At 34.4% G+C, this 57,671-nt stretch carries 47 protein-coding genes and 1 riboswitch (2 of these 48 only partly in view); of the genes, 18 read left to right on the top strand and 29 right to left on the bottom strand.

The genetic code is table 11. From position 1 onward, the window contains the following. From DNU06_RS01670 to DNU06_RS01620, 11 genes are all read left to right on the top strand, one after another. Window positions 1-1,039: the 3' portion of an FtsW/RodA/SpoVE family cell cycle protein gene (locus DNU06_RS01670; RefSeq protein WP_111061468.1), read on the top strand. It extends 146 nt beyond the left edge of the window; the window shows 1,039 of its 1,185 coding nt (coding positions 147-1,185); its start codon lies off the left edge, out of view; it ends in the stop codon at window positions 1,037-1,039. After that, window positions 1,039-2,142, top strand: a complete 1,104-nt coding sequence (gene murG, locus DNU06_RS01665; RefSeq protein WP_111061467.1) for an undecaprenyldiphospho-muramoylpentapeptide beta-N-acetylglucosaminyltransferase — start codon at window positions 1,039-1,041, stop codon at window positions 2,140-2,142. Before DNU06_RS01670 ends, murG begins: the two co-directional genes overlap by 1 nt. Further along, on the top strand, window positions 2,139-3,521 hold the full coding sequence (murC, locus tag DNU06_RS01660) for a UDP-N-acetylmuramate--L-alanine ligase (RefSeq protein WP_111061466.1): 1,383 nt from the start codon (window positions 2,139-2,141) through the stop codon (window positions 3,519-3,521). The genes murG and murC overlap by 4 nt, the downstream gene beginning before the upstream one ends. Beyond that, window positions 3,514-4,299, top strand: a complete 786-nt coding sequence (locus DNU06_RS01655; RefSeq protein ID WP_146239105.1) for a cell division protein FtsQ/DivIB — start codon at window positions 3,514-3,516, stop codon at window positions 4,297-4,299. Before murC ends, DNU06_RS01655 begins: the two co-directional genes overlap by 8 nt. Before the next feature lie 3 nt (window positions 4,300-4,302). Then, the gene (gene ftsA / locus DNU06_RS01650) at window positions 4,303-5,577 is read left to right on the top strand and encodes a cell division protein FtsA (RefSeq protein ID WP_111061464.1); all 1,275 of its coding nucleotides are present in this window, start codon (window positions 4,303-4,305) and stop codon (window positions 5,575-5,577) included. Between the two features lie 118 nt (window positions 5,578-5,695). Further along, window positions 5,696-7,258, top strand: coding sequence for a cell division protein FtsZ (ftsZ, locus tag DNU06_RS01645; protein ID WP_111061463.1), 1,563 nt, complete (start codon window positions 5,696-5,698; stop codon window positions 7,256-7,258). Between the two features lie 280 nt (window positions 7,259-7,538). Further along, complete coding sequence (locus tag DNU06_RS01640; protein ID WP_111061462.1) at window positions 7,539-8,339, top strand: type IV pili methyl-accepting chemotaxis transducer N-terminal domain-containing protein; 801 nt, start codon at window positions 7,539-7,541, stop codon at window positions 8,337-8,339. A 282-nt stretch (window positions 8,340-8,621) separates the two neighbouring features. Then, a complete protein-coding gene (locus DNU06_RS01635) occupies window positions 8,622-9,428 on the top strand; it encodes a histidine kinase (RefSeq protein ID WP_111061461.1) in 807 nt (268 codons plus the stop codon). A 202-nt stretch (window positions 9,429-9,630) separates the two neighbouring features. After that, entirely contained in the window at window positions 9,631-10,845 is a 1,215-nt protein-coding gene (locus tag DNU06_RS01630; RefSeq protein WP_111061460.1) for a hypothetical protein, read from the top strand. 51 nt (window positions 10,846-10,896) lie between these two features. Next, on the top strand, window positions 10,897-11,421 hold the full coding sequence (locus tag DNU06_RS01625; RefSeq protein WP_111061459.1) for a DinB family protein: 525 nt from the start codon (window positions 10,897-10,899) through the stop codon (window positions 11,419-11,421). A gap of 54 nt (window positions 11,422-11,475) precedes the next feature. Next, window positions 11,476-12,303, top strand: a complete 828-nt coding sequence (locus DNU06_RS01620; RefSeq protein WP_111061458.1) for an SOS response-associated peptidase — start codon at window positions 11,476-11,478, stop codon at window positions 12,301-12,303. Window positions 12,304-12,309: 6 nt separating this feature from the next. Here DNU06_RS01620 and DNU06_RS01615 read toward each other — a convergent pair whose 3' ends face one another. After that, on the bottom strand, window positions 12,310-14,043 hold the full coding sequence (locus tag DNU06_RS01615) for a DUF255 domain-containing protein (protein WP_158526796.1): 1,734 nt from the start codon (window positions 14,041-14,043) through the stop codon (window positions 12,310-12,312). Between the two features lie 248 nt (window positions 14,044-14,291). Here DNU06_RS01615 and DNU06_RS01610 point away from each other — a divergent pair, with 248 nt between their 5' ends. Then, window positions 14,292-17,297 carry a DNA polymerase III subunit alpha gene (locus tag DNU06_RS01610; RefSeq protein ID WP_111061456.1) on the top strand — a complete coding sequence of 1,002 codons (3,006 nt, stop codon included), beginning with the start codon at window positions 14,292-14,294 and terminating at the stop codon, window positions 17,295-17,297. Between the two features lie 23 nt (window positions 17,298-17,320). Further along, a complete protein-coding gene (gene dinB, locus DNU06_RS01605) occupies window positions 17,321-18,496 on the top strand; it encodes a DNA polymerase IV (protein WP_111061455.1) in 1,176 nt (391 codons plus the stop codon). A gap of 49 nt (window positions 18,497-18,545) precedes the next feature. On the opposite strand, the gene DNU06_RS01600 is transcribed toward dinB, so the two are convergent. Continuing rightward, window positions 18,546-18,950 carry a DUF1003 domain-containing protein gene (locus DNU06_RS01600; protein ID WP_199398968.1) on the bottom strand — a complete coding sequence of 135 codons (405 nt, stop codon included), beginning with the start codon at window positions 18,948-18,950 and terminating at the stop codon, window positions 18,546-18,548. Window positions 18,951-18,962: 12 nt separating this feature from the next. Then, complete coding sequence (locus DNU06_RS01595) at window positions 18,963-21,464, bottom strand: LTA synthase family protein (RefSeq protein ID WP_111061453.1); 2,502 nt, start codon at window positions 21,462-21,464, stop codon at window positions 18,963-18,965. Window positions 21,465-21,615: 151 nt separating this feature from the next. Between DNU06_RS01595 and DNU06_RS01590 the strand changes: the two genes are divergently transcribed. Together DNU06_RS01590 and DNU06_RS01585 are read left to right on the top strand one after the other, a co-directional pair. Further along, window positions 21,616-22,065, top strand: coding sequence for a GatB/YqeY domain-containing protein (locus DNU06_RS01590; RefSeq protein WP_111061452.1), 450 nt, complete (start codon window positions 21,616-21,618; stop codon window positions 22,063-22,065). 77 nt (window positions 22,066-22,142) lie between these two features. After that, on the top strand, window positions 22,143-25,538 hold the full coding sequence (locus tag DNU06_RS01585; protein ID WP_111061451.1) for a WD40 domain-containing protein: 3,396 nt from the start codon (window positions 22,143-22,145) through the stop codon (window positions 25,536-25,538). A gap of 5 nt (window positions 25,539-25,543) precedes the next feature. On the opposite strand, the gene DNU06_RS01580 is transcribed toward DNU06_RS01585, so the two are convergent. Both DNU06_RS01580 and DNU06_RS01575 read right to left on the bottom strand, forming a co-directional pair. Continuing rightward, window positions 25,544-26,026 (bottom strand): DUF4252 domain-containing protein, encoded by a 483-nt coding sequence (locus DNU06_RS01580; RefSeq protein ID WP_111061450.1) that lies wholly within the window; start codon window positions 26,024-26,026, stop codon window positions 25,544-25,546. Window positions 26,027-26,087: 61 nt separating this feature from the next. Continuing rightward, on the bottom strand, window positions 26,088-27,410 hold the full coding sequence (locus DNU06_RS01575) for a T9SS type A sorting domain-containing protein (protein WP_111061449.1): 1,323 nt from the start codon (window positions 27,408-27,410) through the stop codon (window positions 26,088-26,090). 641 nt (window positions 27,411-28,051) lie between these two features. Here DNU06_RS01575 and DNU06_RS01570 point away from each other — a divergent pair. Then, entirely contained in the window at window positions 28,052-28,720 is a 669-nt protein-coding gene (locus DNU06_RS01570) for a hypothetical protein (RefSeq protein WP_111061448.1), read from the top strand. A gap of 190 nt (window positions 28,721-28,910) precedes the next feature. Here the strand turns inward: DNU06_RS01570 and DNU06_RS01565 are convergent, their stop codons facing one another. The 15 genes from DNU06_RS01565 to DNU06_RS01495 all read right to left on the bottom strand — a co-directional run bounded on the left by DNU06_RS01565 (window position 28,911) and on the right by DNU06_RS01495 (window position 46,202). Continuing rightward, entirely contained in the window at window positions 28,911-29,843 is a 933-nt protein-coding gene (locus DNU06_RS01565) for an EamA family transporter (protein ID WP_111061447.1), read from the bottom strand. 62 nt (window positions 29,844-29,905) lie between these two features. Further along, window positions 29,906-30,256, bottom strand: a complete 351-nt coding sequence (locus DNU06_RS01560; RefSeq protein WP_233502922.1) for a VOC family protein — start codon at window positions 30,254-30,256, stop codon at window positions 29,906-29,908. Between the two features lie 11 nt (window positions 30,257-30,267). Beyond that, a complete protein-coding gene (locus DNU06_RS01555) occupies window positions 30,268-30,849 on the bottom strand; it encodes a YdeI/OmpD-associated family protein (protein WP_111061445.1) in 582 nt (193 codons plus the stop codon). Window positions 30,850-30,877: 28 nt separating this feature from the next. After that, complete coding sequence (locus DNU06_RS01550) at window positions 30,878-32,335, bottom strand: AAA family ATPase (RefSeq protein WP_111061444.1); 1,458 nt, start codon at window positions 32,333-32,335, stop codon at window positions 30,878-30,880. A 26-nt stretch (window positions 32,336-32,361) separates the two neighbouring features. Then, complete coding sequence (locus DNU06_RS01545; protein WP_111061443.1) at window positions 32,362-33,471, bottom strand: vWA domain-containing protein; 1,110 nt, start codon at window positions 33,469-33,471, stop codon at window positions 32,362-32,364. Window positions 33,472-33,562: 91 nt separating this feature from the next. Then, on the bottom strand, window positions 33,563-34,105 hold the full coding sequence (locus tag DNU06_RS01540; RefSeq protein WP_111061442.1) for a GNAT family N-acetyltransferase: 543 nt from the start codon (window positions 34,103-34,105) through the stop codon (window positions 33,563-33,565). 3 nt (window positions 34,106-34,108) lie between these two features. Further along, the gene (locus DNU06_RS01535; RefSeq protein WP_111061441.1) at window positions 34,109-34,855 is read right to left on the bottom strand and encodes a tyrosine-protein phosphatase; all 747 of its coding nucleotides are present in this window, start codon (window positions 34,853-34,855) and stop codon (window positions 34,109-34,111) included. Next, the gene (gene rfbB, locus DNU06_RS01530) at window positions 34,856-35,911 is read right to left on the bottom strand and encodes a dTDP-glucose 4,6-dehydratase (protein WP_111061440.1); all 1,056 of its coding nucleotides are present in this window, start codon (window positions 35,909-35,911) and stop codon (window positions 34,856-34,858) included. A 62-nt stretch (window positions 35,912-35,973) separates the two neighbouring features. Then, window positions 35,974-37,272 carry a nucleotide sugar dehydrogenase gene (locus tag DNU06_RS01525; protein ID WP_199398967.1) on the bottom strand — a complete coding sequence of 433 codons (1,299 nt, stop codon included), beginning with the start codon at window positions 37,270-37,272 and terminating at the stop codon, window positions 35,974-35,976. Window positions 37,273-37,274: 2 nt separating this feature from the next. After that, window positions 37,275-38,318: a Gfo/Idh/MocA family protein gene (locus DNU06_RS01520; RefSeq protein ID WP_111061439.1), complete on the bottom strand. Its 1,044-nt coding sequence runs from the start codon at window positions 38,316-38,318 to the stop codon at window positions 37,275-37,277. Next, window positions 38,318-38,890 carry an acyltransferase gene (locus DNU06_RS01515; protein WP_111061438.1) on the bottom strand — a complete coding sequence of 191 codons (573 nt, stop codon included), beginning with the start codon at window positions 38,888-38,890 and terminating at the stop codon, window positions 38,318-38,320. The genes DNU06_RS01520 and DNU06_RS01515 overlap by 1 nt, the downstream gene beginning before the upstream one ends. Before the next feature lie 3 nt (window positions 38,891-38,893). Beyond that, entirely contained in the window at window positions 38,894-42,760 is a 3,867-nt protein-coding gene (locus DNU06_RS01510; protein ID WP_111061437.1) for a VPS10 domain-containing protein, read from the bottom strand. 6 nt (window positions 42,761-42,766) lie between these two features. Continuing rightward, window positions 42,767-43,765, bottom strand: coding sequence for a UDP-glucuronic acid decarboxylase family protein (locus DNU06_RS01505; RefSeq protein WP_111061436.1), 999 nt, complete (start codon window positions 43,763-43,765; stop codon window positions 42,767-42,769). Beyond that, window positions 43,762-45,075 carry a UDP-glucose dehydrogenase family protein gene (locus tag DNU06_RS01500; RefSeq protein WP_111061435.1) on the bottom strand — a complete coding sequence of 438 codons (1,314 nt, stop codon included), beginning with the start codon at window positions 45,073-45,075 and terminating at the stop codon, window positions 43,762-43,764. Before DNU06_RS01500 ends, DNU06_RS01505 begins: the two co-directional genes overlap by 4 nt. Continuing rightward, window positions 45,072-46,202: a DegT/DnrJ/EryC1/StrS family aminotransferase gene (locus tag DNU06_RS01495; RefSeq protein ID WP_111061869.1), complete on the bottom strand. Its 1,131-nt coding sequence runs from the start codon at window positions 46,200-46,202 to the stop codon at window positions 45,072-45,074. Before DNU06_RS01495 ends, DNU06_RS01500 begins: the two co-directional genes overlap by 4 nt. A 117-nt stretch (window positions 46,203-46,319) precedes the next feature. Between DNU06_RS01495 and DNU06_RS01490 the strand changes: the two genes are divergently transcribed. Together DNU06_RS01490 and DNU06_RS01485 are read left to right on the top strand one after the other, a co-directional pair. Next, window positions 46,320-47,096 (top strand): hypothetical protein, encoded by a 777-nt coding sequence (locus tag DNU06_RS01490; RefSeq protein WP_111061434.1) that lies wholly within the window; start codon window positions 46,320-46,322, stop codon window positions 47,094-47,096. Then, a complete protein-coding gene (locus DNU06_RS01485; RefSeq protein ID WP_111061433.1) occupies window positions 47,096-48,301 on the top strand; it encodes a 3-deoxy-D-manno-octulosonic acid transferase in 1,206 nt (401 codons plus the stop codon). The genes DNU06_RS01490 and DNU06_RS01485 overlap by 1 nt, the downstream gene beginning before the upstream one ends. A 12-nt stretch (window positions 48,302-48,313) precedes the next feature. Here DNU06_RS01485 and DNU06_RS01480 read toward each other — a convergent pair whose 3' ends face one another. The 9 genes from DNU06_RS01480 to murI form a co-directional block, all read right to left on the bottom strand. Next, window positions 48,314-49,138, bottom strand: coding sequence for an alpha/beta hydrolase (locus tag DNU06_RS01480; RefSeq protein WP_111061432.1), 825 nt, complete (start codon window positions 49,136-49,138; stop codon window positions 48,314-48,316). 36 nt (window positions 49,139-49,174) lie between these two features. Further along, window positions 49,175-49,771, bottom strand: a complete 597-nt coding sequence (locus tag DNU06_RS01475; protein WP_111061431.1) for a TetR/AcrR family transcriptional regulator — start codon at window positions 49,769-49,771, stop codon at window positions 49,175-49,177. A gap of 38 nt (window positions 49,772-49,809) precedes the next feature. After that, window positions 49,810-50,838 (bottom strand): AI-2E family transporter, encoded by a 1,029-nt coding sequence (locus DNU06_RS01470; RefSeq protein WP_111061430.1) that lies wholly within the window; start codon window positions 50,836-50,838, stop codon window positions 49,810-49,812. Between the two features lie 19 nt (window positions 50,839-50,857). Further along, window positions 50,858-53,572, bottom strand: a complete 2,715-nt coding sequence (metH, locus tag DNU06_RS01465) for a methionine synthase (protein WP_111061429.1) — start codon at window positions 53,570-53,572, stop codon at window positions 50,858-50,860. A 37-nt stretch (window positions 53,573-53,609) separates the two neighbouring features. Further along, on the bottom strand, window positions 53,610-54,044 hold the full coding sequence (locus DNU06_RS01460; RefSeq protein ID WP_111061428.1) for a preQ(1) synthase: 435 nt from the start codon (window positions 54,042-54,044) through the stop codon (window positions 53,610-53,612). A gap of 1 nt (window position 54,045) precedes the next feature. Beyond that, complete coding sequence (locus DNU06_RS01455; protein ID WP_111061427.1) at window positions 54,046-55,029, bottom strand: homocysteine S-methyltransferase family protein; 984 nt, start codon at window positions 55,027-55,029, stop codon at window positions 54,046-54,048. A gap of 48 nt (window positions 55,030-55,077) precedes the next feature. Then, window positions 55,078-55,181: riboswitch (SAM riboswitch) on the bottom strand. 62 nt (window positions 55,182-55,243) lie between these two features. Next, window positions 55,244-56,242, bottom strand: a complete 999-nt coding sequence (locus tag DNU06_RS01450; RefSeq protein ID WP_111061426.1) for an acyltransferase family protein — start codon at window positions 56,240-56,242, stop codon at window positions 55,244-55,246. A gap of 2 nt (window positions 56,243-56,244) precedes the next feature. Continuing rightward, window positions 56,245-57,249 (bottom strand): NAD(P)H-dependent glycerol-3-phosphate dehydrogenase, encoded by a 1,005-nt coding sequence (locus tag DNU06_RS01445; RefSeq protein ID WP_111061425.1) that lies wholly within the window; start codon window positions 57,247-57,249, stop codon window positions 56,245-56,247. Window positions 57,250-57,537: 288 nt separating this feature from the next. After that, a protein-coding gene (gene murI / locus DNU06_RS01440; protein WP_111061424.1) for a glutamate racemase crosses the window boundary here: on the bottom strand, window positions 57,538-57,671 show its 3' portion. Its footprint extends 664 nt past the window's final position; the window shows 134 of its 798 coding nt (coding positions 665-798); the start codon falls outside the window, past its right edge — the gene reads right to left on this strand; the stop codon is at window positions 57,538-57,540.

Below are 57,671 nucleotides of genomic sequence, written 5' to 3'. Positions count from 1 at the left end.
TAAACATTTTATATTATTAGCACTTGGTTTTGTAATCATGTTTGTCATCCATAAATTACCTTTTAGGGTTTTTTCAAAGCTCTCAAAATTAATTTTTTATGTGGCAATCATTTTACTGGTGTTGACTATGTTTGTTGGTGAAAGTGTGAATGGTGCAGATCGTTGGTTGAAAATTCCACTTGTTCCTTTTTCTTTTCAAACTTCAGATTTTGCCAAATTAGCTTTGGTGCTTTATTTGTCCAAACAATTGGTGAAGAGAAGAAATGAGTTTGGGGATTTAAAAATAGTAGGACGGCATATATTGCTACCTATAGCGCTTACCGTCTTTTTGATTTTACCGTCTAATCTGTCTACCGCATTGATTATTGGTATGATCGCATTTGTATTGATGATATTTGCACAATTCCCATGGAAATGGATTGGCTTGTCTGTTGGTACCGGTGTTATGGTGTTTTTAATGTTGCTGCAAATTGCAAAATATTATCCACAGGCACTACCTAGGGTGAATACGTGGAATAATAGAATTGAAAATATGTTCACTGCAGAAGAGAACCCGCAAGAGCAGATGCAGATTAATAATTCTTTACTGGCGATTAAAAATGGTAGCTTTATTGGAAAAGGTCCGGGTAATGGCGAGTTGAAAAGATACATTCCGGAAGCATATGCCGATTTTTATTTTGCAGCACTTGTTGAAGAGGGTGGATTGGTATTGGCTTTGGTGTTAATTAGTTTGTATTTGATGTTGTTTTATCGCATGATTAGAATTGCCTTGAAAATTCAGGAAAAAAATGAGTATGCAGCCTTAGTGGTTATTGGTATTGGTTTGATTATTATGTTTTCAGCTATTGTGAATATGTTAGTTTGCACAAAATTAATTCCAGTTACGGGTCAAAATATGCCTTTGTTGAGCATGGGGGGAACTTCTGCTTGGTTTACGGCAATAGCATTAGGTATTGTGCTTAGTGCAAGTAGAGAACTTGAAACAAAAAGTAGTGAATCGATAGTAGGGTCGAGTTCTTTACAAAATGCAGTGAGCTAATGACGAAACTAAAGAAAGTGATAATCAGTGGAGGTGGAACAGGAGGACATATTTTTCCTGCCATTGCGATTGCGAACGAAATTCAAGCAAAATATCCAAATGCTGAAATTTTATTTGTTGGCGCTGAAGGTAAAATGGAAATGGAAAAAGTGCCACAGGCAGGTTATCAAATTATTGGTCTCCCAATCCGTGGTTTACAAAGGAAATTAACCCTTGAAAATTTAAAGTTTCCATTTAAATTAATGGCCAGTCTTTTTAAGGCTAAAAAGATTGTTAAAACTTTCCAGCCTGATGTTGCTATTGGGGTCGGTGGGTATGCAAGCGCAGCTATAGTTAGGGTGGCAGCCAAAAAAGGAGTTCCTACTTTAGTCCAGGAACAAAATTCCTTTCCAGGTATCACCAATAAGTGGTTGGCTAAAAAGGCAAAGAAAATTTGCGTAGCCTATGATGGGTTAGAACGTTTTTTTCCGAAAGAAAAAATTGTGAAAACCGGTAACCCTGTCCGGAATCATGTAGTCGATATAAAGGGTAAAAAAGAAAAGGGAATTAGACATTTTGGGTTACTGCCAAATAAAAAAACAGTTTTGGTTATTGGAGGGAGTCTAGGTGCAGGTACTATTAATAATAGTTTAAGTCAGCGCATTCAAGAGTTGTTGGATGCAGATATGCAAGTGATTTGGCAATGTGGAAAATTTTATTTTGAAAATTTAAAACCATTACGAACAAAATTAGATTCGAAACAGGTGTATTTGAATGATTTTATTTTTGAAATGGATTTAGCATATGCTGCGGCAGATTATATTGTATCACGTGCTGGTGCTATGTCGGTTTCTGAGTTGTGCTTAGTAGGTAAGCCAACTATTTTAGTGCCTTCACCAAATGTTTCAGAAGATCATCAAACTAAAAATGCCATGGCATTGGTACAGCAAAATGCGGCATTATTAGTGAAAGATAGCGACGCAGTTAGTGCGTTAATTCCAAAGATTATGGAATTAAATAAAGATTTCAAATTACAAGAGTCTTTGTCCGAAAATATATTAAAACTTGGTGTTGCAGATGCACCGGCTAGAATATTAAATGAAATTGAAAAAATTGTATCGTGAAATTAACAAATATCCATAGCATTTATTTTATTGGTATTGGCGGTATTGGAATGAGTGCCTTAGCACGTTATTTTAATGCTAATAATAAAGAAGTGATGGGGTATGATAAAACAGATACAAAGTTAACGCGTGCCTTGGCTAGTGAGGGAATAGCGATACATTATAATGACAGGGGTTTAAAGGCGCTGGAAGGACTTGAGATCGAAAGTACCTTGGTAGTTTATACGCCTGCAGTATCTGAAGGTTTTGAAGAGTTATTGGCCTTTAAAAACGCTGGCTTTAATGTGGTTAAGCGTGCAAAAGCATTAGGTTTATTGTCTAAAAATCAAGAAACTTTTGCTGTAGCAGGAACGCATGGTAAAACAACTACCAGTTCTATTATGGCACATGTGTTATATGAAACAGAAGCTTCGTGTAATGCCTTTATTGGCGGAATAACGACGAATTATAACTCAAATTTCCTAGTGAGTCCTTCTGCAAAAAGAGTGGTGGTAGAAGCTGATGAATTTGACCGTTCATTTTTAGAATTATCCCCAAATTATAGCATTATTACTTCTATGGATGCCGACCATTTAGATATTTATGGGGATGCAAGTGCTTTGGAGAAATCATTTATTGATTTTGCTAATTTAAATAATGAAAAGGGCATTATCATGGTGCAAGATAGTCTTGATTTTAAGGCTTATACTGGAGGTGCGAAAATTTTAACGTATGGCTTAGATGCATATGAAGCCGATTGGTTTGCTAGGAATATTCGTTACGAAAATGGCAGGACTTATTTTGATATTCATACCAAAAATACACGTTTTATAAGTATAGAGTTTGGTTTACCAGGTAGACATAATGTAGAAAATGCTTTGGCAGTTTTTGCTTTGTTATATGAGTACGGTGTTGCGGAAAGTACCCTTAGAAATAGCTTTAAGACCTACTTAGGGGTGAAAAGAAGATTTGAGTTTCATTTGCAAACGGAAAAAATGATAATCATTGATGATTATGCGCACCACCCAAGTGAGATTACTGCATTTCTTAACTCTGTGCGGTCTATCTATGAATACAAAAATATTACTTGTGTTTTTCAGCCCCATTTGTTTAGTCGTACCCAGGATTTTATGGATGAATTTGCTGTGGCTTTAAGTTTGGCAGATAAGGTTTATTTATTGGATATTTATCCTGCAAGAGAAATGCCAATTCCAGGTGTTACGAGTGAAGTATTATTAGAGAAAATTAAAGGTAGATATAAATACTATTCAAGTAAAGCTACCATAGTGGAAGATTTGAAAAAGTCTAAACAAGAGTTGATTGTAATTGTTGGGGCAGGAGATATTGATAGTTGTATTGAGCCTATTGTAGCAGCATATACACCAAAGGGAAATGAATAGCTGGTTGAAAAACATATTGTGGCTTTCTTTCGTCATTTTGATCATTGTATTGATGAGTTTTGTCAAACGATCAAAGAATAATCGTTTAATGGGTTTGCCAACTATTACTATTGATATGTATAAGGAACAGCTTTTTTTAAATGAAGCGGATGTACTTTATAAGCTAATGGATAAGCAATTAGTAGGAGAAGATTTTAAATATTCGGACATAAATTTTGAAGAAATAGAGGCTTATTTAAGCAGTTTAAATGAAATAAGTGCAGTTAAAGTATTTGCAAATGTAGGAGATGAATGGGGTATTCATATTGCACTACGTCAGCCTATTGCAAGGATATTTAATTTGGATGGTTCTAGTTGTTATATTGATAAAGATGGTAGTTTGATGCCTTTGTCTGATAATTATGTAGCACATGTTCTCACCATCAATGGGTTTGTGAATGAAACCAATTTTAATAAAAATATTATAGATGTAATGAACAATGACAGTTTGAAAACTATTGAAATCATTGATGATTTATACGATATTTCAAACTATGTTTGTTCTGATAAGTTCTTTTCTTCCCAAATTACACATGTTTACGTCAATGCGAATAAAGAATTTGAGTTTATACCTAGAGTGGGTAGACAAAGGATATTGTTCGGGTCAAGTGAGGATTTGACAGGGAAGTTTAAGAAGTTAAAAGTGTTTTATAAAGAAGGAATGGCAAAAGCAGGATGGGGAAAATACGACACGATAAATGTGAAGTATAAAAACCAAATTGTTTGTTCAAAAAGATAATGTATGTCTGAAATTATTGTAGGGTTAGATATTGGTACCACAAAAATAGCTTGTTTTGTTGGTCGAAAAACGGAACATGGTAAAATTGAAATTTTATCCATGGGGAAATCAGAAAGCGTTGGTGTTTCAAGAGGAATGGTATCGAATATTGAAAAAACGGTACAATCCATCAAGGCGGCAATTGAGGAGGCTCAAAATAGAATTGAAGGGAGCTTAAACATAAAATTAGTCAATGTGGGGATCGCCGGTCAGCACATTTCTAGTTTACAGCACCGTGGAATGTTAACGCGTGATAATTTAGATACAGAAATTTCTCAACTAGACATTGATAGTTTGGTAGAAGATATGTACAAATTAATCATGCAACCAGGCGAGGAAATTATACATGTTTTACCACAAGAATATATTGTGGATTCAGAACAAGGGATTAAAGATCCTATTGGTATGTCAGGTATTCGTCTCGAAGCAAATTTCCATATCATTACTGGAAACATTGGTGCTGCGAAGAACATTAAAAAATGCGTGGATAAAGTCGACTTAATTGTGGATGAAATGATATTAGAGCCGTTGGCATCTTCTGAAGCAGTATTGAATGAAGAAGAAAAAGAAGCAGGCGTAGTATTAGTGGATATCGGAGGTGGTACAACAGATGTTGCTATTTTTCAAGATGGCATCATAAGACATACTGCTGTTATTCCATTTGGAGGAAATGTAATCACTGAGGATATTAAAGAAGGTTGTACGATCATGAGTCGCCAATCTGAAATGTTAAAAGTTAAATTTGGATCTGCTTTGGCAAGTGAATGTCAAGACAATGAGATTGTTTGTATTCCTGGTCTAAGAGGAAGAGATCCACGTGAGATTTCAGTTAGAAATTTGGCTTCCATTATTCAAGCAAGAATGGAAGAAATTATAGAGCATGTGCACTATGAGATTAAAAATTCTGGATTTGAAAAAAAATTAATTGGTGGTATTGTAGTCACTGGTGGTGGTGCTCAATTAAAGCACGTTACACAATTGTTTGAATACATTACAGGCATGGATACTAGAATTGGATATCCAAACGAGCATTTAGCACCTTCTACTAAGATAGAAAATATTACTAGCCCTATGTACTCTACTGGTATTGGACTTGTGATTAAAGGTTTCCAAAAATCAGCGAAATTACCGGTGATTGAAAATGAAAAAGCAGCTAAAAATCATTCTACCAAAAGAAAAGGAAGCTTTTTTGAATCTATTGTAAACCGAAGTAAAGCTTGGTTTGAAGAGGAAGATTAAAGGAGTAAAATAGACGCAACTTAAATAATAGTTGCAAAATAGAAAAATAGAATTAATCAGAAATTAACCATTTCTGAAGAGATATAAAATTAAAGATTACAACAAAAAACCAAGCATTATGGAATTTGACTTACCAAAAGACCAATCATCAATTATTAAAGTAATTGGTGTAGGAGGTGGAGGCGGAAACGCAGTTAACCACATGTATAACCAGGGTATCAAAGGTGTTGATTTTATTATTTGTAATACGGATCAACAAGCGCTAGATATTAGCTCGGTTCCTATTAAAATTCAGTTAGGTGCAAGCTTAACTGAAGGACGAGGCGCAGGGGCTATTCCTGAAATTGGAAAAAATGCAGCCATTGAAAATATTGAAGAAATTAAAGATATTTTAGGGGTATCCACAAAAATGGTATTCATCACTGCAGGAATGGGTGGTGGAACCGGAACAGGTGCAGCACCAGTGATTGCTAAAGTTGCTAAAGAAATGGGTATTCTAACGGTTGGAATTGTTACTGTTCCTTTTGGTTTTGAAGGTCGTAAAAGAAAAATTCAAGCTGAAGAAGGTTTGGAAGAGTTACGTAGATCGGTTGATACTTTACTAATCATTAATAATGATAGATTAAGAGATATGTTTGGTAACCTTTCTTTGGGTAACGCATTTTCTCAAGCAGATAATGTACTGGCAACTGCCGCGAAGGGAATTGCTGAAGTTATTTCAGTAACTGGTGCAATAAACGTCGATTTTAATGATGTGAATACAGTAATGCGTGATAGCGGTGTAGCTATTATGGGATCAGCAACTGCAGAAGGAGAGAACAGAGCAATGGATTGTGTTAAACGTGCATTATCTTCTCCTTTGTTAAATGATAATGATATTACTGGAGCTCGTTATGTTTTGTTAAACATAACTTACGGTACAAAAGAAGTGTTGATGGATGAAATTGGTGATATCACGGATTATATCCAAGACGAAGCTGGCTCTACAGCAGATGTAATTTGGGGACATGGACAAGACGATTCTTTGGGAGAAGGTTTGTGTGTGACTTTAATTGCGACTGGTTTTAATACCTCTCCTGTTACCGGTTTTGAAAAAGAACCAGAAAAGAAAATGCATACCTTAGAAGATGCAAAAGCTACTGTTGTCTCTCAGCCTATAGAATCACCAGTGCAAGAGAAAAATGATTATGTGGAGCCTGCAACTGAAGTGCAAGAGCCGTATGAAGAACCTTTTTTGAAAGTAAAGGAAGAAGATACTGAGCAAACTGAAATAAATTGGACATTTAACGAAAATGTAAATCAGAAAGCAGAAGAAGTAGAACCGGAAACCGAAGAAAAAGAAGAGGTTATTCGTCATTATTTAACCGACGAAATTGAAGAAAAAATAGAATTAGAGACTACTGCACCAAAAGTAGTATTATCTAAAGTGGAACAAGAAAGAAGAGCGAAAGAAAGAATGGAAAGAATTCAAACTTACACTTCTAAATTGAAATCTTCTAATGGTATTAATGATTTAGAAAAAGAACCTGCTTATAAAAGAAGAGACATTAGATTTGATGATGTAGCACACTCTTCTGATGAACCAAAAAGTAAATTTACAGTTTCTGAAACAGAAGAAAACGGAGAAAAAAGATTTGGATTAAGAGAAAACAATTCTTTTTTACACGATAACGTTGATTAATAAATAGTATATAATTTATCATTCAACAAAAAGCCAATGACGCATGTCATTGGCTTTTTGGCTTTATAAAAACAAATTACCAAACAAATTGTCCTATTTAAGGTTTGTTATTAGCTCGAACTGACTTTGCGTTTTGTTGTTCTGGCTTAATTTAAGAAGGGAGTACAAGGCTATGGTGGGTTATTCATTTATTATTTAATAAAATGTTTTATATTAGCGTTTTAGACATTTTTGTAGAAATTGTGTTTATATTGTAAATAATATTTTGGTAAATAGGTAGGTGAAAAACAAAAATAAATTTTATATATTATTTAGCACGGTCTTAGTTTTAATCGTATTAAATCAGTCTTTTATACAATATTTTTTACATACGAAGAAAGATGAAGCCTTATTAATAAATATTGCGGGCCAACAAAGAATGTTAAGCCAAAGGGTTAACCAATTAAGCTATAGGAGTATAAAGTTTGGGGGGAGATACTACCAAGATCTACAGCATTCTTTAGTAGATTGGCAAAGTTCGCATTTAAGAATAATGAATGGAGATGACTTTATTTCAAAAACAAAAAATAAGGAAATAAAAGAGAAGTTAAGGTATACCTATAATATCATCTTATCGGTGGACTCTATTTTAACTAATGCTAAGGTTATTGATACTTTTGTTTTAGTAGCTTTAAATAAAAAGGTAGATGCTTTTTTACCTGTAATGAATGATATTGTCGGCGATTTTGAAGCAGAAGCAGATCAAAAGTTAAACTATATCATCCTTTTGGAATTATTTTTCTCCATGATCACCATTATCGTCATCTTTATAGAGTTTCGCTTAATAATAAAACCTTCTTTTGATAAAATATTAGAACAGAATAATGCGCTCAAAAAAATTGCATGGCATCAATCCCATGACTTAAGAAGGCCTGTTGCAAATATTTTGGGTTTGATTAGAATGTTAAGGGCTTCCCCGGAGATAAAATCAGAGGAAAATGTCAAAACACTAAATTATTTACAAGATTCTGCGGAACAATTAGAAAATACTATTGATGTAGTCGTTGAAAAATCTGATGCAGTAAGAGAGGTGGAAGATTAATTTCACCATTTTTAAAGTCATGGGTAAGGTAAAAACTAATAGGACAAATAAAGCCAATATTTTTCTTCTTATTTTTAAGGTAAAAGAAAATAAAAACAGGAATAAAAAACCTTGAATACAGACCTTGAGTTCAATAGGTATTACCGCTAATTTACCCCTTTGAATATTTTTTGAGAATCCCCTTTCTATCCCGTTTTATATGCTATATTAGCATAAAACATAACTAAAAATAGTAGGTTTTGTTAGTGTTAAAAAGGAGAAATAAAAAGGCGAATAGAATTTATGAAAAGTAAGGGTAAGTTTTATTTATTATTTATTGTTTTAATTGGTTTAATAATAGTAAGTCAGGGGTATACTCAGTATTTTTTGCATCACAAAAGAAAAGATTCTATTACCATTAATTTAGCAGAGAGGCAAGGAATGTTAAGCCAACGTGTAAATCAATTAAGTTATAGATGTGTAAAATACGGTGGTAAATATCACCAGGATTTGTTTCAAGCTTTGAAAGTTTGGAGAATTTCACACAAACGAATAATGGCTGGTGTTCAGCGGGCAAGTATTTCTAAAACTTTAGATGCGGTCATCTATCATAAATTACAAAATACCCTGCTTATAATTAATAAGATAGATTCAATTTTAGCCAATAGCAGTAAAATTGACAACTTTGTTTTGATTTCTGTAAATCAACTTGTGGATAGTTTTTTACCACAAATGGAAGTTGTAGTAAAGGCTTTTGAGGGGCAATCTGACGAAAAATTGTCGAATTTAGTTTTGTTTGAATTTTTATTGACCATTGTTACTTTAATCGTAATATTTACCAAATTAGGAATTGTAAAACCAGCATTTGATAAAGTGTTGGCACAGAATAAGGCGCTTAAAAAAATTGCTTGGCAACAGTCTCACGAACTTAGAAGACCGGTCGCAAATATTTTGGGTTTGATTGAAATATTAAAATCTAAAACTGATATTACGGACAAAGATTTAGTAGAAACTTTAGATTATTTGTATAGTTCGACTAAAGAATTAGATGAAGAGATAGAAAAAATTGTAACTAAATCGAATCAAAATAGTCGGGCTTTAAGAGCTTAAGTCGTGTTTTTTCAAAATAAGAATTGCTTTAAAATTTAATGCTTATTGTGTATCTCAGCACTTGAATTAGTGCTTTATTATTTCCAATTTCATGGTATTAATTTTCCGTTTTTAAAATTAATGTAGCACCTTTATGGTCAGATTTATATGGCACTATTTTTGTGTGGATATGTGAGGATGAATTAGGAAAAAACAAATAATTATGAAGGTATTTACAATTTTACTTCTACTTAGTGCAGGATCAGTGTTTGGACAGGTAAATGGAGATAAGGATAAAGATTTTTTGAGGAATTATAAGGCACCTGACTTTAAATTGAAACAGCTCGATTTAAAATTTGCTGCCCAAGGAAGTAGCATAAATAGCTATGGGTATAAAAACAATTATTTTGGTGAAAATACGGATTTGTATTATGCCCAATATTCGAATTCACAGAAGTACCAAGGTAATTTGTCTGCAAACTTCTTATCCAATATTAATTGGAGTAAAGGTGGTGGTTCAGAAAAAACTTTTACAGCAACAAGCGTCTATTTTAGTACGCAAAATCGTTTTTATTTTAAACCAAAATGGTTTGTCGGGGTTCATGGTTTTGTAAATATTACACATACTTATTCCAATCAAACTGCTGTTATTCCACAAAGTGTTTTTGGTGGTGATTTAGTACCATTAGTTTCCATAGGAAATGGCAGATTGGAACCCATTCAATATGCTAGAAATGCAATGGATATTGAAAAACTATTGTCTAAGGGCAATAGACTTTCAAAATCGTATAGTATTGGAGAGTTGACCGTGATTGCGGATAAGATTGCTGAAATTAACAATGTTCGTTATTTTGATTATCGTTTACGTAGAATCGAACAGTTTGAAGCCTTAGATAAAACCATGCAGACTGTAGGAGGGGTATCCGAATTTGATATTACTTATTTTGCGTATTTAGCAGATGCTTATTTGTATGCTAAAAATTTTGTTAGATATAGTGGTTTTAGACAAGAATTGGGAATTTTACCAATTGGCGGATTCTATAAAATGAATTATGATATTCCGGCAAGTTATGCCGTACAACATAATTTCAATGCCAATGTATTAGGGGCGGATTATTATCAGAATAGTTTGTTTACCGGATTTGATGTAGCCATTACTGGAGGATATGAGTTAGGATTGTACCCTACCACTAGAACTAATTTTAATGCAGGTATTCAAGTGGGGACTTCTCTTGTAAATCAAGATTTTGGAGCAACACTTTATACCAATAGTTATGTGTACTTGTCGCCAAGATTTAGGTTGTCTTTTGAAGCAAACATAAATGTAGGGACTGGGACTGTGGCTACCGATATGAATTATTTTTTCGGACCTGAATCTGTTGCACCCAATGGACATAATTTTAATGGTAAGGTTGGACTTTCCTATGCTATTTTTTAAGTTTATTTTAATAAAGATATATTAATATAATGTACCTTGGGTTAAAAAAATATGGCCATTATTAAACCTGCAAATTTGCATCCAGATGCTTATTTCACCCATTATATCAACCTAGCAGAAGGTAATGATTTGTTACCTTCTCTAGAATCAAGCAAAGCGCAAACGATTCGTGTGTTGGAATCTATTTCTTCACGTCAAGAAGGTTATCGATATGCGCCTAAAAAGTGGACGGTGAAACAAGTGTTTCAACATATAAACGATACGGAACGCATCATGGCTTATCGTGCACTTCGTTTTTTGAGGAAAGATATAACCGAACTTAAAGGGTATAATGAGGATGATTTTGCAACAGAAGACAGCAGTGAAGAATTGTCGCTAGCCGCAATTCAATCTGAGTATGTAGCCATTCGTGAAGCAACGATTCAATTGTTTGAAAATGCGAACATAGACAATATAGATTTTGTGGGTACCGCAAATCAAGTGAAGTTGACACCTCGCATGATTGGGTGGATCATAGTCGGTCATAGCGTACACCATCAAAATGTAATTCATGATCGCTATTTAAACAATGACTAGAATATAATCGTAAAACGACGAGTATGTCGTCGTAAATATTTATCTTTACTTGATATGTGTGGAAGATATGTTTTAGTCAGTGAAGTGGAAACGGTAGAAAACACCTTTAATGTGCAGTTGATGCCTGGACTTTCTCCTGTACATAATCCAAATATTTCAGCTGGAGAAAAGGGAATGGTGATTACAGATGCCAATCCAAAAAACATTCAAAACTTTACCTTTGGTTTTACGCCGCATTGGGCAAAAAAACAGGCTTATATTTTAAATGCCCGCTCTGAAGGAGATCACAATTCTGAAGATGCACGTAATTTTCGTGGGTCTAAAGGGATTATCTATAAACCCATGTTCCGTCAATCTATTCGAAAAAAACGTTGTTTGGTTTTGGCAAATGGATTTTTAGAAGGACCTAAAATTGAAAAATTAAGTCAACCTTATTTGGTGTATCCCGAAGGGGAGGAGTTAATAGCCTTTGCAGGAATTTGGGATGAGTGGGTAGATAGTACCAACGAAACACATGTGCATTCTTTTGCTATTTTAACACGGGCAGCTGACGACGTCTCTGCGGCCATCCACCATCACCGGGCACCAATTGTAATGAATCCCTCGGAATATGAGAATTGGTTAAATCCTGACTTGGATTTAGCTGATGTTTTAAAAAGTTTAGATGTCTTACCTGATTTTAGACTGAATGCATACCCTGTTTCTCCTAAAATAAAGAGACCAAAAAGTAAAGGACTTGGCTTGCTGCAACCAATAGGTGAACCCATTTTTAAAAGTGATGGTTTTGTTGTTTCTCAAAAATTAACCCTTGAAGGGATGGGAGAATCACCTGCAAAAACCCGTAGAAAAAAGGGAGATGAAAATCAGTTGTCTCTTTTTTAAAATTCTTTAGCCTATTTTAATGGCTTTCAAATAATCTTGAATTGCCTTTACTGAAAGCAAAGGCGCCGAGCAGGTTGTTGCCGTGCAAAAAAAGGTGGTGTTTACTTCAATTTTACCATAACGTGCTGCAATTTTTGATGGGACCTCGCCTATTGGATAAGCTTCAATTTGAATGTAAAATGGTAGTTGATGTAAAGCCGCTTTTGTTGCTGCTTGCCTAGCTATTTTTCCATCATAAAAAATGACAGCATGTAAGGGTTCATTTTCTAACTCTTCTTGTATGGTCAGTAATTCAACTTCACGGTATATTTCTCCACTTAATACTTTGCCTAATAAATTTTGATGTATGGCTTTGGCCAGTGTTTTATATGCGTTATTTTCTAATACATGCCCGGCATAATTTAACAATCTACACCATTCCATATTTTCGTTAATAATGGGTTGTGGTGGAAGGCCATTGTTTTTTAAATAGCTTATTGCCAAGTCTCCTTCTTGGTATAGAACCATCATGGTATCGATCATTTTTTTCGCTTCATCAATATACTGCTTGTCTTGGGTTACCTTGTATAAATCGAAATTGGCTTTTAATATTTTTAAATTATCATCCAAGGCAAAGGTTTCGTTTTTACCAGCTCCGTGTGCATATAATAGATTGCTGTTTTTTCTATTGCTTTTTAAATAATCGTAGTTATTTATTGCTTGTGTCAAATAGTTGTTGTCGGCCGTACAAATCCATAAGTTGACCAAGGCATTGATCATATAGGCATTCGAATTGGTGTATGTATTGGTATCCACCTTAGGCATTCCTTTTTTTAATCGTTCTGCTTTCGAAAGTTTAAAGTATTCCTCCGAATGTTCTCCTGGAATTAAATCAGCATCTTGGGCACTATAAAATAGTGGATTGGTTCCCTTTAAATATGCATTGCAATAATTAATGATGGCGATTGCTTTTGTCAAGGAACTTTTTCTGTCTCTAAACTGATAATCTTGACAAAATATTTGAATGTATCTCGCCTGTCTTGCCAACAATTTTTCAAAGTGCTGGTGGGTCCATTTTCTATAGGTTGAATATTGGTAAATGCCACCAAATTCAGGATCCACTAAATTATAGGCGCCATAAATACTCAAGTCAATCCATCTTTTAATGGAATCTGAAGGGTGTTTCATGGCATATTCAAAACTCGGATAACTGATGGATTTCATATTTGAATTTGCCCCTCCAATTTTATAGTCTAAGCTTTTATAATACCTTTTTTCAAGCAAGGCTTGTGGGGAAGCATTGGGGTATGTCTTCTTTGGCTTTTCGTCTGCATTGATAACCTCTCCATTTTTTACTCTGTCTAAAATGCGCAAAAATTCTGCAGGTTCAATATAACCAGCATTTTTAAAAACTTCTTCTCCTGTTGACGAAAAAATAATGGTAGCAGGCCAGCCGTATTTTCGGTACCTATTGGCCAATTCTGGGTTGGCATCTTGGTCGGTTTTTACAGCAATAAAGGCTTCGTTTAAAGTGGCAATCACTGTTGGGTTGGCATAAGTAGAATCGTCCATTACATGACACCAATGACACCAGTTTGCTTTTAAATCCAAGACAATAAACTTGTTGTTTGCTTTTGCTTCTTCAAAAAGTGCGGCACCAAAAGTCTGCCATTCAATCACTTGTTTTTCTTCCTTTTCTTCGGCTTGTCCACAAGCTATTAAAAGCCCCGCAGTTAACAAATACAACAGTATTTTCTTCATGGGATTAAGGTAGTTTTTTTTGTTGAGTGTAGTATTAATTATTATTGAATGTTCTGTTTCAATGTCTTCTCTTGTTAGCATTGTTTGGTTTAATAGATAAAATAAAAAGATTAAAATTTAATCAATAAAAAGATTAATAATTAATCAAAAATAATGTAGTTTTGTAAAACAATCCGGCACCGAAGTAGCATAAAAAAACCTGAATAAAGCATTTGGGGAATTATAACTTATTAATACTTAATTAAGCGGTGCTTTTAAATACTCATACCTATTACAGTTTGCGTTATGGCATATTAAGTGTCGACCAATTATTACAGTTGGGTACCATGCATGGACATGCTGTTATGGCTTTAACCGACATCAATACCACTTCGGCTTGTGTGGATTTTATTCGCTTGGCAAAAAAGCAACAAATTAAACCTGTTTTAGGGGTTGATTTTAGGGTGGGGATTGACCAAAAACAGGTTGTGTTGGCACAAAATAATATCGGTTTTCAACAAATCAACACCTATTTAACGGCTTTTTTATTGGCTAAAAATGAGGATGAAAGGGAGGTGCTTTTTGAAAGATCTGATCTTTCTCAATGTTTTATCGTTTACCCTTTTTCAATTGAAAACAGCAGGCGATCATTAAAGGGGAATGAGTTTGTAGGGGTGGCCATCAATGATTTGTCTCAGCTATCATTGAAAAAAATTCCGACCCATAAAATGGTGGTCATGCAAACGGTTACTTTTACGAACAATCGCTCCCACAACATTCATCAATTATTAAGGGCAATAGATTTAAATGTCTTGTTAAGTATGCTTAAACCTGAAGCAGTAGCCAAAAGATCTGAAGCTATGATTGGACGAGATACTCTGCTAAGTCAGTTTGAAGCATATCCTGAAATTATTGCGAATACCCAATACTTGCTCAATCAATGTCATGTCCATTTTAACATTGCACCACATGCCGAAAATGAAAATTTAAGTGTTTTTCAAACCGACCAAGCTAACGATATTATATTATTGAGGGAATTGGCCTATGCTGGTATTAAAAAACGCTATCAAAAAATAACAGATGAGTTGTTAGCGCGGATTGAAATGGAATTGAAAATGATTCAAGCGAAGTCTTTTGTTTCTTATTTCTTAATCAATTGGGATATTATTACTTATGCAAATCAACAGGGTTATTTTCATGTTGGACGGGGGAGTGGTGCGAATAGTCTGGTAGCTTATTTATTAGGAATTACAGATGTGGATCCCATGGAACTGAATCTTTATTTCGAGCGTTTTATCAACTTGTACCGTACCAGTCCGCCCGATTTTGACTTGGATTTTTCTTGGCAAGACCGAGAAGATGTCACCCGTTATATTTTTGAAAAATACCCGAATGCAGCCTTAGTTTGCACCTATAATACCTTTCAATATAAAGGGCTGGTGCGGGAATTAGGAAAAGTATTTGGATTACCAGTAAGCGACATTGAAAAACTGAGTCGTGGCCATTTTGTCGTAAGTGAGTTGGATAGTATTTCGAAACAAATTATTCGCTATGCCCATTACATGCAAAATTTCCCCAGTTACTTGAGTGTGCACGCGGGAGGAATCATTATAGCCGATAAACCCATTGCTTATTTTTGCGCTACTTTTTTACCACCCAAGGGTTATCCTACCTTGCAGTTCGATATGGTAGTGTCGGAAGATGTAGGCTTGTATAAATACGATATTTTAAGTCAACGGGGTTTGGGTAAAATTAAAGATGCCATTCAAATTGTAAAGGAAAATAAGGGGATGGATGTGTTTGATACTGTGCATGATGTTTTATATTTGAAAAAGGATAAAGTGGTAAATGATTACATTAAAAAAGCCGAAGCTATTGGTTGTTTTTATGTGGAATCTCCCGCCATGCGTATGCTCTTAAAAAAACTGCAAGTCGATAATTATTTGGCTTTGGTAGCGGCAAGTTCTGTCATCCGACCCGGTGTAGCAAAGTCGGGAATGATGAAAACTTATATTGAACGCTTTCGTTTTCCGGAAAAAAGAAAAGATGCGCCCCCTATCATGCTCTCGATTATGCCCGAAACTTATGGGGTAATGGTATACCAAGAAGATGTGTTAAAAGTAGCGCATTTATTTGGTGGCTTAGACCTTGGGGAAGCGGATGTGTTGCGGCGGGGCATGGCGGGTAAATTTCGTTCTCGTGAAACTTTTCAAGATGTGAAAAATAAGTTCTTCAATAATGCCATTGCCAAGGGGCATACACAAACTATGGTGACTGAGATTTGGCGACAAATTGAAAGTTTTGCGGGGTATGCCTTTGCCAAAGGTCACTCGGCTTCTTATGCGGTAGAAAGTTACCAGTCCCTTTATTTAAAGTCTTATTTCCCTTTAGAATACATGGTGGCAACGGTCAATAATGGAGGCGGATTTTATAGTACGGAATTGTATTTTTTAGAAGCCCAAAAGTGGGGAGCAATCCTTCATCCGCCTTGTGTAAATAATAGTGAAAATAAAACCATTATTAAAGGGAAAGACATTTATATAGGCTTTGGGTTTTTACACGGTTTTGAAACAAAGTCAACCCAAAAAATTATCATTGAAAGAAGCGAAAATGGAATTTTTACCAGCTTGTCTAATTTTATTAAAAGGGTAAACATGAGTTTGGAACAATTAATTATTTTGATCAGAATTAATGCTTTTCGCTTTACAAAAGTCAATAAAAGAGAATTGCTTTGGGAGGTGCATTTGTATAAAAATAAACTGGCAGGAGTAAAAACCAAAAGCTTATTCGATATTCCCAATAAAACCTATCAATTTCCTACTCTAGATAGATCTTGGAAGGCGGATGCTTTTGATCAGTTAGAACTTTTAGGGTTTTCCTTGTATTCCTTTTTTCAGTTGCTGGAAAATCCAAATACCAATGAGTTACTGGCAAAAGATTTAAAAGCATATGAAAACAAAGAGGTGTGGCTTAAAGGTTATTTGGTAACGGTAAAAACAACGGGGACAGCCAGTGGGAAAAAAATGTTGTTTGGTACTTTTTTAGACAAAACATTGGGTTGGATTGATACGGTTCATTTTCCCTTGGTAGCAGAAAAATTTCCTATTAGAGGAAAAGGAGTGTACGCCATTAAAGGCACTGTTAAAATTGAATTCGATTGTGTTTCCATTGAGGTAATACGGATTAAAAAGTTGCCCGTGATCGACGATCCTCGTTATGCAGAAAGTAAAGGTGGAAATAGTAAGCCGGTGGTCCCCAAACAAGCAAGTGCATAATTAATTTTCAATTAAAATAGAACATGAACAGATCAATATTGCATATGGATTTGGATACTTTTTTTGTGTCCTGTGAACGATTAATGGATAGTAAACTAGCAGGCAAGCCCGTAATTATTGGCGGCACTTCCGACCGTGGTGTAGTTTCTTCCTGTAGTTATGAAGCCCGTATGTTTGGTGTACATTCAGGTATGCCTATTCGCATGGCCAAGCAACTTTGTCCCGAAGGAATTTACCTCAGGGGGACTTCAGGTATTTACACCAAGTATTCTACTTTAGTTACCGATATTATTCGCGATACTATTCCTGTTTTTGAAAAATCTTCGATTGATGAATTTTATATTGACTTAACTGGAATGGACCGTTTTTTTGGAAATGTAAAGCTGGCTTCAGAATTGAGAAAAAAAATAATCAATGAAAGTGGTTTGCCCATTTCCTTGGGACTTTCATTGAATAAAACAGTATCGAAAATAGCGACCGGGGAAGCCAAGCCCAATAACGAAATTGTGGTAAACGCAGGCGTGGAAAAAAGTTTTTTAGCCCCCTTGTCGGTCCGTAAAATCCCCATGGTTGGGGAAAAAACCTATAAGAGTCTCCGCGATTTAGGGGTAAAGAAAATCGTGACTATACAGGAGATGCCTGTGGATATTTTGAATGGTGTATTCGGCAAAAATGGTAAAGAAATATGGAAAAAAGCCAACGGAATTGACAACAGTCCAGTGGTACCTTATAGCGAACGAAAGTCCATGTCGGTGGAGCGAACTTTTGATAAAGATACTACGGATGATTACTTATTAAAAGGTGTTCTAATGGCCATGGGAGAGCAGTTGACATATGATTTAAGAAAGAAAAATAAGTTAACGGCTTGTATTACGGTTAAGTTGCGTTATTCCGACTTTCAAACCTTTACCAAACAAGCTAAAATTCCCTATACGGCAGCCGACCATGCCATTATTCCGTTAATTCTCGATTTGTACAAGAGTTTGTATACCCGTAGGGTAAGAATTCGGTTGATAGGTATTCGATTCAGTCACTTGGTGGAAGGAGGGCATCAAATTAATTTATTTGAAGACATTAAAATGTTGCAATTGTACCAAGCCATGGATAAAATGAAAGACCGTTACGGAAAAAAAGCAGTGGTAAAAGCAGCAGGTATAGATGTACGAACTATGCGTGATTTTTCATCCTTTAAGGGTTGACTAAAAGCGATTACTAAAAAATTTAATTTAAGAAAGAGGGTAATGTGTTTTACAGTGTCTGATGCTTAGATAATTGTTGTATCATGTCTTTTAACTCCTTCATTTCTTTCATAAGAACCGCAATTTCTTTTTCGGCTTTGATATTGACATTAAAATCATTTTCAGCACGAATTTCAGCTCTTTTAGCTTGAAGATTTTGACCAACCATTAAAAGAGGCATTAAAAATATTTGTATCATATTAGAAATAAAAAGCCAAAGAACAAAAGCAGGGTATGGATCAAATCGGAATTGTATTGGTACAAACATGTTCCATCCTAACCAAAGAAGTGTCCATGAAAATATTATAAAAAAAAAGCCAATAGTACCAATTCTATCAGTAATCCAAATGGCAAAGCGTTCAGTTTTTTTGAGTTTTTCTTTATAAATGTGATTGGTGTTTTTTATTTCCATCATGATATTTTTTTCCTAAAAAGCTTCTATTACTATCTTTAAATCATCTATCCAAAAGTTTCTTTTTTCAGGCATAAACAAATAAGTTTCTATTAAATTTTCAGACAACTGTTGCGGATTAACCCAAAAATGAGCACGATAATGCATCCAACCTGTTTTATCCGATTCATAAAAAGTAGCATTTTCAGGTCGCGAAATATGACGATTGAATAAGGTAAATTCTCCTGATTTTGAGGCCGCAATTTTATGGTTGAAGTAAATGGTAGGATAGTCGGCATCTGGACAATAAATTTTAAAATAAACTTGTATCCTAATTGGTTTTGATCCAGATAAAGGAAAAGAGGGGATAAAAGAAATATACTTGGATTTTCCAGAATTTAAGGATTGTAAGCCGGTTGCAAAATGTGAAGTATCCAAAAATGCTTTGTTATTGGAAGGAATGCCAATTTCAAATTCAAAACTTTCTGTTTGCTGAAAAAGCAAGTCGTGTTTAATAAATTGCTCAAATACCGTTGCAGGTATTATTTTATTATCCAGACAGGTATATTTACTTAAGGTAGCGTAAATACTTAAGCGATTACTCATGCTTTTTAAAAGAGCAGAACTGTCAATCGATTCAAGTACCATATTATCATTAACCTTAAATAATTGACCCGCAGCATAAAAATAATCTTTCCAAAAATAATTATTGAGTAATTTATTCGCTGACATTAACGGGAAGTCAACAGACTTGGTGTTGAAATCAACTAAGGTATCTAAATGGTGAAAATTAGAGATTGGAAAATCGGGAAGTTTTCGGTTGAAATTATATTTTAACAGGGCTTGAAGAGCTACGGGGACATCTTTTTGAGAAGCAACACTTTTAAATTTTTGTGCTTGTTTTAAAAGAGGTGAATAGATGAGTAAAGGGACATGGAATTTTTCTAGCCGAGAATTTTTAGTCATGAATTTAATGGAATGATCTCCAACTATCACAAAAATAGTACGGTCAAAATCTGGCCGTTTTTGATAAGCTTTAATAAATTGCTGTAAAGCATAATCTGCATATAATATTGCGGCAAAATGTTTGGTCATGGCTAAATGCCATTCTTTATCACCCGATACCAAATGGTTAATTCTTGCTTTGGCAAGTTTTTGAAAATATGCTGCATTGCTAAAAGAGTATGGCTCGTGAAAAGATGTGGTTAAAAATAAATTAAAATATGGTTGATGCTGTGGATTAATGGAATCTAAAACATTAAAATAATGTTGAAAAACTATTTGGTCTTCTGCTCCCCAATTGAATTGTTTTTCATTGCCTAAAGAATCGGAAATCGTTTGGTATATATTATTTTGAGGGAAATTAGGTTTTCCAAATAGGTGGTCAAATTTTTGGGTCATTAAGTAGTTTTGCATGTGGTCGAAGGCAATTGGCGCACCACAAAAGAAACTGGTTTGATAATTATTATTCTCTTTGAGCAGTAAGGGAAGAGAAAAATGCAGTGGTATGGCAGCATTTAGGTTTAAAAAACCTTTTGTTCCCTCAGGTACAGCAGCCATTAGATTTGGAATAGCCCCAAAAGTTCTTTCGGCATTGGCAATAAAATTGCTCCAATATAAGCTGTGATCTGTTAAGGAGTCTAAAAAGGGTGTAAAACTACCTAGACGAGCATCTACTCCTGAAAAAATTCTACCCAATGATTCCGAAATAATAAATACAATATTTGGTGCGGTATCTGATTTTGAGAAATAATTACCCAATACATTAGGCAAGGTGTCGTTAGAGAAAAAAGGATACTCAAATAAAGGGGCGTGTGCTTTTAAATGGGTACTTCGATAGGTTTCAATTGCTTTTACAACAGGAGTATTATTAGCAATAGATAGTGCTTTTTTTTCCTGATAATAAGATTGAATAAAAAGGCCAATTTTATTTTTTTGTATGCTAAAATTTAAATCGCTTTTAAACTGTTGTGGTTTGCTAGGAAAGAAGAAAGCTTTGCTAATGCCAAAGATAAAAAGGAGTAAAATAAGGCGTGGAATGCGTTTAAAGAATACTTTTTTACTTACCCAATGGAATATAAAATAAAGCCCAAAAAATAATACAAATACAAAAATTAATTGCCAACTTTCAAAACCATATATTTTTAGAATTTCACCAACTTGTTCAATTCCAGTATTTGTAAATGTAAGGTAGGTAAGTGGGGTTAGAGATTCTGAAAAATAATAAACCAAAGCACCTTCCAATATTCCGTAAAAAACCAGGAGGATAAGGAAAAATGAGTTTGCTAGTTTGGGTCGCAAAATGTAGAAAAGGGTGTAAATGGGCAGCGAGAAGAAAACAAATATACTTACGATACTGATGTCTTCTAATATACCTTTTGCTTGCCACCAATAATAAACAGCTGAAAAACTATGGTGATAGCTTAAAAAAATGGTTTGAAAAAGACGGATAAAAAAGGCCCAAATAAAAAAAACAAACAGCAAAGACAGAAAATGGCTTTGGATGTGTTCTAATTTTAGACGTATATTTTTGAACATAAAAGTAATAACGAAATTATAAAATAATACGACCAAGTTAATGGAAATTATTTTAGGATAATTAGAGGCAGCATATTGTTGTTTTTACTTAAAACAATACAGCATTCATTTCTACCCATAAAATATTTATCTTTGTAAAAAATTAATTGACATGAGCTTAACAGAACAAATTAACAACGATATTAAAACGGCTATGAAGGCCCGTGATTCAAAAACATTAACAGCATTAAGAGATGTAAAGTCAAAAATTTTATTGGAAGCAACTAGTGGCGCAGGTTCAGAAGTAAGTGATGAAGTAGCAGGTAAAATTGTAATGAAATTGTACAAACAAAGAATGGATACTTATGATTTGTATATTAAAGAGGGTAGAGAGGATTTAGCGGAAGATGAATTGTTTGAAGCAAAAGTGATTGAAAACTATATGCCTAAATTAATGAGTGAAGACGAGGTACGTGCTTTTGTAAAAGAAAAGTTGACGCAAATGGGCGCTGCCGGTCCACAAGATATGGGTAAAGTAATGGGGCCAATCATGGGCCAGTTAAATGGAAAAGCTGACGGGAAAATGATTTCAACTATCGTAAAAGAAGAATTGAATTCATAAATAACCTATTTACAATATAGAAAACCACCTTTTTCTGAGAAGGTGGTTTTTTTATTACTTTTATTTTAAATTATACTATGCGGACTATCCTCTTATTATTTCTTTTAAGCTTTTTTTCATTGCTTCATGCCCAAACTAAAGAAGCTTCCAAAATAGAAGCTATTATTCAAATGGGGCATTCCAAAAAAATGACCGCAAGTGATCTTTCAAAGGATGGAAAATATATCGCTACGGGTTCAATGGATCGTTCGATTATCATTTGGGAAAGAAAAACGGGAAAACAAATCAGGGTATTGCATCACCACGTTAAAAGTGTAATTGCTTTACATTTTTCTAGGGACGGAAAAAAAATACTTTCGGCTTCTAACGATAATACCGTGAAACTAACCAATGTTTTGACCGGAGAAGTAATACATTCTTTTAAGCATGAAAAATACGACATTGCAAATGCATATTTTAATGGCGACGAGTCTAGAGTAATTGTTATTGATAAAAGAGACAAGTTTTCAATTTGGGATACTTATTCTGGTGAATGGATTGGTGTTTTTACTAAGAATTATGTCGCTTACGACGAAAATGAAACGGTGAGTTTTAATGGAACAAAGGCATTAACTTTATTGAATAATAAACAAGTTGCTTGTGTGGACTTGACCACTAAAGACACTTTGTTTACATTGCCAGTTGATAATGGATATACTTTGCATTTTAGTGCTAATGGGGCTTATGTGGTAATAGGTTCAGAAAAACTTTTTACCAGTGTATTTGATGCAAATACTGGCGCGTTTTTGCACACGGTAATGACTAATGAGGATATTAAATGTAATGGATGTAAAACCCAAGTTAGAATTACAAAGGACTCAAAGGCTGTTTTTACCATTTCAAATAAAGGAGAAGGTAAGCTCTGGAATATCAAAAACGGAAAAATAATTCAGAAAATTACAGTGCCGAAAGATAGCCCTGACAACATTGTGTTGAGTGATGATTACCAGTATCTATTATTAACCATGAATGATCATATTATGTGGTACCACTTAGGTACGGGCAAGTTGTTGTGGAAAATGGAAAATGAGGATATTGATTATTATGAAATCCATTTATTGGACGGCTATATGTTGCTGCCAGGAGACTATCAAAGTGTAGAGCTATGGTCCTTATTTCGAAAAAAGGCAGTGCAACAATACAGCGGTTATTTAAATCAGCATAGAGCAGATGGATTGTCTTTTAATTATTCCAATTGGATAGATGCGGGCATTTTGCAATACATATCCTATAAAACTGGGCTAGCGATACATCCTACTAAAAATGAAGTGGCCATGGGTAAGATTGATTCTTCGGCAATTGTTTTAGATTTATTGACTGGTAAAAAGGTGAAAACAATCCAAGATGCAGAAAAGGCCAACTTTTGTCAAGACTATAGTGCAGATGGCAAGTGGTTAGCCATTGCTGGAGGAGATCGGATTATTAGGGTATATGATGCTGATAGTTATCAATTAATGCATACTTTAAAAGGACATCAGTCCTTGGTTTTTGATTTGTCATTTGCTGCAGATCCAAATGTATTGGTTTCTGCAAGTTGGGATGGAACGATTAGAACTTGGGATATTGAAAATGAAAAATGGACAGCCGCCATTAAATTAGATAAAGTCTCGCCATATATTGTCCAATTTTCTCCCCATGATTTGTACATTCTTTCAGGAGATTTAGATAAAAGTGTTGATTTTTGGGAAGCAGATACCAAGACTAAGTTTAGAACTTTAATTGGTCATCAAGCACCTATTGCTTCCATAGAATTTTCAGAAAACGGGGAGCAATTGTTAACAGCGAGTTGGGATGGGAAAATCAAATTATGGCACGCGTTAACGGGAATGCAATTGGCAAAGTTTAATGATAAAGGAGCACCAATCTATACTGCCATATTTAGTAAGAATCAAGAACAAATCATTGCCGGTGACGGCGATAGAAAGATTAAATTCTGGAATATTAAATCAGGAAAATTGGTAGTAACATTGAGTGGTCATATCAGTGCGGTTACAGATCTAAAATTGACCAAAGATGGAAAATTGATGGTGTCAAGAGGTGCTAATGGTGAAGTAATTGTATGGGATATGGCAAGTAAAAAACAATTGTATACCTATATGCAAATCAATAGCGAAGATTGGTTGGTAACTACACCTAATGGACAGTTTGACGGCTCCAAAAATGCCTTGAATTTAGTGAACTATGTATCAGGAATGGAAGTGGTGAATATTACCGCTATGTTTGATAGATATTATTCTCCGAATTTAGCCAAAAGAGTAATGGCTGGAGAGAAGATGGAGGATACTGGAGAGAATTTTAATGCATTAATGAAAGATCGACCAGAATTGGCATTTCAAATGTTAAACAGTAAGTCCAGGAATGTTTTTCCAGCTGACTCTACGATTCAAAGTAAAACAAAAGCATTTTCTATAGAAGTGAATGTGTTGGAACACAATAATGAAATAGCAGCAGTTAGAATTTATAACAATGGTAAATTAATCGATAGTGAAAGCAGTTTTAATGATTTGAATTTTAGAGGAGAAAAAGAATATGCCAAGCATTTTGAAATTGATTTGATAGATGGATTGAACAATATTACAGCGGTAGCAGTGGGAAAAAATAAAATTGAATCTGATCCAATTTCCATGCAAGTACTTTTTGATGGTGAAGCAGCAAAGACAGATTTATATATTTTTTCCATTGGAATTAACAGGTATAAAAATCCAAATTACAATTTGACTTATGCGGTCAAGGATGCACAAGATTTTTCTAAGAATTTAGCCAAAGGAGGAACAACTTTATTTAACAAAATAGTTACTTATAAAATTGAAGACGATAAGGCGAATAAAGCAGAGATTTTAGCCGTTTTTGAAAAGATAAAAGCAGAAGTTGGGCCCGAAGATGTTTTTGTTTTTTATTATGCGGGACATGGCGTGATGAGTTTAGGGGATGAAAATGAGGGAGAAAAATTTTACATTGTCACCCATAATATAACCAGTTTTTTCGGTACTGATTTATTGTATGAGGAAGGTATTTCAGCAACTGAATTATTAGATTTCTCCAAAGAAATTGCCGCACAAAAGCAGTTATTTATTCTAGACGCTTGTCATTCCGGTGGTGCTTTGAATGAATTGGCCATGCGAGGTGATGGTCGTGAAAAAGCCATTGCACAATTGGCAAGAAATACAGGGACATTTTTTTTAACGGCGTCGCAAGATGTACAATATGCCAACGAGTCTGGGGATTTAAAGCATGGATTGTTCACTTATGCTTTGTTAGAAATAATTGGTGGCGTAAGTGAAGGAAATAAATTGGATAATAAAATTACAGTAAATGAAATTAAAACCTATGTAGAAGAGCGTGTTCCAGAATTATCTGAAAAATACCATGGCTCCGCACAATATCCAACTAGTTATAGTTTTGGTCAAGATTTTCCAATTGTAATTGTGAAGTGATTAAACTAAAGTTCTTTTGCCAATATAGGAAGGTATTGCACCTGCGTATTAGATAGTTTTCCCTTACCAATAATTAATAAGAATTGGGTTTTACTTTGTACGACCGCAAATAGTCGCCTAACTAGGCCATTTTTTTTAATGCCAAAAACTTTGATGTTCCTATTTTCTTCTTTTTTTTCTAATAATAAAGGGTAACTTCCTTTGGCAGCCAAAGCTTGCTTGGCATACTTTTTTATTTGGTTTAGATCACCATAATAATTTAGATAGCGCAAAGCAGACATGGATTTTAAAATAGCAATGGCTTCAGGATAGTCTTTGTCCACCACTTGAGATGCAATTTTTGGCGGTACAATTTTGGATTCCATTTCATGGTCGTTTTTGTGCTTTTTGAAATAGTCGTCAATTGGGTGAGCGGTTGTTGTCCCCATGGTAAATACTAATGTTAAAATTAGGACGTTGAAATTCAAAAGGTTTTTTGGTGGTTGCATGGTGCATTTGTTGGTTGTGCTTATATAAGTATAGGGCTTGTTTTGGTTACAAAGGTGCACCTTATTCTATAACTAATTTTCCCTTAGCAATCAGTCCATCTTCATTATTTATGGTGACGATATAAACGCCAGTATGCAATTGATTTTTTTTAATGATATATTGATTGTCTTTGGGAGTTAAATCATCTTTAAAAACAATCCTTCCTTTTAAATCATAGATTTTTAACAAGTTGTTTTTGCTATTATAATTTAAAACAAATTGTGCCAATGTCTCCTCATTCATTGGGTTTGGATAAAAACCAATACTTTGTTCGTTGGTCGATTGATTGATAAAAGCGGTACATCCAATAAAGGACTTGAATAAATAATAAACAGGCTTTTCGTTGAGTGTTGTTCCATCAATTAATCCAGAAGTTGCATGGGCGGGATTATTGGTGCCTTCCACCAATTTAAAAAAGTAGGCTTCAGAAATTCCTAAACTATCTAATTTTTTAATGTAATCATAAACACTTGTCAATTGATAAGCATCTGTAGCTGGTTCTATATTTACATTCGGACCGCCAAACTCTGAAACAAGGATGGGTTTGGTGATGGTGTCTATAAAATTGTAGAAATATTCATCCCATTGTTCCGCATCATCATATAAATGTAAATCTATAATGTCGTATTTTGCTTGCCCTAAAACAGAGTCTATTCTATGGAGAACATTTTGTATAACAGGTGTTGGACAATTACTTTGTAAAAATGCCTGATCATAAAATATCCCATCATCATCATAAAAGGAGTCGACAAAGCCATTACAACCTGCTAAAAACCGAAGCGAAATGGTGGTAAATCCACCCAAAACTACTTTAACATGAGGTGCATGGGTTTGAACAGATTGATACAAAATATTATTGGCTTGCACAAAGTCGTTTGCGTTTCCTGCATACCAAAAATCGCTTTGCCATTCATTACCAAATTGAATTTTACTGATTTTATCGCCATACTTTATCAACAGAGAATCGATATAAGTTTTAAAGAAATTGTTGTTGCTATAAACACAGGATTGGGTATTCGCGACATTGGAACAGGCCCAGTTTGGACCGTTAGATTGTATGGTGAGTAAAACGTCATATCCATAGGTTTCAGCCCAAACCAACCGATTTTCAAGAGGTGACCAATTAAAATTACCTTGACTGGGTTCTCTATTGCTCCAATCTTCCCCAATTCTAATTTTTTGGACACCTAAAAAATCTAAATGGGGTTGGGTAAAGTCTCTTTCTGTCTCTCCAGAAACAGGAGGGAAAGATATTCCTAAAATGGTGTTTTGAAGACAAGTGTCGGATTGTGCAAGATTGTAAAAAGTGACCAATAAGAGTAAGATAAAACTAAATTTCTTCATACTTCAATATTAAAGGAATGGCGGATTAGATTTATTCTAAATTTAAACATAAAATATCTTTTGGCGTGGGGTATAGTTTTTAATGTTGTTTTTATAAGAGGATAATGTGGCTCCATATTTCATTTAAAGTTTTACTACCCTCCATGAGGCATGTGCTGAGCGCAGTCGAAGTGAGGAACTAAGGTTTTCTTCGCTGAAGCTTAGACTACAAAGGGGAGGTGATTTTCAAAAACTTCCGATTAAACACGATTACTGCTTGTAAAATATTGTGTTGTGTCTTAATTGCTAATCTGAGAATTGATTTTGGTCTTCCCTTACTATGGCTCAGCTCAGTGCAACGCCGTAAGGAAGGGTTTCTTGCTTTGTGGTACAAATCCTGTATCACTATGTTTCCTCCTTTGCACTTTGACTTCGCTCAGCGACCAAGTGAGGACTAAGGAGGGGGATTTGTTAAATATTTGTAATACACTTGAATACTAGAATTTTCTTCCTCCGAAGGTCACTTCCCTTAATCCCTCCTCAAGGAGGGAAACAATGTGGTTTTATTGAAACCTGACCAAAAATTGTAGGGCGAAACTTTCCATTATGATATTATATTAATAATTATGGTGTAAATTTATAAGTGTAATAATTCGCAATCTATGAAAAAATATCCCTTTTTATCTCTAGTTGTAGTGCTTATAGCAATACAATGCCGCAAAGATAAAAGCTTGCCTTATTGTGAAGAATTTCCACAAAACTGCGTAGAGATAATGACGGTGAAAGATCATTTTTATTTTGATGTAGGTACCTATTGGGTGTACCAAGAGGAAACTACTGGGCAATTAGATTCGCAGTGGGTGTCAGAATCCTATACCCAACCCAATGTTTGTTGGTTTAATTACACTATAAATTCTAGCATTACGGCATATTATTCACATATAACCTCAAAGTTGTTGGCAGGCGGCATTGACAGTGGTTTGGTAAAGAAAGATGAAAGAACAATATTGATTGCTAGGGCAAAAACAAAAGCTGGGGATTTTGTAGGGAATTCTTGGATTGCACCTTTTTATTATGAGATGAATGATAGTGTTGGGAATTGGGGAGGGGTATCTTCTGTTAGTTATTTATGGGTTGAAAATAGATATCCGGAATTTATTCAATTTAACTTGCATTTTATTGATGTAATTAAAATTAGAGAAACCCACAATATAGCCGAACAAAGTCAAGCTACAATTCATTTTTATGCGAAAGATGTAGGGTTAATAAGAAAGGAATTATTGGATAGCAACAAAGTGTGGAATCTAATCAGGGATAATATTGTAAAATAACATAACCTCACTTCGGCAATAGCTCAATGCAACGCCGTAAGGAAGGGAACCTTATTTGGCATTTTAACCCCGTCTGTTAATGTGTACTTTGCTTCTTCCCTTGTACTTCGAGCTTTCCTCAGGAACCAAGGAAGGACCGTGGTAGGTGACCGTATTATTGTAACAGATAAACTGGCATTGCCCATCTAATCTAACTTTTTGGAGCTTTCAATTGTTGATAATTAATCACAATAACAGAAACAATAATAATACAAACCCCCATCCATTGTAATCCTTTTACTTCTTCGTTTAAAACAAGTGATGCGGAAAGAATAGATACTGGAATTTCGATTGAGACTAAAATACTACCCAACCCAATACCTGTAATAGGAAAACCTTTGTTAAAAGCAATTGGTGGAAGAATGGCACCAAAAAAAGCTAAGAACAACCCATATTTCCACAAGGCGGCATTGCCAAAGTCTACCACTTCTATAAGTTGAAGATTCCATATTAATACCACAATTAAGAGGGCACCTAGTCCTATGTATTTACTGCGGACCATGTTAGGCAATTGCAAAGCTACTGTATTGGCAGCATACAATGAAACGGTGTAAGATATACTGGCCAATATTCCATAAATTAATCCTTGGGCATTCAAAGCGCTTTCTGCATGAAAAGCATCTACGGCAAATAAAGTCCCAATAATCACTAAAGCACTCCCAATTATTTTTGAGAGTTGGAATGTTTTGCTCATCCATAACTCTAATACAACACCCATCCAAATGGCTTGCATTAATAAAACAATAGCAACTGACACCGGAATGTATTGAATAGAATAGTAATAAAAATAACTGGTTAATCCCGAGGCAAAACCAAATAATACGAGTCTTAATGGGCCATTTTTTTTATGTACTTTAGAGGTAGTGTCAAGTGCTGTGTTATTTTTTAAAACTACTGCATTGCTCTTTCTCTTGGCTGCAAACAAGGCAATAGAAGCCAGGGCGATAAAGCCAATTAAATATTGTAAAAAATTCAGTCCACTGGTAGGATGTCCTTCAATATTGGCTTTTTTGACAAAAGTGGCTAAAAGACCATAACTAGCAGCACCTAAAGCAACAAGAAGGATTCCTTTTAATTTTTGCATAAACTGGCTAAAAGCGAAGGGTAAAGTTAAGGATTGATTTGAAACAAAGGTGTATTTAATGTTTAACCTTCATCTTCTGTCCACACTGCCAATTCATTTCCTGAGGGGTCTTTAAATTGAAATCTTTTTCCACCTGGAAAGGAGAAAATATCTTGGGTAATTTCTCCTTTGTTTTCTATGATTTTAGTTTTAATTGCCGACAAGTTTTCGTGATGAATAACCACCAATACTCCGTTTTGAATGGGGTCATTTGTTTTTTCAAAACCACCAGCTACACCACTATTTTCAAAGGAGGTGTAATTTTCACCATAATCCGTAAAAGTCCAGCCAAAAACGTTTTTATAAAATGCTTTTGTTACTGCCAAGTTTGTGGCCTTAAATTCAATGTAGTTGATGTGATTATTATTGTTCATGATGGCTTTGTTTATCGATCGTTTAATCCTTTGCCTTGCATTATTTTTTCCTTATATTTTTCAATTCTCGAGGCACGAGTTTTGACTTGTTTAGGTGCCGAAAAAAATAAACAATATCCTTTTTGTCTGCCTGGTGTTAAGGCTTCAAAAGCAGTTTTTAATGTAGGATTATCTTCCAGTTCCTGACGCAGTTCACTTGGGTACTCTAGTACTGTGCTTTTTTTAGGAGCTACTTTTAATCCTGCTTTTTCAATTTCAATCGCTTCAAATACATACTTTTTAATGACGGATGCTAGTGGTGCAATCTCTTCTATTTGCTTAAATCGAATTTGTCTTGCCGATTGAACATTTTTAGTCTGTTGTATTAATATGCCATTTTCATCTCCCATTAATACCCCTTTCATAAACAACAAAGCACAATAATCTTTAAATCCATGGATTAAGACTATGTTGTGCTCGTTGTGTTGGTAACAAGGGCAACCCCATTTCAATGTTTCTTCTAATTGACAGTCGTTTATTATGGTTCTTAAAAGCTGATAAGCTTCTTGCCACTGCACGTCCTTTTCAAAAAAGAAATCCACTTTTGGGTTCATGTTGCCTATTTTCAATAAAAAATATTACTTATAAGTCTTTAATAAAAGAACCATAAGGGTCTTTGAATTGGTATCCTTTGGTAATTCTATCTTTAGAAAGCTTGTCAAATTCTACCAATGCCCATAGAATAAATTCTTTCCAAAAATACTGATCTTCTTTTGGGATGTTTTCTCCGTATTTCGCCATAAATTCTTGAAGGGGTACAATTTCATCAATGATTTGGTGATATTCTTCGTCTTTAATGTCTTCTAGCAATTCAAAACCTGATTCAATAAAAAACCACTCTTGAATAGCCGTAAAAGGGGTTCTTTCTCCTTCTTTCTCTAATTTTTTAGGTTCTGGAAAGTAAAGCGGAAATAATGATTTAATGGCATCTCCAATGATAAAGTAAGCTACATTTTCGGCGCCTTCTTGCTCCCCTTCATATACCAATTCAACTTTACCTGTAATGGCTGGAATGATACCCGAAAAATCGGTTAATCTTACTTGCGTCTTTTTTTCTTTGTTCAATAATGCTCTTCTTTCGGCAGTACTTAATAAGTTTTCATAAGCGGTAATGCTCATTCTTGCACTGACCCCACTTTTAGCATCAATAAAATCACTATTTCTGGCTTCAAAGCTAATTTGTTCTAACAAGTCTTTAGCCAGTTCAGGAACATGAATATTTTTAAGTTGGTAGTCGTCGAAATTAGCTTCTTGTGCGGTAATTTTCTTTGCAATTTCGATACTATTTGGGTAATGGGTGAGGATTTGTGAACCAATTCTATCCTTTAAAGGCGTTACAATACTTCCTCTATTGGTGTAATCTTCTGGATTGGCAGTAAAAATAAATTGCATATCTAATGGTAAACGCACTTTAAACCCTCTAATTTGAATGTCTCCTTCTTGCAAAATATTAAACAGTGCCACTTGAATTCTTGCTTGCAAATCTGGCAATTCATTGATGACAAAAATACAGCGATTGGCTCTTGGAATCATACCAAAATGAATCACGTTTTCGTCGGCATAACTTAGTTTAAGATTAGCCGCCTTAATGGGATCAATATCACCAATCAAATCCGCTACGGTTACATCTGGTGTGGCTAGTTTTTCAAAAAAACGATTACTTCTGTGGAGCCACTCAATAGGGGTTTTATCGCCTTTTTCAGCAATCAAATCAACGGCATGTTTTGAGATTGGATTAAAAGGGTCGTCGTTAATTTCTGAACCTGCTACCATTGGAATGTATTCATCTAACAAATCCACCATTTTACGGGCAAGTCTAGTTTTGGCTTGTCCTCTTAATCCAAGTAGGTTAATGTTGTGCTTCGAAAGTATTGCCCGTTCCAATTCTGGAACAACAGTATCTTCAAAACCATGAATTTCGGTAAAACTAGGCTCCCCGTTTTGTAGTCTTTGACGAAGGTTATCGCTTAATTCTTCTTTGATAGATTTTGATTGGTATCCGGCTTTTTTTAATTCACCTAATGTTTTTATTGTTGTCATTTTATAGTATCCTTAGTATTGTATTTTTATTTAATTCTCTTTTTTCTATTCGCTGCATAATCTTCAAATATCATTTCACCCAGTCCTTTTAAACCAGTATAAAAAGCTTTTCCTTGGTTTGCTTCAGTAAAATGTTGTACAAATTCTTGAAGATAAGGATCGCTTGCAATCATAAACGTAGTAATAGGAATATGCAGTTTTCTGGCTTGTGCGGCTTGGTTATAGCATTTATCTACAATGTACTCATCCAATCCAAAACTGTTTTTATAATAGTCACCATTTTTTTCACGAATACAACTAGGTTTCCCATCTGTAATCATAAATATTTGCTTGTTGGTATTTCTTTTCCGTCGCAAAATATCCATGGCCAATTGCAAACCAGCTACTGTGTTTGTATGGTATGGACCTACTTTTAAATAGGGTAAATCTTTAATTGGGATGCTCCAAGCGTCATTACCAAATACAATAATATCCAAGGTGTCTTTTGGATATCTTGTCGTAATAAGCTCTGCCAAGGCCATGGCCACTTTTTTGGCGGGAGTAATTCTATCTTCTCCATACAGAATCATACTGTGACTGATATCAATCATTAAAACGGTACTCATTTGTGCTTTAAACTGTGTTTCTTCTACTACCAAATCGTTTTCGGTGAGATTAAAGCCATCAATACCATTGTTAATTTGGGCATTTTTGATGCTCTCGGTCATGGAAATACTCGAAAGATTATCTCCAAATTGATAAGCCCTATTGTCTCCTGTATGTTCGTCACCAGTTCCGGTGTGTTTAGTTTTGTGGTTACCGCTAGCTGATTTTTTAATGTTTCCAAAAATTTGATCTAATGCGTGTTGGCGAATAATCCGCTCAGTTTTTGCGGTGATACCCATTCCTCCTTTACCATCTCCATCTTTGGGTTGTTCTTTGATATACCCTTTTTTCTTAAGGTCTTCAATAAAATCGTCAATGGTATAGTTTTCGTCGGTGAGTTTGTACTCCATATCCAATTCACGCAACCAATCAATGGCTTCGTCAAAATCACCTGATGTATGTGTAATTAATTCTTTGAATATCTCAAATAACTTTTCAAATGGTGTTTGAAAGGCTTTTTCGTACGGTTTAAAGTAAAATCCTTTTTTCATTTCACCAATAAAGTTAACTTAAATTGGTTAGATGAAGAAGTGCGGGATAATTATTTTAAGTTAAAATAACATAAGTTAATGGAACGTAATTTTACAATGGATCAGTGGCAATGGTATAAAGGACGCAATTTTCTAATTTGGGAAATTGCTTAAGCTTTGGATGTTTGAATACTAGGGATTGTTTCATGCCTATTTTTTGCATAACGCGAATAGATTCGGTATTAATTTGAGGCGCTGTGGCAATAATTTCTTTTATTTTTATTGTTTCAAAAGCATACCGTAAACAGGCTTTTGCGCCTTCAGTTGCATAACCAAAGTTCCAATATTTTTTATCTAATCGCCAACCAATATCTACACAGGGAGTAAACGACGCTGCATAATCTTGGTTTAACAACCCAATAAATCCAATAAATGAATCATATTCTAATACATCTACTGCAAAATAGCAATACCTATTCTGATCATATTCAGTCTTCATTTTTTCAATAAAAACTTTGGTTTGTTCTGGGGTAATTTTGGCAGGGAAATAACGCATCACTTCTGGATCATTATTGAGGGCAATCATTTTTGCTACATCTTCTTTACGCCAATTTCTAAAACCAAGCCGCTCTGATTTGAAGATGTAATCAATCATGAATTAGATGTGGTAATTCAATAAATTTTTATTTTCCATCACTTGATGTAAATAAGGATTTGTTCGCATGTCGTTCATAATTTCTAAATGTCCCATATGGTGACAATCAGAACTGATTAAATCAATCCAACCTTTTTTTATGATTTCTTCCGCCATTTTTTTTACCTGCGGTCCATAAACGCCAGAAAGGGAGTTGGTGTTGAGTTGCATTATGCAACCTCTATTCATAAAGTCTTCAATTTTATCCCATTCATTAAAATAAAAAGGGTAACGTTCTACATGGGCTAAAACAGGCTTATAGCCTTTGTTTTGTAGATTAAAAATAACTTCCTTAATCCTTTTTGATTCATGCATGAAAGAGAGTTCAAACAAAACATAATTATCGCCAAAGGTCAATAAGTTTCCAGCTTCAATTAATTCTTCAAAATGAAAATCAAGGTAGTATTCAGCTGCTGCTTCTACTTCAATATTAAGCCCTTTTTCTTTGATATAAGACTTTACTTTTTCAAGACCTCCTAAAATAATTTCGGGTGTATTTTTGTAAAAATCACTCATTACGTGCGGTGTTGTAATGATTTTTTTATATCCTAAATCTGAAAATTTTTGTAGCATTTGAAATGAATCATTCAAACTTTTGGAACCATCATCAATTCCTGGAATAAGGTGACTGTGAATATCAGTACCTAATAGACTTAGATCTATTGGGTCAAGTTTAGGTGTTCTCTTGAATATGTTGGAAAGTAGTCCCATTTAATTGTAGTTTTTTTCGTAATAATCAGCATATTCTCCTGAGGTGACGTTTTTTAACCAATCTTGGTTTTGCAAATACCACACAACTGTTTTTTCAAGGCCTTCTTCAAAAGTTATCGAAGGAATCCAACCTAATTCTTTTTTAATTTTAGTTGCATCTATGGCATATCGTTGATCGTGGCCGGCTCTGTCGGTTACATGGGTAATTAGTTTAGCAGAAGTACCCACTGGATTACCTAGTTTCTCATCCATTATTTTGCAAAGTTGGTGTACCAAGTCAATATTTGTCCATTCATTCCAACCACCAATGTTATATGTTTCTCCCAATTTACCTTTATGGAAAACCACATCAATAGCACGGGCATGGTCTTCTACCCATAGCCAGTCTCTAATGTTATCTCCTTTTCCATAAATGGGGAGTGATTTTTTTTGTTTTATATTATGGATCATTAATGGAATCAACTTTTCTGGAAATTGATGAGAACCGTAATTATTTGAACAATTCGAAATTTTAATGGGTAATTTATAAGTATGGAAATAAGCACGCACTAAATGATCTGAACTCGCTTTTGAAGCGGAATATGGACTACGAGGATCGTACGCCGTGTTTTCGGTAAAAAAACCTTCTTTTCCTAAGGAACCATATACTTCATCTGTTGAAATATGGTAAAAAACACCTGGATTTTCTTTCCAAGTATTTCTAGCTATTTCCAATAAATTGGCCGTTCCAACAATATTCGTTTGTATAAAATCCATGGGTCCAGAAATAGACCTGTCCACATGTGATTCAGCAGCCAAGTGTATGACATCTGTAATTTGATAAGTTTTGAAAATGGCATTTAAATTTTCTTTATCATTGATATCGGCCTTTATGAAGCTATAATTGGTTTGTTTCTCAATGTCTTGAGTGTTAAATAAGTTTCCGGCGTAGGTTAACTTGTCGAGGTTAACAATTTTATAATTGGGATATTTATTTACAAATAGTCTGATGACGTGCGATCCAATGAATCCTGCACCGCCAGTAATTAAAATTGTTTTGTCGTATTTTTCAGTCATTTTTTCAAAAAAAAAGCAGCGTTATTAAACGCTGCTACTAATTTACAAATAATGGTTTGGCTTTAAAGCGACCAGTATGTTAAATCTTCTATTTTATTCTTATAAATTCCTTTTAAGTCTACAAAAACTCCTTTACCATCTTTCATTAATTTTTTAAATTCATCTTCGGTATAATTAGAATATTCTTTATGGTTAACCGCTACAATTATAGCATCATAATCATTAGTTACTTCTTTTTGTAGATTAAAACCATACTCTAAAAATAAGTCCTCTGAGTCAGCATGTGGATCAATTACATCTACAGTACAAGAAAAAGATTCCAATTCACGAATTACGTCTACAATTTTTGAATTTCGAATGTCGCTTACATCCTCTTTAAAAGTGGCACCCATCAATAAAACTTTTGATTCCATAGGGTTTTTACCTTGCTTAATCATCATTTTAACGGTTTGTTTACCAACGTAAAATCCCATTGAGTCATTGACATATCGTCCAGAATTAATGATTTTTGCGTGATAACCTACTTGTTTGGCTTTATGCGTTAAATAATAAGGGTCAACTCCAATACAGTGACCGCCTACGAGGCCTGGTCTAAAGTTTAAGAAATTCCATTTTGTACCAGCTGCTTCTAAAACATCATAGGTATTTATTTTTAGTTTATTAAAAATAATGGAAAGTTCGTTTACCAGAGCAATATTGACATCTCTTTGTGTATTTTCTATAATTTTTGCTGCTTCCGCAACTTTTATTGTCGCTGCGCGGTGTACCCCGGCAGTAACAACTAGTTCGTATGTTTTTGCAATAATATCTGCAGATTCGGGGGTGTCTCCAGCCGCAACTTTTACAATACTTGCTAATGTGTGTACTTTATCACCTGGATTAATTCTTTCGGGAGAATAACCAACATTGAAATCTTCTTTCCATTTTAAACCAGAAACTTCCTCTAATACAGGGATACAATCTTCTTCGGTACAACCAGGGTATACCGTAGATTCAAAAACAACGTAATCGCCTTTTTTTAAAGCTAGTCCAACTGTTTTTGAAGCGCCAAGTAATGGTCTTAAATCTGGCAGTCTACTTTCGTCAATTGGAGTAGGTACGGCTACAATAAAGAACGTAGCCTTTTTTAAATCTTCAAGGTTAGCAGTAAATTCAATGTCTGTATTATTAAAATCACTTTCGACTAATTCATCACTGGGATCGATTTTTTGTTTCATCAAATCCACTCTTTTTTCATTGATGTCAAAACCGATTACTTTGATCTTTTTTGCAAATTCTAGGGCAATTGGTAAACCTACATAACCTAAACCTATTACTGCTAATGTAGTTTCTTTTGCTACTAATCTATCGTAAATATTCATGCTTATTTTTTCTGCTTAACAAAGCTTTTGTCTCTTACTTTGTATATTCTTTCAATAATTTCTACCACTTTTAATCCCTCTAAGGCGTTGGTGGTAGCCTTTGTTCTTCCTTTTAATGTATCTACTACATTTTCTATGATAAAGTGATGATTTGCTGCGGATCCTTTATAGTTGCCGTAATCATTTGGCGGATTTGAAGGTGCTAATTCTGGCATGTCGTAATCTTCAATGTTACAATACTCTACTTCGTTCATATATTGACCGCCAACTTTAACACTACCTTTACTACCGATAATGGTAATGGAGCTTTCTAGATTACTGTTCCATACGGCTGTCGAATAATTTAATGCGCCCATGCCACCATCCATAAAATCAAAAGAAACAAAACCTGAATCTTCAAAATCGGTAGATGCTGCATGTGTGAAATCGTTAAATTTTCCTTGAATATTTTGAATGTCTCCAAATAGCCAATACATGATATCAATAAAATGTGAAAATTGGGTGAATAATGTGCCACCATCTAATTCTTCCACACCTTTCCAGCCTCCTTTTTTATAATATCTATCATCTCTATTCCAATAACAGTTGACTTGAACCATAAAAATATCGCCAATTATTTTTTCAGAAACTATTTTTTTCAGCCAAACGGAAGGTGGAGAGTATCGGTTTTGCATTACTGCAAATACCTGTTTGTGATTTCTTAATGCTTTAAATATAACAGTTTCACATTTTGCTTTAGATAATCCTATTGGTTTTTCTACTACAATGTGTTTATCGTGGTCTAACAATTTAATAGCTTGATCAGAGTGTAAACCATTTGGAGTACAAATATTGGCGATATCAAACTCAATTCCACTTTTTATAAGTGCTTCTAATGAGGAAAAGAAAGGCACATTTTTAAATGTTTCAAGGCCTAAGTTTTCCTCTGCGTTGATGTCACAAAGGCCTACCAATTCTGCTTCTTCATTATTTAAAATCATGGTTGCGTGTCTTTTACCAATATGGCCGCATCCAATTACTACAAATTTTAATTTTCCTTCTTGCATTATTTAAGTCTATATACTAACTCGTTCTTTAAAATGTATTCTTGTCCACTTTCTGGACAAACTGCTGTTTGATTTTCGTCAAAATTTAAACGGTGACCATATTCCCCAACCCAACCTATTTGCTTTGCTGGATTGCCGACAACAAGTGCAAAATTAGGAATATCTTTTGTAACTACGGCACCTGCTCCAATAAAAGCAAATTTTCCAATATTATGTCCACAGACTATAGTTGCATTAGCTCCAATAGATGCACCTTGCATTACAATAGTTTTGGCATATTCATTGCGTCGATTAATTGCACTTCTAGGGTTTATTACATTGGTAAATACCATAGAAGGACCTAAAAAAACATCATCTTCACAAGTCACCCCTGTGTATATCGAAACGTTATTTTGAACTTTAACATTATTTCCCAATACAACTTTTGGGGAAACCACCACATTTTGACCAAAATTACAATTTTCACCAATAATAGAATCGGCCATAATATGAGAAAAGTGCCAAATTTTTGTGCCTTTTCCAATCGTACATCCTGCGTCTATAACCGCTGTCTCATGTGCAAAATAATCCATCTTTTAATATTTAATAAGTTTTTGAATTACCGAAGATTTTTCGCTAATAACATGAATAAAATATATGCCTTTTGCATGTTTTGTTAAGTCAAATTCTACTATATTATCCTTAGATTTTAGTTGTTTTATTAATACTACTTTACCTGAAGCATTGTATACTTTAACTTGTTTTGGTTGCTTCGAATTATCAAGTTCGATTGTAAAAGTATTTTCAAATGGATTTGGGTATATTTTGATAACGGTTTCTCCATTAGACGGAATATTTAAACCATTAATTTCTATGCAATCTGAAGTGTCTGCGCAGTTTTGATAATTTAAAATTAAGGCATATGCGCCATCCATTATTGGCGTATAAGTGCTGTTGTTTGCGCCTGCTATTATCATATTTGACTTACAGTCATACCATTGGTAAGTACCAACAGTGCTATTTGCTATTAAGTGAGTGTTTTGATTGTCAACACTTACATCTAAGGCTGTAGCAGAAAGGTGTAAGGTAACGATTGAGTCACAAGTCGGAGTGGTAAATGTTGCTATATAAGTGCCTGTTGTGGTTAGTTGTTGCGAATTAAAGGGATAAATTTCCCCTAAACAGATGGTGTCAAAAATAGTAATGCTATCATAGCCAACAATGTTAACAATGCCTAGAGAGTCTTTTGAGAATTGCACACCACCATAATATCCGTATAAAGTAAAGTCGAATAAGCCGATTGCATTAAATACAATATTATCCGTTAAAGTATTACCAGAATAAACTGTACTACCATTGGTAAATTCCCAATAGACAGAATCTACAGGGTCACCAGTATACTCATAATATAAAACATCTCCAATACAGGATGGCTGATTGGTAGTGATAAAGTCAAGTTGTAGTGGGTCTACTTTAATTTGATAATCTTCCACTTCTCCATCAAAGTCTGTTTCACAAGGGGTAGGTGATGCATTGAATTTTGCAGATACCCGCATACTTGTGTTGCCGATTAAAGCGGTACTTGGGACGGTAATTGAAAGTGGCGAATTAGAAGTGATACCATTTGTTGCGTTTAATGTAAACCCAAGGTCATATTCTTCTCCAGTGTCTAAATAACTCCCATTTTGATTCCAATCAATCCAAGCTTTTGCATAGATACTGTAATTCCCATCTGTATTTAAGTTTACACTCAAATCATAATTATTGCCTATTAATAAATTGGTAGATTGCGTACTGGAATAATCAGTATAGGGTTGGGTTTTACCACTGCTGTTTAGTATCGTATTAATTCCTACTTCAGTTATGGCCGTTCCCCAACTCATGTTACCACTAGAAAGACAGGATGGGCGCATGGTATACATGAATTTGTAAGTCTCCGTAGTGTCATTATTAGTACCAATGGCGTATACTTTAAAGTAAATTTTATCGTTCACCAAACCAGCGGGAATTGGATTGTTTGTTACCCAAGTACTGTCTATGGTATTTGACATGGTTAGGGTGTTGTTATATACTTGGTTATTTACGGCATACTTTACATAAGCACTTGTAATGTTATTGTCGTAGGAAATAATGGAAGTGACATATTGTGGGGTATTATTTGTTGGAAGAATATCACTTGGTGTGTCGGTAATTTTTGTACGTATAATTGCTGGATAATCTGACCTACCTACCAAGGCATATTCCCATAACCCTCGACCCCAAGTTGCCGCTCTTAAAGTATTTGAACCCCACATTATTTCCATGTCTTCAATGGCTATGTTTGGTAAGTCTACATTGTATAAGGTCCAACTATTACCATTCATAGGTTTTGTAAAAACGCCAATTTCAGCCCCTAAATAAATATTTGCTTCTGGTGAATGATCAATTACCACTTTACGAATTGGCATATTCTGGATATTGTAAGAAATATTGGTCCAAGTTGCTCCCTGATTGTTGCTAAGAAAAACCTTATTGTTGTCGTTTTGGTGTGTCGCGAATGTTACTATAATGACTTGGTCGTTATGCGGGTCGAATGCAATATCAGTAATGGTATTATTAGGTAAACCATTGCTAATGTCGGTAAATGTAATACCAGCATCTGTGGTTATTTCAATGTTTGATGCTTTGCTTACAATTAAGGTGTTTGAATTGTTTTGTGCTATTGCAGCTTCAGCAATGGTTCCAGTAAAGGAAGGTGAACCAATATTCACCCATGAAGTACCAAAGTCAGTACTTTTGTAAATGTTTTCGCCAAGGGAATAAACGGTCATGTGGTCATTTGGGTCGTACATTAACGGTGCTATCCAGCTACCCGATTGTCCCGTTGGTGTTGCTCCTCCTTGTGTCGCTCCACCATTCTTTGTGATTCTTCTACTGCCATATTGGATACTACCAATCATCCAATCATCATTTAAGGGGTGAATAATTGCCTCCATGCCATCTGCACCATAAAATTCTATCCAATCATTTTTATGCTTAATACTTGTTCCATTATCTTGGGAACCGACCATGGTTCTATAGTGATTCGATTGACTGATACCTAAAGAATAATTTTCTCGAATACCGGTACCTTGGCTTAATATTTCCCAAGTGATGCCGTTATTTAAAGATCGACTTAAAAAGCCATCAGTAGCTACATAGTAGGTTCCATTTATGCATTTTGCATCCCTTAAGTCAGCGTGTACATATAAGCCATTATTAAAACTAGCATTGGTACCTTGCGACCAAAATGTAATTTGACTAAATGATTGGCCCCCATCAATACTTCCTTCAATATCTAAATAACCATAAATCATTTTTGAAGTATCTAAATCATTTACGGCAAAACCGTCGCAACTATTTCCAGGGTTATTTAAATAATTAAAATTTTGTCCTTCATCTGTAGATTTCCAAATACCATTTCCAGAGGCAACGTATACGCAAGAGGGACAGTCGGCGCTTAAGGATATGATTAATTTTGCATCATTATTTCCTGTAATTTGGTTAGAACTTGTATAAGTAGCCCCCAAATCAGTGGATTTTAAAACTACATTTTGATTTACTCCCCAATAATAATCATCATATAAGTATAAAATATTGGTGTTGGTTGGATGAAAATCAATATCGGTAATATCGGAAGTGCTTAATGCTTGTGTCCAAGTTTGTAGGTTATCGGTAGACTTAAATATTCCTTTAGATGTGCCAACAAATACTAAGTTTGGAATAGTAGGGTGGTATGCAATTTTATAAATTTTATCATTTGTACCTAAGCCACCCCAACCTAAATTGATAGGATTAAAGTTAGTGACATTCCAAGTTATTCCGCCATCCACTGAACGGTAAACGCCATGGGTTGTACCATTTCTAGCGTTTTTTACATTTACTAATACGGAGTCTGGGTTTGTTGGAGATACAGCGATAGCATCTACACCTGTAGCGACAAGGAAATCCGTAGAGTTTAACCAATTCCCGCCCCCGTCTGTAGAACGCCAAAAGCCACCACTTCTAGAACCTAAGTAGATTAATTGTGTGTTATTGGGATTGACATAAAAATCTTCTACTCTTCCGAGTCCGGCTGAATAATGGCCCGTAATACTATCAATAGAATATGGTCCTAAATCTTGCCAGCCTGAATTGAAAAAATCTTCTGCGTTTGAATTTTCTTCCTTAAATTTAGTAAAGTTTTCTTCTGCAAAGAAAGGAGAAGTTTGCGTTCTATCTCCACTAGGGTAATACTTGTATTCATTTGCTGCAATCCACCTCTGAAAGCCCTTCCACCCAGAACCTTTTGTTCTGGGGTGGGTATTAAAATAGCTTTCAGCAGTATCGACTACTTGGTAAAAATTGAATTGATTATCTTCCATCATTACTTTATACAAAGGCTGTGCGAAAACAATATTATTGAATGCAAAGACAATGGATATTAGTAGTAATGAACGTATCATACTAAATTATTTTATAATAAAGTTATCAAAATTATAGTGGTCTGTTTTTTCTAATTCATCTTTGGATAAAGATTTGAAATAATCGTAGGTTATTTTTAGACCACTTGCTCGGTCTACTTTAGGTGTCCAACCTAATAAATCAATCGCTTTAGTAATGTCAGGTTGACGTTGTTTTGGATCATTTACCGGAAGGTCTTTATAAATTACTTTTTGAGTAGTTCCGGTTAATTTGATGATTTCTTCTGCAAAATCACCTATAGAAATCTCATCTGGATTACCGATATTCACTGGTTGATGATAGTCTTTTTTATTTAACAATCTATAGATTCCTTCTACTAAGTCATCTACATAGCAGAAGGATCTGGTTTGTGAACCATCTCCAAAAACAGTCAAATCTTCTCCTCTTAATGCTTGTCCAATAAAGGCAGGTAATACTCGACCATCATTTAGTCGCATTCTTGGGCCGTAAGTGTTAAATATCCTTACAATCCTCGTGTCTACATCATGAAAAGTATGGTAAGCCATGGTCATTGCTTCCTGAAATCTTTTCGCTTCGTCGTATACTCCTCTTGGGCCAATTGGGTTTACATTTCCCCAGTATTCTTCTGTTTGTGGATGTACTTCGGGATCACCATAAACTTCAGAAGTTGAAGCAATCATTAAAGTCGCGTTTTTTGCCTTTGCTAAACCAAGACAATTGTGGATACCGAGTGAGCCAACTTTTAAAGTTTGTATGGGTATTTTTAAGTAATCAATCGGACTAGCAGGTGAAGCAAAATGCATGATATAATCTAATTCACCTGGAATATGGATGAATTTACTTACGTCATGGTTATAAAACTCAAAATTTTCAAGCGGAAATAAATGCTCAATATTTTTTAACCGACCTGTTATTAAATTATCCATGGCAATTACATGAAAATCTTCTTTAATAAAACGGTCACATAAATGAGAACCTAAAAATCCTGCTGCCCCTGTAATTAATACTTTTTTTCTTTGTTTCATCCTACAATTGTTCTTCTACCAATACTTTCGTAATAAAATCCTCTTTCTTCCATTTCTTCTAAGCCAAATAAATTACGACCATCAAATACTTTTGGTTTTTTCAAGTTCTTTTTGATAAGTTCAAAGTCAGGGTTTCTAAATGCTCCCCATTCCGTGGCAATTAATAGAGCATCTGCACCTTCAATTGCAGTATATTGATTGTCTACATATTCAATGTCGAAATCATATTGTTTTTTAACATTTGCCATTGCTTCAGGATCATATGCTTTAATTTTTGCACCTGCAGCAAGTAACTTCTCTATCATGTATAAAGCTGGTGCTTCTCTAATGTCATCTGTATCCGGTTTAAATGCAAGGCCCCATAAGCCAAACGTTTTTCCTTTAACATCACCAAAATGATTTAAAACTTTGTCAATTAACCTTAGTCTTTGTTGATCATTTACCCGTAAAACAGCATTAATAATATCGAAATCGTAATTATATTCTTTACCTGATTTTACTAATGCTTGTACATCTTTAGGAAAACAACTTCCGCCAAATCCAATACCAGGAAAAAGGAATCTGTTACCAATTCTATCATCCGACCCGATACCAATTCTTACATCATCTACATTCGCACCAACAATTTCGCAAAAATTTGCGATTTCGTTCATAAAAGTAATTTTAGTGGCTAAAAATGAATTGGCAGCATACTTTGTTAATTCTGCTGATTTTTCATCCATGAATAAAATTGGATTTCCTTGACGAACGAAAGGTTTGTATAATTCACCCATTATTTTTCTGGCTCTTGCAGAGTTAGTACCTATTACTACTCTATCTGGCTTTAAAAAGTCATCTACTGCAAATCCTTCTCTTAAAAATTCAGGATTAGAAACCACGTCAAATTCAACGGTCGCATGTGCTTTAATCGCAGCTTCCACTTTTTCTGATGTTCCAACGGGAACAGTTGATTTATCGACGATAACCTTGTATTCTGTCATTAATTTACCTAAGTCTGCACCAACACCAAGTACGTAAGATAAATCTGCAGATCCATCTTCACCCGGAGGGGTAGGTAAGGCTAAAAATATAATTTCAGCATCTTTTATTCCCTCTGCAATATCTGTGGTAAAGCGAAGTCTACCTTCTTTGATGTTTCTTTCAAATAAAACATCTAAATGTGGTTCATAAATTGGAACTTTACCATTCTTCATTAAGTCCACTTTCTCTTTGTCTATGTCCACACAAATGACATCATTACCTGTTTCTGCGAAACAAGTTCCTGTTACTAGGCCTACGTAGCCAGTTCCAATTACTGCAATTTTTTTCATTTAATTAAATATTTTTTTAGGGATTCGCAAATGAATCTCAATTGTTCTTCTTCTAATTCGGTATGCATTGGTAAAGATAATACGGAATGACAAAGTAAATTTGTATTTTTAAAATCTGCATCATCATATTGATCTGCATCATATGCCTTTTGACTATGCAAAGGGACAGGGTAATAGATCATTGCCGGGATTCCTTTTTCGTTTAGGTATTTTTGAGCTTCAAATTGATTGATGCCTTTTATTTTTAAAGTGTACTGGTGAAAAACATGGGTGGAATAGTCTTCAATCACCGGAGTTTCTACATTTTCAAAGTCCTTAAAAAAGTCAGAATAATAAGCTGCTGCTTTTTGACGACTAGCGATATACTCATCTAAATGGGTTAATTTAATATCTAAAACGGCAGCCTGAATACTGTCCAGTCTAGAATTAACACCAACTCTGTCGTAGTAATAACGCTCTCCCATACCGTGGTTTACAATAGAGCGCATGATTTTCGCCAAATTGTCGTCATTGGTAAATACAGCTCCACCATCTCCAAAACCACCTAAGTTTTTAGAGGGGAAAAAAGAAGTGGTTCCTATTTCACCTATGGTTCCAGCAAAGTGAGTTTCACCATTTTTAAATGTGTATTTTGCACCAATTCCTTGCGCTGTATCTTCTACTAGCGCAATATTATGCTTTTTAGCAAGGGCCATTAAGGACTCCATATCGGCACTTTGTCCAAACAAATGAACCGGAATTATAGCCTTAGTTTTTGGTGTAATTGCCTTTTCTATGGCCGCGATTGATATGTTAAAGTTATTCCAATCAACATCTACTAAAACAGGTTTAAGCTTTAAAAGTTTTACCACTTCAACGGTAGCCGCAAAAGTGAAATCTGAAGTGATTACTTCGTCACCTGGTTCTAGTCCCAAAGCCATCAAAGCAATTTGTAAAGCATCTGTACCATTTGCACATGGTATTACATGTTTGACATTTAAATATTGTTCTAAATTATTTTGAAAACTTTTAACCGCCGGTCCATTGATAAAAGTCGCGTTATCAAGGACATTTTCGATTGATTTTAATATTTCAGGCTTGATTTTCTCGTATTGAGAAACCAAATCTACCATTTGAATTTTTTTCACTTGAATCAATAATTAGTGTTAAATACTATTAAGTTTGCGAATATAACCATTTATAGTGTAATTTTATTGCAATATTTTGAGGCAATTAAAAACTGAAAGTAATATTGAAATTTGGATATGAGAAAATTAATTAAAAATTTAACCAAGAAGGCTTTGCTCATTTGTTTTTTTGTACTGGTTAATTTAACCGTTAATGCACAACGAGATTTGAAAACAGCTTCTATTTTCACCCCTATATATGGGTTGACTTATAAAGCTTCCTTGCCAGGGGGAGATTTTGCAGATCGTTGGGGTTTTCATAATAATTTAGGGGCTGAAGTGAATTTTAAATTGAAATCAAATTTAACTTTTGGGTTTGAATCACAGTTTATTTTTGGCAATACTTTTAAGGAACCAGAAATTTTCGATAATTTAAAAAATGAAGATGGTAAGATTATCAATTTTGAAGGCATTCCAGCAGATGTTTTGTATTTGTTGAGAGGTGGTAATTTTACTGGCCAAGTTGGCTATGTTTTTAATAAAGTAGGGAAGGGACCCAATGCTGGTCTTTGGGTGAATTTTGGACTAGGATATATGTTCCATAAAATACGAATTGAGCATATTTATGATAGATTAGATCAGTTTAAAGAAGATTATATTAAAGGGTATGATAAACTGTCTATGGGACTTTCAACCAAACAATTTATTGGTTATCTTCAACAAGGAAATCGACAATTTTTGAATTTTTATGGGGGACTAGAATTTGGTCAAGCATTTACAAAAAACGTACGAACTTATAATTTTGATACGGAAGGACCGGAAGATGAACTAAGATTAGAGTTGTTTTTTGGAATTAAAGTGGGTTGGATGATTCCTATTTACACAAGGCAGTTACAAGATTATTATTTTGATTAATGAATTTTTTCTATTCAATAGGAATTTATAGCTATGCTGTAATCATTCATTTGGCTGCTATTTTTAATCCCAAGGCAAAACTTTGGGTAAATGGTAGGAGAAATTGGAAAAATAACTTAGCTAGTTTTAAGAGAAATGAATTGCCTTTATATTGGTTTCATTGCGCCAGTTTAGGAGAGTTTGAACAAGGTAGACCATTGATTGAAGCCTTAAAAGCTAAACAGGATTGTCAAATTGTAGTTTCTTTTTTTTCCCCATCTGGATATAGCGTCCGTAAAAATTATGAATTAAGTGATTATACCTTTTACTTGCCAATAGATAGTAAGTCAAATGCGAAATATTTAATTGCGGCTTTAAAACCTACAAAAGTTTTTTTTATAAAATATGAGTTTTGGGCGAATTATATTTTCGAATTAAAAAAGCAGAATATACCTGTTTATTTGATCTCTGGATTATTTCGAGAAAACCAAGTTTTCTTTAAATGGTATGGTGGTTTTTTTAGAAAAGTATTACATAGTTTTACTAAAATATTTGTCCAAAATGAGGCTTCTCAAAAACTGTTAAATACGATTCATGTACCTAATACATTGTCTGGTGATACTCGATTTGATAGGGTGATGCATAATGCTAAAAATGTAAAAAGAATTACGGCAATAGAAGATTTTATTCAGGGAGAAAAGACCCTAGTTATCGGGTCTTCTTGGGAAGAAGATGAAAGAGTATTTATGCCTTTGATTAATCGTCCGGATTTTAATTATAAAGTGATTATTGCACCGCATGAAATCAAGGATAAACACTTGTATCGCATTACTAAAAGCCTGAAAAAGAAGTCTGTTTTATACTCTGAATTGCCTTCGGTAAAAAGTGAAAATGCCGACATTTTAATTATTGATAATATTGGTATGCTGATGAATGTATATCAATATGCAAATATCGCCTATGTGGGTGGTGGATTTAAAACTGGTTTACATAATATTTTAGAACCTGCTTGTTTTGGATGCCCGGTTATTTTTGGACCTAAATTCTCTAAGTTTCCAGAAGCAAGTTTGTTTATAGAACAACAAGTTGGATTTAGTGTGGCGACTAAAGAAACCTTAGAAAAAGTGTTTAAGGAGCTGGATGGTAAACAAGATTTTAATTATATCCTAGATTATATGAATCGGCAAGTAGGCGCTACGGCTATTATTATGCGTGATATTTTTTAAGGAAGTATTCTTTTATATGAAGGATATTACGTCCTTAATTAATGGTTCATTCCAAAGCATTCTGTAGTGACCAATTTTATGGTAAGTTTTTAGACTTGAATTTTTGATTTCACTTACAATTTTAATGGAATTTTCTAAGTCAATAATTTTATCTTTTTCGTCATGAAAAACATACAAATGTTGAAAGGAAGCATGCTTTAACTTGTCGTGTATATACATGTCTTCCAGTTTCTCTTTTAAAACTACATTAGCCATGTTTCTTAATAAATGATAGGTTCTATCGTCCAATTTTAGAATTGCTTTGAACTCTAAAAATACATTTTCCATTTTATTTGGACTGGTTAAAAAGTACAAATTGTTCACCTTTATATCCAGCTCACACAAAGCAAGACTGGTAATAGCAGATCCAAAAGAATGAGAAATAATGGATATGTTTTCAGTGTTTTTAAATGTCTGAAGTAAGGTAATGATGGCATCTTTACATTCCAGTAAATTGGTATGACTCGACTTGTAGTCTGCATGACCAGGTAAATTTAAAGCTATAACTCTTTTGTTTTTTTGGAGTAGGGGAGCAACAAATGCAAATAAGGAACCGGCATTGGAATCCCATCCATGCACTAAAATAATCAATTCATTGCTTTCTTCACCAAATTCATATATGTTTAAATCTTCTTTTGGAAATGGAATGCTGCTCTTTTTTGCTTGTTGGTAAAATGCTTTTTCTCTGTCTCTAATATCTTTTTTACGGACTTTTGTAAAAAGGTGGAATGCCACTTTAGCACTTAATTTTGGACTAATTTTCGAGAGTAATTGGAGTAATATTTGTATTGTTTTCATCTTTTATACTGATTGGTATAATTTTAGTTAAATTTTTTAAGCAATTAATTCTTTGTCAATCATAATTTTTAAGCCAATTGACATGTCTTTCATGTAAATTTCATTTTTAGTTGTCATGGTCATAAAGACCGCACCTTCAATTCTTGCAAAGATTTGACGCGCATAGTAATCGGCATCTATTGTGGGGTTTATTTCTTTTTCTTGTATGCCAAATTGTATGATTTTTGAAATATTGTTTTGTATATTATCAATTGCCTTTCTTACTTTCTGTAATAAAACTTCGTTTTGATGATTAGCATCAATACCAATATTTAAAATGGGACAACCACCATACTTAAACGTGAAACGATAGTAATCGGCATAGAACTCTGCAATGGCAAATAGTTTTTCAATGGCCGTGTGCTTTTGAAGGATTACCGCCTCAATTTTAGAGGTGATGATGTTGACGTTATATTTAAAAGCTTCTAGAGCCAATTCGTTTTTATCTTTAAAATTACCGTAAATAGCGCCTTTGGTTAAGGCTGTAGCTATAGTGATATCTTTTAAGCTGGTACCAAAATAACCTTGTTTATTAAAAACAGGGGCAACTGTTTTAATAATATGGACTTTGGTTTGTGCAGCTTTAGTAGGCATGCGACAAAGTTAATAATAATATACCGATTGGTATTATTTTATATATTACCTTTTTCAGATAAGAATATGGCGATTGGTTTAGTGGCTTTAAATTGAGAAAACAAAATTACCATAATGACAGTGATAATAACCGATAAAATCATACCGGTAATGCCCCATAATGCCCCCCAGAAACTTAACGCTAAAATCACAACGAGGGGACTTAAATTTAAATTGTTTCCCATTAATTTAGGTTCTACAAAGTTACCAATAATCACTTGTATTATTCCCACTACACCTAAAACAAGGCCAAAATGTAACAAGTCGCCAAATTGGAGTAGTGCAATTACAGCAGGAAATAAGGTACCAATTAATGATCCTATGGTCGGAATAAAGTTCATTAAAAAAATTAGAAATGCCCAAAATATTGGGGTGTCCACACCTATAATTACTAAGGCAAAGTAACTGGCTACACCAGTGATTAAACTGATAATCGTCTTCAAGGTAATGTAGTTACTAGTAGAAGTTTTTATTTTTTCAAGAATAACAGTAATGTCATCAAATTTTTTATTCTCAGGAAATACTTTCTTCAATTTAGTACGAAATACAGATTCCTCTAAAATTAAAAAGAGCACATAAAGTACAATCATAAAAGCATTGCTAAATAAATCGGAGATAGAGTTAAGTATAGGCGAGAATAGCTTAGATAATTTAAAGTCACCGGCATAGTCCGTGATACTTTCAAAAACGTTGACACCAAATGTCTGATCGATATTTGAATTCACCATTTTTATATTTGCTTCGTAGTTGGGTATTTGTTTACTTAATTCTTTGATGTTTTCAATAAGTACATTGATGGCTAAGCCACATAAAAGAAATAACAAAATTGCCGAAGCAAAGGTCCAAAACCAAGCTGGCAACTTACTACCAATAAAAGGGATTTTAAGGAGGAGGGTTCTAAATTCCACAATTAAAAACCAAATGAGTAGTCCCAAAATAAATGGTATTAGTAATGATTTACCAAGTACTAATAGTGCAATTACACTAATAAAAATGATTAAATAGGCAGCTACGTTTTTGGCGATCATAAGCTTAAATATACAAGAATTAGTCGGCTAAATTTGAAGAAAGCCATCTTTTATATACTTTTAATTCCATGCCCTTTTTAGTCGCAATTTCTTCAATTTGATCCATTTTTATTTTTCCTACTCCAAAATAATGGGTTTCAGGATGTGAAAAATACCAGCCACTAACGGCGGCTGTTGGAAACATAGCAAGACTTTCTGTCAAAGTAATTTTACTATTTTCAGTGGCAGCTAATATCTTAAAAAGGCCAATTTTTTCAGTATGATCTGGATTAGCAGGATAGCCTGGAGCCGGACGAATACCTTGGTATTTTTCTTTAATTAAATCATTTTTGTTTAGCTTTTCTTTTTCGTAACCCCATAATTCCTGTCTCACGATTTCATGCATTTTTTCAGCAAAGGCTTCCGCTAATCTATCGGCTAAAGCTTTTAACATAATGGCGTTATAATCGTCATGGTCTGCTTCAAATATCTTTAATTGCTTTTCTATATTTAATCCACTTGTTACCGCAAATCCTCCAATGTAATCTTTAATGCCACTTGTTTTTGGCGCAATAAAATCTGCAACAGAATGGTTGAATGCTTTGTCCGATTTTTTTAATTGTTGTCTTAAGGCGTATTGGTAATGAATAACTTCCTTTCTATCTTCGTCTTTGTATATTTCAATTACATCATCATCCACAGTATTGGCAGGCCATATTCCAACCGAGGCATTGGCTTTTAACCATTTTTCAGCAATGATTTTTTCCAACATGGCTTCCGCATCCTTAAATAACTTTGTGGCTTCTTCTCCTTTTTTCTCATCTTTTAATATGGCTGGGTATTTCCCGCGCATTTCCCAAGTGTAAAAGAAAGGTGTCCAATCGATATAGTTGATTAATTCCTTTAAGTCAAAATTTTCGTAATGTTTTACACCAATAAAATTTGGTATTTTAATGTCTTCTTGTTGCCAATCAATTTTTTGTTTATTCGATCTGGCTTCATCAATACTTAAGTATGATTTAATGCCTACTTTTTTTGCATAATTAATCCTGATTTTGTCGTATTCTTCCGCTATATTGTTGGTGAAGGTAGATTTATTTTTACCCAATAATTCACCAGCAACGGTAACAGATCTAGAGGCATCTAATACATGAACCGTGTCGCCTTTTGTATATTTTTCTTGAATTTTAACAGCCGTATGTACTTTAGAAGTTGTGGCACCACCAATTAAGAGTGGAATAGCCATCCCTTGATTTTGTAGCTCTTCCGCCACAGTTACCATCTCGTCTAATGAAGGGGTGATTAACCCACTCAAACCAATAATGTCTACGTCATGTAATTTGGCCGTTTCAATAATTTTTTCGACTGGTACCATTACGCCTAGGTCAATAATTTCATAATTATTACAGGCAAGCACAACACCTACAATATTTTTTCCAATATCATGAACATCCCCTTTTACGGTTGCCAACAATATTTTTCCATTCGTCTGGCCTTTTTCTTTGGTTTCTTCGATAAATGGAAGTAGATAAGCAACTGCTTTTTTCATTACCCTAGCAGATTTTACGACTTGGGGTAAAAACATTTTTCCAGCGCCAAATAAATCACCAACCACGTTCATGCCATTCATTAAATATCCTTCAATGACCTTAATGGGGGCATCTACCAGATGTCTTGCTTCTTCCATGTCTTCTGTCGCGAAATCTGCAATTCCTTTTACTAAAGAATGCGTTATCCTCTCTTGTATTGGCAATTTTCTCCATTCTGCAGTATCTTTAACACCTGCAGCTTTTTCGACTACATTATCTGCGAAATTCAACAAGTTTTCCGTCGCATCTTCGTGTCTATCCAATAAAACATCCTCCACTTTAGTTAGTAAATCTTTAGAAATGTTATCGTAGACTTCCAGCATACTTGGATTCACAATTCCCATGTCCATTCCTTCACGGATGGCATGGTACAAGAATGCTGAATGCATGGCTTCTCTAACTGTATTGTTTCCACGGAAGGAAAACGAAACATTAGAAACGCCACCGCTTACGTGAGCGCCGGGTAAATTTTCTCTAATCCAGCGGGTTGCCTGAAAAAAGTGAATGGCATTTTGGCGGTGCTCATCCATACCTGTCGCGACAGGGAAAATATTAGGATCAAATATAATATCTTGGGGATTAAAGTTGACTTCATTGACCAAGATGTCATAGGATCGTTTACAAATCTCAATCCTTCTTTCATAGGAATCCGCTTGTCCCTTTTCGTCAAATGCCATTACAATAACTGCCGCACCGTAGGCTTTTATTTTTTTAGCTTGGTATTTAAAATTATCTTCCCCTTCTTTTAAACTAATAGAATTAACAATAGACTTCCCTTGAACGCACTGCAGTCCAGCTTCAATAATCTCCCACTTTGAACTATCAATCATGATTGGCACCCTAGAGATATCTGGTTCAGAGGCAATCAATTTTAAAAATTTTACCATGGCCGCCTTGCCATCTATAAGGCCGTCATCCATATTAATGTCTATCACTTGCGCTCCATTTTCCACTTGCTCTCTTGCAACCGATAAAGCGGCATCAAATTCATTGGTGTTAATTAAGCGAAGAAATTTTTTCGAACCAGCCACATTGGTTCTTTCCCCTATATTAATAAAGTTTGACTCAGGGGTCAATATCAAAGGTTCTAAACCACTCAATTTCATGAATGGAATATCTGTCCATTTATATTTGTACTGTCCTGTATAGTCGGGGTGAAAGCTCATTTAAAAAAAGTATTAATTATTGATATTTGTTATAAAATTACATTAGTACGCTCCAATCGTCATTGTCAGGTCTACCCATCCAATCTTTAAATTGTTCTTTTCCACCTCTTGCTTCCCAATCGGAATCAATTGCTAATTTGGCAGAAATTCCTCCTCTTGGATTACAGATCATAGAAATTCTTAATCTTTGTGGTTCGTACACCTCAATTAAATGATCGTAAAAAATATTGATCAATCGCTCATAGGAAACAACTATGTCTCTTAAGTGAAAAGAATATTGTTTTAAAGATTTTAGTTCAACAATTTTATTAGAAGGATACATGGTGATAAATACCGTTGCAAAATCAGGTTGTTCTTTAACTCCTAAAAAAGTGAATTCTGGAATTTTTATTTTTATTTCGTAGGCCTCTTTAGAAGGATTTGGAATTGCTTTTAGAATAGTTTTATCTATTTCTTGATATAATTTTGGCATTTTATATGGTTTTATATTTAATAATTAATTCATTCATTTTTTTTATATGTTCTGGCGTAGTACCACAGCATCCTCCAACAATATTGACAATCCCTTCTTTGATAAATCCTTCAATTTGTTCTCCCATTTTATCGGGCGTTTCATCATATTCTCCCATTTCATTTGGAAGTCCAGCGTTAGGATGGGCACTGACTAATAGGTTAGATTTTTTCTTTAATGTTTTTAAATATGGTTTCATGGCATCTGCACCTAAAGCGCAGTTAAACCCAATACTTAATAAGTTAGCATGTTCTACAGATATTAAGAAAGCTTCTGCTGTTTGTCCAGATAGGGTACGACCGCTGGCATCTGTAATTGTTCCAGAAACCATTACGGGTAAATCTTTCCCTGTATTTTTCTTACAATTTTCTATGGCAAATAGTGCTGCCTTTGCATTTAAAGTGTCAAATACAGTTTCTACCATTAAAATATCTACACCTCCTTCAATTAAGCCATTAATTTGTTCTTCGTATGCAGCAACTAAGGCATCAAATTCAATGTTTCTATATCCTGGATCATTTACGTCAGGAGATATGGATAACGTTCTATTTGTAGGACCAATAGAACCAGCTACAAATCTTGGCTTGTCGGGTGTTATTTCATTGTATTTTAAACAGGCCGCCTTGGCTAACCTAGCACTGTGAAGATTGATGTCGTAGGCATATTTTTCTAACCCATAATCAGATTGGGCAATGGAAGTACCACTAAATGTATTGGTCTCAATAATGTCTGCTCCCGCAGCTAAATAAGCTTCATGAATACGAGAAATAATGTCGGGCCTTGTTAAAGAAAGTAAATCATTATTCCCTTTTAAAGGTTTATCATGGCCTTCAAACCAACCTTTTCGAAAATCGTCCTCTGTTAGTGTGTACCTTTGGATCATTGTTCCCATAGCACCATCTAAAAGAAGAATTCTGTTTTTTAGAATGTCTTTAATATTTTGCATATCATCAGTTGAAATGCGTTAGGACCGGAATTTAATGTGTTGGATAACTGCTTATATCGATTCGTGTTGAATCAGGAATTGGCACCTTCTTAGAAAACCTAAGGGTTGCCAAGGTATCGTAGGGCCGGCCCCTCCACCTTTCTTTATAAGTTAATTTATAAATGAACTACTACAAAACTAAGTAGAAAAGTATCAAAAGCAAATTAAAATTCGATTAAGTTTTTAATTTTATTCTTTTGGATAATTCATGCGTAGGTTTTTCTACCAAGCGAAATAAAGCATATGCTGCTATTATGCTGATGGTTAATCCAATTGTGACCACTAAAAATTTCTCATAAGGTAAGCTTACCCTGTGTGATAAAAAGTTTATCACTGGTTTTCCAAAAACGCTGTGCAATAAGTATAGTGAATATGATATTTTACCAAAAAACTCACCAATTCTAGGATTAAAATCTTTAAAAAAATGAATGATGGAAAGTGTTCCAATCCCTATAAGTAATTCTAAATAACTCAAATTGATGGCTACTGATAGACATAAAATAATTAATACAGGTATAAATTCCTTAAGGTTAATTTTTTTTGTGAAGTATAAGGCATATAGTATGCCTAAGCCAAAAAATGATGTCCAATATAGAAAAAAGGAGCTGTTTGAAAATATAAATGGGGTGATAAAAAGAAATAAATAAAAAACACTTCTAAAGATTAATTTCGGATGAATCATTAATGGAAATGCAATAGCTAATATCAAGTAGTATTGAAACTCGACTGATAAGGTCCAATAGACAGGGCTAATCCAGTTTGCATTTTCAAAAAATGGAATTAAGTAACCTAAATGGAGAATGATATCGTAAAAAGTAGGAGATAAGTCTAAATCCGCTGAGCCAGGCATATAATTTCGCACATTCAAATATATAATACCAATGATAACGGAAATTAAATAGGGCGGCTCAATTCTAATGAATCGCTTTAAAATAAACTTATTAAAAAGTTTATACTTAAAGTTTGCTTTGATGAGTGAAATTGGGATAACGATTCCAGAGATGATAAAGAATATTTGTACACCATATTTACCAAAACTTGCAATATCAAGGATTAGTTCTTGTTGTATAAAATCTGTAGTAGTATATATATAATGATAAAGACAGACTAATAAAGCTGCTAATCCTCTTAAGCTATTAATTACTGGAATTTGATAGTCAAAAGTTTTAGACATACTTAAGATAATTTATCAGCTAAAATTTTAATTTCAATAAATGGGGCAATTTTTTCGTAAATAATATTATTAACGGCTTCTAGTATAGGCATTTCAACGCCATACTCTTTGTTGATTTCCACCAAGCATTTGGTCGCAAAATACCCCTCTGCAATCATGTCCATCTCTAATTGGGCTATTTTTACAGAATATCCTTTTCCTACCATATAACCAAAAGTTCGGTTTCTGGAGAATTTTGAATAAGCTGTAACTAACAAATCCCCCAAGTAAGCAGATGATTTTACATCCCGGTGAATTGGATTGACTTCATCAATAAAATTTTCAATTTCTTGAATAGCATTTGAAATCAATACTGCTTGAAAGTTATCTCCATGACCTAATCCAGCGCAAATACCACTAGCAATAGCATAAACATTTTTTAATACTGCTGAATATTCAGTGCCAAATATATCATCTGATATGGTTGTTTTTATGTATCTATTGGCCATGGTTTCTGCCAAGTATTCTGCCATATCTTCGTCTTGACAAGCAATGGTAAGGTAAGAAAGTCGCTCAAGGGCAACCTCTTCAGCATGACATGGACCACAGATGATGCCGATATTGTCCTCGTCAACATCCATATATTTTTGGAAAAATTGACCAGGAATTTCATTTATTTCAGGAATTATTCCTTTAACTGCAGAAAATATATATTTATTTTCTAATAATTTTTTAGGGAAATTTTCAAATACACTAAATAAATAAGCCGAAGGTGTCGCGATAATGATTATATCTGCGGGACTTACAATTTCTTCTAAATCAGTAGAAATGTTGATTCTATTTAAATCAAATTCAACAGATTGAAGGTATTTAGGGTTGTGTCGATATTTTAATAAATGCGCGACAGAACCTTCATTGTGCATCCACCAATTTATGAGTACACCTGGTTTGGTTGTTAATATTTTAACCAAAGCGGTCGCCCAACTTCCTCCTCCAACTACAGCAATTTTTTTCTCTTGGCTTTGCATAATTATTAAAAACAAATGTAATAAATTATAAGAATATCTACTACTTTAAATGTCGATATGCTATAATATATCAAATGTTTATTGCGTATTTTATAATGGCTTCTTAAATCCGATAATATGAATTGGATTTAAACTGGATCTGTTACCAAGTTTAACTGGAGTAATTACTATGGTTTATTTACGTCTATAATGAAGTAAACCCTTTTAGGGTTAAGGACTGTAGATAGTTAAATAACTTTCTAATAGTTAATCAGTGAATAAATTATGAATTTCGTTCTGCTTTTATGGCTACAATACTTTGTGTTTTAATACAATGTCTTCTCCATAGAATCTTGCTGCCGAAGCTTGAAAACTTGCGGTTAAGTCGGATACAAAAAAGGTGTTTTTAGCTTCTTTATTTTCGTTCAGTAATCCTTCTTTTC

The sequence above is a fragment of the Putridiphycobacter roseus genome, from assembly GCF_003234935.1.
Taxonomy (GTDB): Bacteria; Bacteroidota; Bacteroidia; order Flavobacteriales_D; family Crocinitomicaceae; genus Putridiphycobacter; species Putridiphycobacter roseus.
Note: the sequence above shows the minus strand (reverse complement) of the source record. Positions and strands in the feature narration are given on the sequence as shown.

Bases quoted from the DNA above. Each gene is read 5' to 3' on its own strand.
- DNU06_RS01580 (WP_111061450.1), bottom strand. From the start codon at position 26,026: ATGCAACCACCAAAAAACCTTTTGAATTTCAACGTCCTAATTTTAACA.
- DNU06_RS01510 (WP_111061437.1), bottom strand. From the start codon at position 42,760: ATGATACGTTCATTACTACTAATATCCATTGTCTTTGCATTCAATAAT.
- DNU06_RS01485 (WP_111061433.1), top strand. From the start codon at position 47,096: ATGAATTTTTTCTATTCAATAGGAATTTATAGCTATGCTGTAATCATT.
- DNU06_RS01515 (WP_111061438.1), bottom strand. From the start codon at position 38,890: ATGGATTATTTTGCACATGAGACAGCGGTTATAGACGCAGGATGTACG.
- DNU06_RS01630 (WP_111061460.1), top strand. From the start codon at position 9,631: ATGAAGGTATTTACAATTTTACTTCTACTTAGTGCAGGATCAGTGTTT.
- murG (WP_111061467.1), top strand. From the start codon at position 1,039: ATGACGAAACTAAAGAAAGTGATAATCAGTGGAGGTGGAACAGGAGGA.
- DNU06_RS01570 (WP_111061448.1), top strand. From the start codon at position 28,052: ATGAAAAAATATCCCTTTTTATCTCTAGTTGTAGTGCTTATAGCAATA.
- DNU06_RS01455 (WP_111061427.1), bottom strand. From the start codon at position 55,029: ATGCAAAATATTAAAGACATTCTAAAAAACAGAATTCTTCTTTTAGAT.
- rfbB (WP_111061440.1), bottom strand. From the start codon at position 35,911: ATGACTGAAAAATACGACAAAACAATTTTAATTACTGGCGGTGCAGGA.
- DNU06_RS01595 (WP_111061453.1), bottom strand. From the start codon at position 21,464: ATGTTCAAAAATATACGTCTAAAATTAGAACACATCCAAAGCCATTTT.
- DNU06_RS01555 (WP_111061445.1), bottom strand. From the start codon at position 30,849: ATGAACCCAAAAGTGGATTTCTTTTTTGAAAAGGACGTGCAGTGGCAA.
- DNU06_RS01535 (WP_111061441.1), bottom strand. From the start codon at position 34,855: ATGGGACTACTTTCCAACATATTCAAGAGAACACCTAAACTTGACCCA.
- DNU06_RS01585 (WP_111061451.1), top strand. From the start codon at position 22,143: ATGCGGACTATCCTCTTATTATTTCTTTTAAGCTTTTTTTCATTGCTT.
- DNU06_RS01625 (WP_111061459.1), top strand. From the start codon at position 10,897: ATGGCCATTATTAAACCTGCAAATTTGCATCCAGATGCTTATTTCACC.
- DNU06_RS01490 (WP_111061434.1), top strand. From the start codon at position 46,320: ATGAGAAAATTAATTAAAAATTTAACCAAGAAGGCTTTGCTCATTTGT.
- DNU06_RS01540 (WP_111061442.1), bottom strand. From the start codon at position 34,105: ATGATTGATTACATCTTCAAATCAGAGCGGCTTGGTTTTAGAAATTGG.
- DNU06_RS01545 (WP_111061443.1), bottom strand. From the start codon at position 33,471: ATGAAAAAAGGATTTTACTTTAAACCGTACGAAAAAGCCTTTCAAACA.
- DNU06_RS01500 (WP_111061435.1), bottom strand. From the start codon at position 45,075: ATGAAAAAAATTGCAGTAATTGGAACTGGCTACGTAGGCCTAGTAACA.
- DNU06_RS01655 (WP_146239105.1), top strand. From the start codon at position 3,514: ATGAATAGCTGGTTGAAAAACATATTGTGGCTTTCTTTCGTCATTTTG.
- DNU06_RS01460 (WP_111061428.1), bottom strand. From the start codon at position 54,044: ATGCCAAAATTATATCAAGAAATAGATAAAACTATTCTAAAAGCAATT.
- DNU06_RS01560 (WP_233502922.1), bottom strand. From the start codon at position 30,256: ATGAACAATAATAATCACATCAACTACATTGAATTTAAGGCCACAAAC.
- DNU06_RS01550 (WP_111061444.1), bottom strand. From the start codon at position 32,335: ATGACAACAATAAAAACATTAGGTGAATTAAAAAAAGCCGGATACCAA.
- DNU06_RS01575 (WP_111061449.1), bottom strand. From the start codon at position 27,410: ATGAAGAAATTTAGTTTTATCTTACTCTTATTGGTCACTTTTTACAAT.
- DNU06_RS01615 (WP_158526796.1), bottom strand. From the start codon at position 14,043: ATGAAGAAAATACTGTTGTATTTGTTAACTGCGGGGCTTTTAATAGCT.
- metH (WP_111061429.1), bottom strand. From the start codon at position 53,572: ATGAGCTTTCACCCCGACTATACAGGACAGTACAAATATAAATGGACA.
- DNU06_RS01525 (WP_199398967.1), bottom strand. From the start codon at position 37,272: ATGAATATTTACGATAGATTAGTAGCAAAAGAAACTACATTAGCAGTA.
- dinB (WP_111061455.1), top strand. From the start codon at position 17,321: ATGAACAGATCAATATTGCATATGGATTTGGATACTTTTTTTGTGTCC.
- DNU06_RS01620 (WP_111061458.1), top strand. From the start codon at position 11,476: ATGTGTGGAAGATATGTTTTAGTCAGTGAAGTGGAAACGGTAGAAAAC.
- DNU06_RS01470 (WP_111061430.1), bottom strand. From the start codon at position 50,838: ATGATCGCCAAAAACGTAGCTGCCTATTTAATCATTTTTATTAGTGTA.
- DNU06_RS01600 (WP_199398968.1), bottom strand. From the start codon at position 18,950: ATGATGGAAATAAAAAACACCAATCACATTTATAAAGAAAAACTCAAA.
- DNU06_RS01475 (WP_111061431.1), bottom strand. From the start codon at position 49,771: ATGCCTACTAAAGCTGCACAAACCAAAGTCCATATTATTAAAACAGTT.
- DNU06_RS01505 (WP_111061436.1), bottom strand. From the start codon at position 43,765: ATGAAACAAAGAAAAAAAGTATTAATTACAGGGGCAGCAGGATTTTTA.
- DNU06_RS01480 (WP_111061432.1), bottom strand. From the start codon at position 49,138: ATGAAAACAATACAAATATTACTCCAATTACTCTCGAAAATTAGTCCA.
- DNU06_RS01520 (WP_111061439.1), bottom strand. From the start codon at position 38,318: ATGCAAGAAGGAAAATTAAAATTTGTAGTAATTGGATGCGGCCATATT.
- DNU06_RS01450 (WP_111061426.1), bottom strand. From the start codon at position 56,242: ATGTCTAAAACTTTTGACTATCAAATTCCAGTAATTAATAGCTTAAGA.
- DNU06_RS01445 (WP_111061425.1), bottom strand. From the start codon at position 57,249: ATGCAAAGCCAAGAGAAAAAAATTGCTGTAGTTGGAGGAGGAAGTTGG.
- DNU06_RS01635 (WP_111061461.1), top strand. From the start codon at position 8,622: ATGAAAAGTAAGGGTAAGTTTTATTTATTATTTATTGTTTTAATTGGT.
- DNU06_RS01590 (WP_111061452.1), top strand. From the start codon at position 21,616: ATGAGCTTAACAGAACAAATTAACAACGATATTAAAACGGCTATGAAG.
- DNU06_RS01565 (WP_111061447.1), bottom strand. From the start codon at position 29,843: ATGCAAAAATTAAAAGGAATCCTTCTTGTTGCTTTAGGTGCTGCTAGT.
- ftsZ (WP_111061463.1), top strand. From the start codon at position 5,696: ATGGAATTTGACTTACCAAAAGACCAATCATCAATTATTAAAGTAATT.
- ftsA (WP_111061464.1), top strand. From the start codon at position 4,303: ATGTCTGAAATTATTGTAGGGTTAGATATTGGTACCACAAAAATAGCT.